The following is a 57,671-nucleotide window of genomic DNA, read 5'->3' as shown; positions in this document are numbered from 1 at the left end:
TCTTGATCGAAAGTGTAACCTATCGCTGGCTTGGCCACTCATCATCTGACCCTGGTAAATATCGTACGCGTGAAGAAGTGGAATTGTGGAAACAAAAAGACCCAATCGAAAATCTTCGCAACTATCTCGTTGAGAACAACATTGCAAGTGCCGAAGAATTGGAAGAAATCCAAGCGCAAGTCAAGGAAGCAGTAGAAGCTTCTGTTAAATTTGCAGAAGAAAGCCCATTCCCACCACTAGAATCAGCATTTGAAGATATTTACGCAGACTAAGGAGAAAGAGATAAAAATGGAAACAAAAACAATGTCCTTCCGTGACACCATTATCCTTGCTATGTCTGAGGAAATGCGTCGCGATGAAAATGTGTTCTTGATGGGAGAAGACGTCGGTGTCTTCGGAGGAGACTTCGGAACTTCTGTTGGAATGCTCGAAGAATTTGGTCCAGAACGTGTCCGTGACTGTCCGATTTCTGAAGCTGCCATCTCGGGAGCAGCAGCAGGAGCAGCCATGACAGGACTTCGTCCAATTGTCGATATGACCTTCATGGACTTCTCGGTTATTGCCATGGATAATATCGTCAACCAAGCTGCTAAAACACGTTATATGTTTGGTGGTAAAGGTCAGGTTCCAATGACTGTCCGATGTGCAGCTGGTAACGGAGTTGGTTCTGCCGCACAGCACTCGCAATCCCTAGAGTCTTGGTTCACTCACATTCCTGGACTTAAGGTTGTAGCACCAGGTACACCTGCTGACATGAAAGGATTACTTAAGTCTTCTATCCGTGATAATAACCCTGTTATCATTCTTGAGTATAAGTCAGAATTTAACCAAAAAGGGGAAGTGCCAGTTGATCCAGACTACACAATCCCACTTGGAGTTGGCGAAATTAAACGCGAAGGAACGGATGTAACAGTTGTTACTTACGGTAAAATGCTTCGCCGTGTGGTTCAAGCAGCTGAAGAATTGGCAGAAGAAGGAATTTCGGTTGAAATTGTGGATCCACGTACCCTTGTACCGCTTGATAAGGATATCATCATTAACTCAGTTAAGAAGACTGGAAAGGTCGTTCTGGTCAACGATGCCCACAAAACAAGTGGCTATATCGGCGAGATTTCAGCAATTATTTCAGAATCAGAAGCATTTGACTATCTAGATGCACCAATCCGCCGTTGCGCCGGAGAAGATGTGCCAATGCCTTACGCACAAAACCTAGAAAATGCAATGATTCCAACCGTTGAAAGCATCAAAGATGCCATCCGTAAGACTTATAACAAAGAATAGAATTGCATAAATTAAATTATGTAAATTTGCGACAGTTTTTTGACGAATCGATAATATTCGACAAAAAACTTAGTAAGTCTACTAGGTTGGTCGCCAGATAGCGGCAACCGTAGTAACTTGAGATACGTTCCGTGTCCAAGTTACTTGTAGAGTTGAACACGGGCTAAAAGCTCGGAAAAAAGATAAATCTCCTTGGCTTCATCGAAGCCAGCGTCGATTTCCTATTTTTCAGTCGCTTTTGACGCCCTTTATATCATAAATAGAATTGGAGAGGTCATGGCTGATGACAAGCTAAGAGCGACTCCTGCGGCTAGAAAGTTAGCGGATGATCTAGGGATCAATCTCTACGACGTTTCTGGCTCAGGTGCAAACGGTCGTGTCCACAAAGAAGACGTGGAAACTTATAAAGACACAAACGTGGTTCGCATTTCGCCACTTGCAAAACGAATTGCCCTCGAACATAATATTGCTTGGCAGGAAATCCAAGGAACGGGTCACCGTGGTAAAATCATGAAGAAGGACGTTTTGGCCTTACTTCCTGAAAATATCGAAAACGACACCATCAAGTCTCCTGCTCAAATCGAAAAAGTGGAAGAAGTTCCAGACAATATCACTCCTTATGGTGAGATTGAGCGTATTCCAATGACACCAATGCGTAAGGTTATCGCGCAACGTATGGTTGAATCTTACCTAACTGCGCCAACTTTCACACTCAACTACGATGTCGATATGTCAGAAATGTTGGCTCTTCGTAAGAAGGTTCTTGAGTCGATTATGGAAGCAACTGGTAAGAAAGTAACTGTTACAGACCTTCTTTCTCTCGCTGTTGTGAAGACCCTTATGAAACACCCATACATCAACGCTTCATTGACAGAAGACGGCAAGACCATTATCACTCATAACTATGTCAACCTTGCGATGGCGGTTGGGATGGATAACGGATTGATGACACCTGTTGTCTATAATGCTGAAAAAATGAGCTTGTCAGAGTTGGTTGTAGCCTTTAAGGATGTGATTGGTCGTACCTTGGATGGTAAATTGGCTCCAAGTGAGTTACAAAACTCAACCTTCACAATTAGTAACTTGGGAATGTTTGGCGTTCAGTCCTTTGGTCCTATTATTAACCAACCAAACTCAGCTATCCTCGGGGTTAGCTCAACAGTTGAAAAACCTGTAGTTGTCAATGGTGAGATTGTCATTCGCCCTATCATGAGCCTTGGATTAACCATTGACCACCGTGTTGTAGATGGTATGGCTGGTGCTAAGTTTATGAAAGACTTGAAAGCCTTAATTGAGAACCCAATCTCAATGTTGGTTTAAAAATACAGTATTTATTTTTAAAGATATAGATAAAGGAAGTAAGACATGGCCTTAGAAGTAATTATGCCAAAAGCCGGCGTGGATATGACAGAAGGACAAATCGTCCAATGGAATAAAAAAGTCGGAGAATTTGTAAAAGAAGGAGAAATCCTTTTGGAAATCATGACTGACAAAGTCAGCATGGAATTGGAAGCAGAAGAAGATGGCTACTTGATTGCTATCCTCAAAGGAGATGGTGAAACTGTCCCAGTAACGGAAGTCATTGGCTACCTTGGTGAAGAAGGGGAAAATATCCCAACGGCTGGAGCAGCACCAGAAGCTAGTCCAGCGCCTTCAGTTAGTGCCTCAAACGACGACGGCAAGAGCGACGATGCCTTTGATATCGTTGTGATTGGTGGGGGTCCTGCTGGATATGTAGCGGCTATTAAAGCAGCCCAACTTGGTGGTAAGGTTGCCCTTGTTGAGAAATCAGAACTCGGTGGAACCTGCTTGAACCGTGGATGTATCCCAACTAAGACCTACCTTCACAACGCTGAAATCATCGAAAACATCGGTCATGCAGCAAACCGTGGTATCGTCATCGAAAATCCAAACTTCACTGTTGATATGGATAAACTTTTAGAAACTAAATCTAAAGTTGTCAATACCTTGGTAGGTGGTGTTGCGGGTCTTCTTCGTAGCTACGGAGTTACTGTTCATAAGGGTGTTGGTACCATCACTAAAGACAAGAATGTCTTGGTAGATGGTTCTGAATTGCTTGAAACCAAGAAAATCATCCTTGCCGGTGGTTCAAAAGTTAGCAAGATTAACGTCCCTGGTATGGAATCTCCACTTGTCATGACCAGTGATGACATTCTTGAAATGAACGAAGTTCCAGAGAGCCTCGTAATCATCGGTGGTGGTGTTGTCGGTATTGAACTCGGTCAAGCCTTCATGACATTTGGTTCAAAAGTGACTGTTATTGAAATGATGGACCGTATCGTTCCAGCTATGGATGCGGAAGTTTCTAAGAATCTTCGCTTGATTTTGGAACGCAAAGGTATGACTATCTTAACAGGTACAAAATTGCAAGAAATCATCGAAGAAAATGGTCAACTTCGTATCAAGGTTGAAGGAAAAGACGATATCATCGCAAGCAAAGCTCTTCTTTCAATCGGTCGTGTGCCAGATCTTGAAGGAATTGGCGATGTTGAGTTTGAATTGGATCGTGGTCGCATCAAGGTTAACGAATATATGGAAACTTCTGTTCCAGGTATTTACGCACCAGGTGACATTAACGGTACTAAGATGTTGGCGCACGCGGCCTTCCGTATGGGTGAAGTTGCCGCTGAAAATGCCCTTAAAGGAAATCATGCTGTTGCCAAATTGAACTTGACTCCTGCAGCCATCTACACTCTTCCTGAAGTAGCAGCAGTAGGTCTAACTGAAGAACAAGCTCGTGGGAAATACGATGTTGCAATCGGTAAATTCAACTTTGCAGCCAACGGTCGTGCCATTGCATCTGATGCTGCTCAAGGTTTCGTAAAAGTTATCGCTGATAAGAAATATGGGGAAATCCTTGGTGTGCACATCATTGGTCCTGCAGCCGCAGAACTGATTAACGAGGCATCAAGCATTATCGAAATGGAAATCACTGTTGAGGAAATGCTGAAGACCATCCACGGACACCCAACCTACTCTGAAGTGATGTACGAAGCATTTGCAGATGTTTTAGGAATGGCTATCCATTCACCTAAGAAAAAATAAAACGAAGATAGACTAGACTGGAAAGATGTTTTCCAGTCTCTATCGTATAAAGGGATATCATGAAATACATTATCAATCATTCAAACGACACTGCTTTTAATATCGCCTTGGAAGAATATGCCTTTAAACACCTACTAGATGAGGATCAAATCTTCCTTCTTTGGATTAACAAACCTTCTATCATTGTTGGACGTCACCAGAATACTATCGAAGAAATCAATCGTGATTATGTTCGAGAAAATGGTATTGAGGTAGTCCGCCGTATCAGTGGTGGTGGAGCTGTTTATCACGATTTAAACAACCTCAACTATACTATCATTTCAAAAGAAGATGAAAACAAGGCCTTTGACTTCAAGAGCTTCTCAACTCCAGTTATCAACACCTTGGCTCAACTAGGCGTTAAAGCTGAGTTTACAGGCCGTAATGACCTTGAGATTGATGGCAAAAAATTCTGTGGCAATGCCCAAGCCTATATCAATGGGCGTATCATGCACCACGGTTGCTTGTTATTTGACGTTGATTTGTCAGTCCTTGCTAATGCCCTCAAGGTTTCAAAAGACAAATTTGAATCAAAAGGTGTGAAATCCGTTCGTGCCCGTGTAACCAATATTGTCAATGAATTACCTGAAAAAATCACAGTTGAAGAATTCCGTGATTTGCTATTGGAATACATGAAAAAAGAGTACCCAGAGATGACTGAATACGTTTTTTCTGAGCAAGAATTAGCGGAAATCAATCGCATCAAGGATACCAAATTTGGTACTTGGGACTGGAACTACGGTAAATCACCTGAATTTAACGTCCGTCGTGGAACAAAATTCACCAGTGGTAAGGTTGAAGTTTTTGCCAACGTCATTGAATCAAAAATCCAAGATATCAAGATTTACGGTGATTTCTTTGGTATCGAGGACGTTGCAGCTGTAGAAGATGTCCTTCGTGGCGTAAAATATGAACGCGAAGATGTTCTTAAGGCACTAGAAACTATTGACATCACACGCTACTTTGCTGGTATTAGCCGTGAAGAAATCGCTGAAGCGGTAGTGGGATAAAAAGAAAAAGAAGTTGGTTGTATGACCAGCTTCTTTTTTGAACTATTATTTACATAATTTATTTTATGTAATTCACAAACTATCTAAAGCATTCTTTTGTTCATCGTTGACGATATGGGTATAGAGGTCAGTGACTTGTGTACTGGCGTGTCCTAGCTGATGGCTGACCAAAACTTGCGATTTAGTAGCATCGTAGAGCCTAGTAGCCAGGGTATGGCGTAGTTTGTGGGGAGTTACACGAACTTTGAAATCCTCTGAGTACTTAGCAACCATTTTTTCAACACTAGAAGCGTCGATACGATTGGGAACACCTCGGTATAAGGTCAGAAAGAGCGCTGTATCTGTCTTTTCCGTCTTATAGCGTTGATTTCGAATGGCGAGATAATTCTCTAGGTAAGGCTTAGCAAAGGCTGCGACATTGACAGAATCACGTTTGCCACCTTTTCGAGTGACATCAATGACCATCATTTTGAGATTAAGGTCTCTTAGATCCAGATTAACAGCTTCAGATAGGCGGACACCAGACGCCAAGAGAAGGGCAATAATGGCCAAATCACGTTCTTTATTCTTATTAAATGACGAGAGAGCGCGATTTGAGAGTTGTTGTGGGTACTCTTGGTCGATATAAGTCAGAAAACCTTCTGTTTCATCACCTAGAAAGAGTTTTTGCTTGATGTTTTCAGCTCTGGAAGCAAGTGTTTCTTTCTTTTTCTTGGTTGAAACTTTCTTCATTACATTACGATAGAAATAAGGCTCCCCTTGGTCGTTTTCAACCTCCTCTGTTAGATACTTGTAAAGACTAGAAAGTGCCGACAAAGTCCGATTAATGGTCGTCTGAGAGACACCTTGTTTGGTTGTATTGGCATTCAGCAAAGGTCGTTCTCGTAGATATAGGATAAAAGCTTCCATATCTTTTTTAGACATATTTTCCAAGACAGATAAAGGAATGTCGGACATTTTATCAACATTTGAAATACCAGACTCCAAAACCCAGCTAAAAAATCGATCGTATTCCTTGAGGTATTCGTACAAGGTTGTAAAACTGTAGGGAACAGCAAGCTTTGATTGGTAGTATTCCAGAACATACCAAGGCATGATTTGTTTTAGTTTATCGATTCGTTCCAGTAAAATCTCACGTTTCATGCATTTTCTCCATAATTAAGTCTACCAGTAGTATAGCATAGACTTATATATTTTTCAAGAAAATTATAGTTTTTCGGAAAGATGTTATGGGAGTTTTCAAAGAATAGAAAAAAGACTTAGATCTATGAAATACAGAACTAAATCTTTTTTCTATTGTGAATCATTATCTAGTGCTTTTTCTAGTTTCCAAATACTAAACCAGAATGAAATAGTCAGCAGAATAAGGAAAATAAAAAAGAGATTATCAGTAACGATACTTCTGTTCATTCTACATAACTGAAGAGCTATATAAGGAGCTATGAGATACAAAATACATTGTATAATTGCTATTGTTTTCTTTTTCATGATTTTTAATCTTACTGTACAGATTTGATACAGTAAACTCCTTTCTAGCTTTATCATTCCTAACTTAATTATAGTCTTATTTTTTACAAAGTTCAATTACTTGTATGTTGAAATACCTTATCAGTAAGAAATAACCGATCTCATTGCAGAGAATCGGTTTTCAAATGTATTTAATTAAGAAATATTTTTGTTGCATAATATAAATTATGTAAACAAAACTTACAACAACAAATCTTTGACTTTTCCAATTTCACTTTTTGGAATCACCAGGTGAATCATATCACCCAGATACATTCTAGTTGAGCCGTTAACTGTTTGGCTTTTGCCATTATGGACTTGGGTGGTGATGAGTACGTTATGTGGCAAGTTGAGCTCATGAACCTGTTTTCCAGCGATTTTATCTGATACAGGAATTTCAATGAGGGTGACTTCTCCTTCATCTGTCGCTTCTTCTGGCAACATTTTTTCTAGCATGGCCTCATAGACTGGAGCACCCTTGAGTAGATCCATGACGATGTAAGCTACCAAGGTCACTAAGCCAAGTGGCATGAGGTTGCGAATGTCCCCTACCATCTCAGTTACGAGGATCATAGCGGTTAAGGGAGCCTTGGATATTGCCCCAAAGTAGCCACTCATTCCTAAAATGACAAATATAGGGAATTGTTGCTGACTGACAAGTCCAAGATTGACACAAATAACACCAACCAGGGCACCAAGTAAGGAACCGAGAGCCAGAATGGGAAGGAAAATTCCTCCTGGGAGACCACTTCCATAACTAATCATGCTCCAAACAAAGCGAATCAAAAAGTAAGCTAATAGAATTTGGAAACTAAAATTTTGCTCAGTCAAGGAAAGAACGACCTGATTTCCACCACCGAGAATTTGTGGCAAGAAAATCCCGACTGGTATGATAAGGATAAAGGCTAGGATTGGATAATAAGCTCTATCTAAATGGATTGTTTGGCCAACCCAATCATAAACTCGACCAACATTGAGTACAGCCTTCTCATAGAGAAAACCAGAAAGCCCGAGAAAAACTCCCATAAGGACGTATATCCAATACTGGTCTAGGGTCATGAGAGGGATGTTATCTGGCATATCCAGTACGGGGGTTAGGCCAAATATGAGCAGAGAAATAAAGTTTGCTACGAGACTAGCTGCTAAAGTTGAGACCCAAAAAAAGCGTGAAAAATGGTGGTAAACTTCTTCTATAACAAAGAGAAGACCTGCGATTGGTGCATTAAAGGCAGCTGCTAATCCTGCTGCAGCACCACTGGCAATCAAGGAACGTTCCTCTACTGGGCTAGATTTGAGCCACTTGGCAATGCCTTTACCACCAACTGCTCCAAGTTGAATACTTGGCCCTTCTCTACCTAGCATAAGGCCACTGGCAATAGCAAGAATCCCTAGAATATACTTTTTCCAGAGGACACTCCACCAGTTAAGAGTCATGAGTCCTTTTAATTCGGCTTCGACTTGAGGAATTCCTGAACCCTTGATATCTTTTTCCGATCGAGTCAATTTCGCACTGAGCCAGCTAACAATTAGATAAAATAGACCAATGATAAAAAGATTGCGGACTAGGTGCGCTTGACCTTGATAGAGTCCTTGTATCAGGTGGAAGCCCTTTTCGATTAAGAAACGAAAGGATCCGACGATGAGCCCGACGACAAGACCAACAATGACTCCTCGCCCAACTTGGGATAATATGGTGCTTGAGGCAAAGGCAAATTCTTTCTTGGAACTGAGTGTTTCTGACTGTTCCTCCATAATCATTTCCTCTTACTTATCTTTCTTAGTTGAAACCAGTGTTTTGACTGGTTCAAAACTGGTTCGATGAATTTGGGTGACACCTAGTTTTTCCAATCCTTCTAGATGTTTAGCTGTTCCATAGCCAGCATTAGCCGTGAAATCATAGCCAGGATATTGGTTGTCATAGTCCTTCATAATATTATCCCGTGTCACCTTGGCCACTATAGATGCAGCTGCAATAGAGAGAGAGTTTGCATCTCCTTTGATGATTGCTGTTTGAGAAATCGGCAACTCCAGTTTCATGGCATCTATCAAGAGGTGCTCAGGTTGTGGACTGAGCTGGGAGATTGCTTCCTTCATGGCCAGTTTGGTCGCCTCGTAGATATTGACTTGGTCAATGATGTGATTATCCTTGATACCAATACCTATTGCCAAGGCCTGGTCTTGAACGGTTTGATAAATTTCCAGATGTTTCTTTTTAGGGATCTTCTTGCTGTCGTTGAGCCCTCTAATCTTACAATTTTTTGGTAAAATAACGGCTGCAGCGACCACAGGTCCAGCCAGTGGACCACGGCCGACCTCGTCAACGCCTGCTATTAAGGTCACTCCTTGCTTATAAAGTTCTTTTTCATAGGAAAGCATGGATTCCAAACGAAGATCCTCATCCAGTTCAGCCTGAATGGCTTTTTTACGCTTGCTGATTTCCTTTTGAACTCCAGAACGAGTATCTTTTTCGAATTCTAGAAAAAGAGGATTGTCTAATTCTTTAACAGTGGCAAGAAGTTCTCTGATTTCTTTAATCGTCGTCATCAATGTCGTCCAATGTATCTAAGGTATAGTTACCGAGTTTTCCATCACGGACTTCCTTGACGAAGAGACTATAAAAACGGTCGTAATCATCTCGGAAACCGAGCGCACGTGTCATATCCATGATGATAACAGGTGCTTCTTCTTCTATCTTCATTTGTTTGAAGCGTTCAGCTAGCTTTTCTGGATAATGTTTTTTGAAATAATTGAGACCAAAAATAGTCACTTCATCCATTGGGAGTAGTTGATCTTTGATAGCTCCCGTCAAGGCTAGTTTAAGTGCGACAGCATCATCCTCAAACTTAGGCCAGAGAATCCCTGGTGTATCTAGGATTTCAAGGTCTTTATTGGTTTTTAGCCATTGTTGCCCCTTGGTAACACCTGGTTTATTGCCGACCACCGCAATCTTTTTACCAGCCAAACGGTTCATGAGAGTTGACTTACCGGCATTTGGAATTCCGATAATCATGGTCCGCAAGGTTTCAATTTTGATACCGCGTTCTTTCTGGCGTGCAATCTTATCAGCCATAAGCTTTTTAGCAGCATCAGTCACAACTTTTACAGTAACTTGCTCTTTGGAGTTGATTGCTAGAGTTTGAATCCCTTGTGATTCAAAGTACTGACGCCATTCTTTTGTCATTGCTGAATCAGCCAGGTCTGCCTTGTTTAAAATTAAGAGTTTGGGTTTATCACCAACAATTTTATTTAACATAGGATTTTGACTAGATAAAGGTAGACGCGCATCCACCAAAATTGTCACAAAATCAACAAATTTTAAATTCTCCTGAACTTGTCGCCGAGCCTTAGACATGTGGCCCGGAAACCATTGAATAGTAGCCATAAATTTCCCTTTCCGACTAAAAAAACGTAATAAAACGTTTTCTTTCTCACCATCTATTCTATCATAAATTAGGTGCTTTTGCACAGGCTTTGACCACAATAAATGACAAATAGTATTGGTCCGAAACATCTTTGATGCCAGTCACGATTTACTTGACTTTTTTTGCTAACAGGTATATACTTAGTGTATACTAATTCGTGGAGGTAGAGCAATGAATACAGTAAAGACTCGGAAGGTAGGAAATTCTCTCACTGTGACTATTCCGAAAAATTTGGGGATGACAGAAGGTCAAGAAATGGTTGTCTACAAAGGGATTGACGGAGTCATTGTCTTAGCTCCAAAAATGAAAGATCCTTTTGATGGGATTACTGATTTGAGAATGACAAATGATTTTGAAGGGGTAAGGTCACTTGATAGCGAAATCTGACTATATTCCTGAAAAGCAGGATATCATTTGGCTGGACTTTGATCCATCAGTCGGTCGAGAAATTCAGAAAAGGCGACCAGCCTTGGTTGTTTCTAGGAGAGAATATGCCTTGCAAACTGGTTTTGTGGCTGTCTGTCCCATCACTCATGGCCAACAACGTTTGGCAGAAAAAGGCTTGCTCGTTCCTGTCTCGTCGGATAAGGTAGATGGCGCTGTCAATCCATTTCAACTGTATACCTTTGATTTTCGGATGCGAAATGCTCAAAAAATAACAAGAATGGACACACAATGTTTTCAGAAAGTCGTCCAACTTTACCAGTACATCTTTGGAGATACTTAAATCCTACCATGCATAGACAAGGTAGGATTTTTTCTATATGAGTAACCTATTTAAGAACGGATGAAGACAATTGAGGAGAATCCCTCTAATCCAGCTTTCTTGTGCTGATGATAGATCCTCTGCTTGAAGGCATTCTTTTAGAAAATCGCGGACTTGTTCTGGAGCAATCTCAAACTCAAAGGCCTTCATCTTGTAGAAAAAGTCAATGAGATGCTCAGATAAGTAACCATCTGAAAAGGGTACTTCTCCACTTTTTCGATACTCTAGTAAGAGTCGAGAAAATCTGGCTTTTTCATCAGGCAAATCACGAAAATAGGAATTAAGAAGCCAAGTCTGTTTCTGCTTTCGTTCAATAGGATCTTGATTTGCAATACGCTGATCCTTTTCCAGCTCCTTTTGGTTTTGTTTAGCCTTGATAGCCCGTTCGTCTCTATTTTTACCAAAGAGGATTTTCTCCCATTTTCGTTCTTCTTGGGTCAAGGTTTCTGTAAAGCCAAAGTAATCTTGATAAGCGCGTTCTGCAGGTCCCATGGCAAGAATGAGGTTGTCAGCGTATTGCTTGGCGATTTTATCTCTTTTCTTACGTTCTTTCTCTGCTTGAATCCGTAAATGCTGCTCGTAGTCGATTTTCTCCTTGCCTAATTTGACAAGGTAGAGTTGGTCATCGGACTTACCAAGTAGAAAAGGTTTGATACACTTTTCCAGCACTTCTTCCATACGGGCCTTCTTCTTTGGCTCTGCCTTGGTCCAACTTCCTCCTTGAAAGACTTCTAGGAAGAGCCGATAATCTTTCTCAGGCGAGAATTGATTGCCACGATTGGCTTTGAAAACACCTTTCTCCCAAAACCATTTTAGAAGTCGTTCGTCAAAGTCGCTTTTATTAACCTTGATTTTTTCCTTTTTCTGAGCCTTTTTAGTTAGATTTTCAACTTTTCTGAGTAGTCTTTCTTCCTCCTCCAGTTGCTGGTCTAAAGTCACTCGATGAAAATGACGAACACAGTCACTGCCGATTGGAAAGAGGCGTTGGCCTGTGACACCATTAAAGAGTTCGTAGGCGTATTTTATGGCGTTCCCGCAAACACAATTACTACGACCAATGCCATTAAAAATCAAGGAAACTTCATTCCATTCCTTGGTAGCTTGATCCCAAGTATCGGCTTTTGAAGCCTGTAAAACCGCATCGTGCAGGGATTTTCTAACCGGAAGTGTCATGAGGTCTCCTTTCTAGGTTATACTTTTACAACTTGAACCTCGTCTTTACCGAGTAAAATCAAGTATTTTTCTATGTTTTCAATCAAATAGGCTCGTGATAAAGCTTCTCCGTATAAGGCTAACTGCCCACGATAGCGTTCAATAAGCTGATTTGCTTCATCATAACGGTCAGTCTTATAGTCAAAAAGAACGATACGATCCTCGAAAAGCAGATACCCGTCCAAGATTCCACGGACAACAAAGTCTTCTTGACTCTTTTGGTCTCGTTTGAGCATAGAAAAAGGTTGCTCTCGATAGAGATGGTTTGTATTGGCAAGAATCTCCTGACCGAGTTCTGTGTTAAAGAATGCAAGGATTTTCGCAAGATTGATCTTGTCTCTGACAGCTGGACTCGTTTGAACTTGTTTGAGAGTTTCTGTCAGACTAGCAAGTGTTGGTTGCTGACCGAGGTCAATTCTCTGCATGAGTTCGTGGGTTGCACTACCAATCTCCGCACCAGTTACTTTTTCTTTAGTTGAAAAATCTGGTAAATCGAAGCTGATTTGTTTCTCTGGTGATTTGGTTTGGTTAGCAATTTGTACACCTTCCATATCCATAACAGGTTCGTAGAATTTCTTAATTTGACTTGGGGTTTGAACACTAGGAAGTTCAATAGCCGCACGGTGAAGAGTATTATAGACTTCCACCTCTTTTAGCATTTCAAGGGCTTCCTTGATGGTCTCTGACTGACGGTTGCTTGCTTGGGAACTATCTTGTAAAGGACCCTTGTTTTCCAATTGACCAATAGCTTCTCTGGTCAGCTGGTCTTCACCGACAAAGCGATAGCTAAAGTTGAGATGATCTTTGGCAAACACTTTAGTGATAGCCCAAATCCAATCTTGGAAATTCTTGGCTTGCAGTCTGGTATTTTTATCTAGTTTTCCGTTTTCAGCAGCTGGATATTCCTTGGCTTCCAGCTTTTCACGAGAGCCCTTACCGACAAGATAGAGCTTTTTCTCAGCCCGTGTCATGGCAACATACAGCAAACGCATCTGCTCTGAATAGCTGGCCAGTTGCAGTTCTTCTTCATTCTGCGTATAAGTCAGGCTAGGAATGGAGAGTTTGATGGTTTTAGGATAGTGAGCTTCTACTGCTCCTGTTTCCACCTTGGCAATGTATTTGACACCAAGCCCATTTTTACGACTGAGAATAACATCAGACATTGAGTCTTGCTTATTGAAATCTTGATCCATGTTGAGGATAAAGACATAAGGAAACTCCAGACCTTTACTCTTGTGAATGGTCATGAGTTCCACTGCGTCTTTAGGCGGTGCTACTGCTACGCTTGCAAGATCATGCTGTGCTTCCAAAACCTGATCAATCATACGAATAAAACGAGACAAGCCTTTGAAATTACTCTTTTCAAACTGGTCTGCTCGCAGAGCTAGGGCATAGAGATTGGCTTGTCTGGCAGGACCGTTAGGCAAGGCTCCAACATAATCATAGTAAAAACGATCGTTGTATATCTTCCAAATCAAGTCATAAAGAGAGTGAGTTTTGGCATATAAGCGCCAAGAATCCAAGATATCCATGAATTGTTTTAGTTTTTCCGCTAAAGCTGAGTGAATTAACTCTTTCTGCTCAGTTGTTTGTTTTTGAGCGTTAAGCAGTTTCTCAAAAAGATTCTCTTGTACCTTATCTTTTACTTTCTGAAGGGACAAGCGTGCCAACTCGTCCTCATCAAAGCTAAACATTGGAGACTTCATAAGGGCAACCAAGGCATAGTCTTGCAGGGGATTGTGGATGACACGAAGAGTGTCTAACATGACTTGCACTTCTAGGGATTGGAGGTAATTATTTTGTTCTCCGTCTGTTTTGACAGGAATTCCGTACTCAGACAGAACGAGGAGTATCTGGTCATTACGACTGCGACTGGAAGTCAAAAGGGCAATTTCCTTAAAGGCTACACCATTCTCTTGATGAAGCTTCAGGATTTCCTTGATGACTAAGCGTATTTCCCCTGTTAGTTTTGTTTTTAATTGGCTCTCTTCCTCCTCTTGTCCACTGTCGTCCTTATCGTAGAGGAGAAATTCTGCCTTGTTGTCTGGATTGGGAGTTAGTTTGCTATTGGCAAAAACAAGCTGGTGCATGCTGTCATAGTTGATTTCCCCAACCTCTTGATCCATAAGGCGTGCAAAAACATCATTGGTTGCAGACAGCACTTCTGAACTACTACGGAAATTTTCCTTGAGGAGAATCAATTTACCCTCTTTAGGATTTTGCGCATAGCGTTGGAATTTTTCATTGAAAATCTGCGGGTCTGCCTGACGGAACCGGTAGATAGACTGCTTGATATCTCCAACCATAAAGCGATTGTGACCATTCGACAGCAACTCCAGCATCCGTTCTTGAATGTGGTTGGTATCCTGATACTCATCGACCATGACTTCATGGAATCGCTCCTGATATGCATCACGAACTTGTGGGAAATTCTCTAAAATTTCAATGGTGTAATGGCTGATATCAGCAAACTCAAAGGCATTTTCCTGGCGTTTACGTTCACGATAAGCCTCCACAAAATCACTCATAAATGTTTGGAAAGTTTTAGATAACTCCCAGGTGTCTCCATGATAACGTTCTTGATAGTCGAGAATTGTTATCTGGTCTGCTAGTTGTCCAAGTTTAGCAAACTGGGCCTTTCTTTCTTCGTTGTAGGCATCAGCCAGTGGTTTCAAATCGGCTTTACGACTAGAATTAGCTAGAGCTCTACCATTTTTTTCTTTCGAGATGGCGACAACACGCGTAAGCACTGCTTGATAAGCCTGGCTATCGGACTCTTGATTTAAGGAACCAATTTCATCCAGAACCAACAGCACATTTTCTAAATAGGTAGCTTTTGGAAACTCCTTAGCATCGTTATCCAGATGATAACGGAGGAAACTTTCCAAATCCCATAGCGCCTGTTTGATTTGCTCAGTTAATTTGTCTTTTTCAATTACAAAGTCAGCTTCTTCAAACCCTTTGAGGAAAGAGTTACTCAACCATTTTTTGGGGCTACTGGTGGATTGGAGGAAATCATAAATTTTGTAGACTTGTTGACGAAGACCACGTTCATCCTTGCCTCGACCAGCAAAATTCTTGACCAATCGACTAAAGCTCTCTTTATTTTCACCTTGGTAATGATCTTCAAAAACCTGATGAAAAACCTCATTTTTTAAGATTAACTGTTCACTTTCATTTTGTAGAATACGGAAGTTCGGTGCGATATCAATCAGATAGCCATGTTTGCCAAGGAATTTTTGCGTGAAGGAGTCCATGGTTCCGATGGCAGCGTTTGGCAGTTCTGCCAATTGACGTCCCAAGTGTTGTTTGAGATCGACATCATCGGTTTCTTGGATTTGTTGGCTGATTTTTTTCTCCAAACGTTCCTTGAGTTCAGCAGCAGCCTTGACGGTAAAGGTCGAGATAAAGAGTTGGCTGATTTCCACACCACGTGCTAACTGATCCAGAATACGCTCTGCCATGACAAAGGTTTTCCCTGAACCAGCAGACGCTGAGACTAGGATATTTTGCCCAGCAGTATAAATAGCTTGGATTTGCTCGGCAGTTCTTTTCTGTTCCTTGCTTGAACTCGCTTCTGTTTCTTGTAATTTTTGAATTTCTTCCTCAGTTAAAAAGGAAATGGGCTTCATCGGTTCAACTCCTCTCTCATTTTCTCAAACCAAGCTTGCTTAAGTTTTTCTCCTACCAGACGCTTGCCATCAGATAAGTCTAATTTCTCAAGGAAACGGGCTTGTCCCAAGTGGTAATTGGCTTCAAATCCAGTAATGGCTTGGTGTTGCTGAACGTATGGGGCAATACTTCTGCCATTCTCTGTGTATGGATTAATGGCAAAATGGCCTTCTAAAATCTTTTCAGCAGCCTTCTTGTAAAGATGGGCATTGTAGTCCAATAAGAGCTGGAACTCCTCGTCTGTCAGCTGATTGGCCTTGTTTTTGTTGTAAAATTCGCCCAAGTGACTGCTTTCTTTCTCTAAAAAGAGTCCCTGGTATTTCATAGACTTGCTGGCTTCTGCTACTGCTCCTGCCAGACTTTTAACAGCTAATAAAGATTGGACAGGCTCAGCCATTTCCAAGTACATGGCACCGAAAAAGTTCTGCTCCCCCTCTCTTTTTAGGGCAGCAAGATAGGTTGGCAGCTGGGAATTAAGGCCATTAAAGAAATTCGGAAACTGGAACTGAGTTAAACTAGACTTGTAGTCTACCACTCCTAACGCTCCATCAGCTTTCAGGCGGTCAATACGGTCAACCTTGCCTCGCACATGGACACTGCGACCATTATCCAATTGAATAAAGGCTTGATCCTTGCCACCAAATGTTGCCTCCTCTTGGATGGTTTCGATAGCTGGATTATGACGAAGGATGTGGCCCGTAGTTCGCGCAACATCAAGCAGAATTTCCTTTGTAAACTGAGCTTCCAGACTTTCCTGATAAATAGCCTCAAATTCACGTTCTTGGCTGGTTTCTTGAATAGCTTGTTCCAGACGTTGGTCAAAGGAATCTTCATCAGGCAGTTTCAAGGCACGTTCAAAAATACGATGCAAGAAATTCCCGTGACTTCGAGCATCAGGACGTAGGCGCACCTCTTCCTGCAAACCTAAGACATAACGGAGGAAATAACTGTATTCATTGCGGTAAAACTCCGTCAAACCAGACGTAGACAAGTAAAACTCTTTGTCAGCTGGATAGAGAGCCTGCAAGGTCTCTTTAGCTAATGGCTTGCTGCTTGGACTAGTTGGGATAGCTGGATTTGTAAGACCTTTTTGGTCAAGTTTTTTCCCCATGACACGAGCCAAAACCTTGACAAAGGTCAAATCTTGCTCAGTATTACTTGTCTCGCCCTGCTGATGATAGGCAACTAGACTAGACAATAGACTGTGATAAGACCCCATATCATCCTTAGACAGACTTTTTTGATGAATCTTCTTCTCCATCCGGCTAAAGCTAAAACTCACCAGTTCCTGAAGATAGGCCGATTCCTTGCTCTCATTTTCATTAAGAAGACTTGGTGCTGACAACACCAACTGCTTACGAGCGGCGTTGACTAAAGAAAGCATGGTATAGCGATTTTTCTTGAGATTTTCGCTACTTGCAATCAGTAATTGTGCTCCCTCCTCAGTTGCTTGGTTTAGACTTTGTCTTTCTTCGTCTGTCAAAAGACTGGTGTTTTGCGCGATTTTTGGCAAATGATCCTGAGTGAGCCCGATGGCATAGACAAAGTCAGCTGTCAGAGGGGCAATCAGATCGTAACTCTGCACCAGAACAGTGTCCACTGTCGCTGGAATGGTGCGATACTGGGACAAACTCATCCCAGAATGGAGCAAGGATAGGAAATCATCTAGACTAACTTGTGAACCAGCAAAAACGGTCGCAAATTGTTCTAAAACATGGCAGAAGGCCTTCCAAACTTCAGCTTGTCTTTCCTGTTCTAGAGTTTCCATAGTAGCTGTCAATTTTTGCATCTGCTTGCTTAAATCAGCATTTTTTAGAAAAGTATTCCACTTTTTCAAGAGATTTTCAGTCTTTTGCTTCTGACTGGCAAATAAGGTTTCAAGTGGTACCAAAACTCGCAGACGAAGAGAATTTAAACGCTCTAAATCAAACTTTCCAAGGTGGGATTTGGTGAAGGTTTGCTGAAAGGCGGGCAAGCCATTGATGCCAAGATAGCGGAGATATTGCTCAAAAGCATCAATATCCGCTTGGCTAAGGTCAGTATACAGACCAGTTCGGAGGAGATTAATCAAATCCTCCTGACGGAAACGATAACGTTTTAAACGCAAAATAGATTCGACATACTGAGTCAAAGGGTGGTGAGCCATGGATTCGCTTCTACCAAGATAGAAAGGAATCTGGTACTGGTCAAAAATGGTTTTCAGTGATAGCTGGTAAGATGCCACATCCCCCAGCAAAATACGGAAATTCTTGTAACTCAGTTCTGGATGGTCATGTAATTTCTGACGAATGCTACGGGCTACTAATTCCAGCTCTTCTTTTTGCGTCAAGCAGGACCAGATTTGCAGATTTTCACGGTCCTTCTCATCGATATCCAAGGTGAGTTCTGAGAAATCATAAGAAGACTCTAGCAAACGAGAGGCCTTGTCAAAACTATCCATTTTCTCATGAGTCTGAGAACGATCCTGAGCAGGTGTTTGGTATTTTGCACCCAAATGATGGAGGAATTCCACACTGGCTTGATAGAGATTCCCTTCAGTGAACGGACTGGTATAGGCTTTTTTGCTTGCATAAGCCCCAATAACAATCTCGACACCTTTTCGATGGAGCAGATCCACCACATGCTCTTCCTCAGCAGAAAAACGGGTAAATCCGTCAATGATTAAGGCAATCTGACTAAAATCACTACTTACCTTGCCATTTTCAATAGCCTCAATCAAATGGGACAACTGACTTCCCTGAGCCAACTGACCTTGATTGAGATAGGCTGTTACTTTCTCAAAAATCAAGAGTAAGTCTGCTCGCTTATTCTCATCTGTTAAACTTTCCAAGTCCAAAAAGCTCATCTGAGCAGTCGTCATCTCATGATAAAGTTCAATCAACTGCTGGATAAATTGAGGATCCTGCTTAATAGCACCATAAACTCGCAAGTCCTTGGGATCGAGTTCCACAAGACATTTATAAAAAGCCATCCCAAGCCCGATGTCATCTAGACTGGTCTTGACAGGCAAATCATTTAAAACCAGGTAACGAGCCATCTGAGCAAAACGCGTAACGGTAATCGCAAAAGAAGCCTGCTGGGACAAGCATTCCAGCACGGCGCGTTCCTTTTCAAATGAAAGAGAGTTGGGGGCGATGTAGAAAACCCGCTTGCCTGCAGCAACTAGCTCTTCTGCCTCTCTCGTTAGAATTTCAGTCAAAGAAGTCCGAATATCAGTATAAAGTAATTCCATCTCAGCCTCGTTTGGTTTATCAAAGTTTCTTACTCTATTATAGCAAAGTTCGCTTCACAGTCCAAATCCAAAATTCTAGTTGACAATCATTTAACTAGGAAATCAATCCTCCATCATCCACTTTCATATGCTGAAAGATATAGAGGAAAAAGTCTTTGGAAACTTCAAAATGCCCATAGCGGAGGCGAGAAGTATAGTCTTTCCATTCAGGATGTTGTCTGGCTATTTCTATGGAACAATCTTTGACTGGTTGATAATACTCGACATTTCGTCTAAAGGGAAAGAATCCTTCAAACTGCTCTACTTGATAGGCCTTGTCGTCTATAATTTTACCTACGGCCACAAAAGCCTGTAACTTATCTTGACCATTCATATCGTATTTCGGACTATAGTATAAAAGGTAGTCTCCTTTTTTCATACGGTTTAAGGGGCCGCCCTTTCCATGACAGACCTGACAAAAATTCCCTTCAACTCCTCTTAAAACATGGTTCTTTGAAACAACTCCGACCCAATATCTAGGCATTTTTATCCTCCAACTCTACTAAAAAGCGATTAAAAACTTCTCTATCGTTAGATAGTTTTTCAAAAAATTCTTCATCAACACCTTCTACTAAAGGCAAAGCTTGATTGACCTTCTCCGCGCCAGAATTCGTCACTGAGACCAGTTTTGCCCGACTATCCTTTGGATGTTGATCTCGTCCAATGTAGTCTTTCTTCTCCAGTAGCCTAACAATCTGGGAAACCGTCATGACATCCATTCCAGTGAACCGAGCAATATCAACTTGCGTTACATATTCCTCTCTATTAGACAGAAACAAGAGAGAGGTTAAAACGATAAATTGGGGCAAAGTGAGGCCAACTGATTTCAAAACTCTTTTTAAGTTGCTTTCCCACTTGTTGTAGACTTTGATGAAAAGAAGACCTGTAGACTCTGTTTCATCATTTTTGTAAATTGAATTAAAGTAATGCTTTGACATTATTTCTCCTAAAATATTAAGTATACATATTATATAAGAATTTATTTTGTTTTTCAAGAAAAGGAAAGTCAAATGTTACTATTCTGTCAGACATTTCATAGTCTATATGCTATAATAAAAGCAAAACACCTAGAAAAGGAAGTCTTATGATTAAACTACTAGCCTTGGATATGGACGGAACCCTCCTCAATGAAGCCAAGGAAATCCCTCAAGCCCACATCACTGCCATTCACCAAGCCATTGAAAAAGGTGTCAAACTGGTTCTCTGTACAGGTCGCCCGCTTTTCGGTGTCCTTCCCTACTATAAAAAATTGGGACTGGATCTCCAGAACGAGTATGTCATTGTCAATAATGGTTGTTCAACCCATCAGACCAGTGACTGGAGTCTAGTGGACTGGCAAGAACTCAGTCCAGCTGACATTGAATACCTCTATGACCTAGCAGAAAAAAGCGACGTCCAGTTGACTCTTTTTGATGAGGAGCATTATTTTGTCCTCGGTGGCAAGCCTAATCAAATTGTTCAAAATGATGCCAAGCTCGTCTTTTCAGACTTAACTGAAATTTCCCTTGAGGAAGCGATTAGTGGCAAGTATCGTATGTTCCAAGGTATGTTTTTGGGCACCAAAGGGCAAACAGACGATTTTGAGCAGCGTTTTGCGACAGAACTCTGTCAACGATTTAGCGGAGTTCGCTCGCAACCTGTTATTTATGAAGCCATGCCACTTGGGACGACAAAGGCTACTGCTCTTTCTCGACTAGCTGCGATTTTGAAGATCGAGCCCTCAGAAATCATGGCCATAGGCGATGCTAATAACGATATCGAAATGCTTCAGTTTGCAGGACTGGGCATTGCAATGGGAAATGCCAGTGACCATGTCAAATCCCTTGCTAATGACGTTACAGCAAGCAATGAAGAAGAAGGCGTTGCTCGCGCCATTGAGAAGTATATTTTATAATTGAGAAGCCCAGTTCATATCAACTGGGTTTTGTTTCTTTTAAGAATTACAAAACTTTAGAAACTCTTTAGAATTACTTGATGTTTCTTTGATTTCTATACCTTATACTAAAGTTAGAAAAATAAATCAAAAGGAGAAAATCATGAAAACAGTACTCGAAATTCATGGACTGACCAAACAATTTGGTAACCAAGCTATTCTTCAAGATCTTAGTCTAACCATAAAAGAGGGAGATATTTATGGTCTAATCGGAAAAAATGGAGCAGGTAAAACTACTCTTATTAAAATCATTACACAATTATTGTTTGCGGACAAAGGTACAGTTTCCCTCTTTTCTAGCAAAGAACAAAATGAGTGGACCAAGGCATTATCTCAAGTGGGTTCTGTTATCGAATCACCTGTAGCCCATAATCACTTAACAGCTTATCAAAACCTTAAATATTATTGTATGATTCGTCATATTCCAAATGCTGATAAGGTGATTCATGAGACTTTGGACTATGTTGGCTTGTCAGATACAGGAAAAAAAGTCTTTCGTGATTTTTCACTAGGAATGAAACAAAGACTTGGCATTGCCATTGCCCTCCTATCCAAACCAGACTTCCTGATTCTTGATGAACCTATCAACGGACTTGACCCAATTGGAATCAAAGAATTTCGTCTGATGATCCAGCGGCTCAATCAAGAAAAAGGAATAACCATTCTCATCTCTAGCCATATCTTGTCTGAACTCTATCTCCTAGCTAATCGCTTTGGAATTTTGGATCAAGGAAAGATTATCCGTGAAATCAGCAAAGCTGAATTTGAAACGCTAAGTGAGGATTATATTGTGCTCAGAACAAGCGATAAAGAAAGAGCATGTCAAGTATTGAAAGAACAAATCCAACTCCAGTTCAAGGTTGTTAATCCAGAAAATGAAATCCATATCTTTGGGAATGAACAAGATGTCAAACAGATTCTTAAGAAATTAACTTTGGCAGATGTTGCTATTGACGAGATTTACTATGCCCGTCAAAACCTAGAAGAATACTTCACACAATTGGTAGAATAGGAGAAAAATCATGATACATACCATTCAAGCAGATTTTTACCGTCTCTTTCGCTCCAAAGGATTCTGGATTACAGAATTCATTCTCTTTGCTCTCATGTTAATGGGTGCTACTATCGGAGCTACAGGACATCTGATGTCAGTAAATACCACACCTGAAACAGAATTTCCGACCAAAGGTTGGGACGGCATCCAAGCTCTTATCAACGCGTCTAGCAATGGTTCAAACCTCGTTTTTCTCTGCATCGTCCTGACATGCCTCGTTCTTGGAGTTGATTTAATCGGCAAACTCTATAAAAATAGTTTGACAGTTGGCGTTTCTCGTACAGAGTTTTTCCTTGCTAAATTCTTTGTTCTAGCAAGTATCGCTCTCTTACAACTCATCACCAGTCTTGTGATTGCCTTTATTCCCGCGACTCTACTAAACGGACTTGGTACAATGCCTGATGGTTTTGTTACTAATCTCCTCTTGACGATTTCCCTTCAATTTCTCTGCCTTCTCGCTTGGCTTTCAATTGTTTCCTTTATTCTCTACCTAACTCATTCTTATCTTGCCGTATTTATTGGTTATCTGATTAGCTCTATCATACTTTCTATGCCAATGCTTGTTTTCCCAGACATTGAAATTCTACGATATTTAATTCTAGATTTTGCCTATGCTATGACTACTAATAGTCAAGCTATTCTCTATACCATCACGATTTGCGTAACGGTCATACTTTTCTTCTCTATCAGTGGACTGACTGTTTTCAAGAAGAAAAGCTTATAAAAAGGACCTCCTCTAAACTTATAGAGGAGGTTTCTTCTGTTAAAAATAAATAAAGACTGAAAACCATTCTCCATCAGTGGCTAGCTTCATATCCGCTCCAAGAAGATGAACTAATTCCTCAGTAATATAAAGACCTAAACCAGAGGATTCTTCTGTATCCGACATATTTTCAGAATAAAAACGATTGCTGAGATTGTCTATATTCTTGATAGATTTTTTGACAAGATTATCAATTTCCAAAACAAGCCTATTTTCTTCCTTTTTCAAAGAAAGTCGAGCTTTCTCCTTACCGTGCTTGAGAACATTTCCAAGAAGGTTTTGTATAATTCGATCAAGCAAGTCCTCATCAGTCGTCGTTTTCAATCCTGGTTCAACATTAAAATCAAGAACAATATGTGAAGATTGAAAAACGTCGTAATAAGCTAAAGTCTTTTTCGTTATAAAAGTTGATAAATCAAGTTCTTCCAGTTTCGGTTTGACTGCTCCTTCCATCAAATGACGGTATTCGAGGAGAGCCTCCAAACGTTTGGAAACCAAATCCTGATGATGGGCTATTTTATTTAAGGTTTCTGAACTATTATCGGGATGTTTTATTAGTTGCTGAGTATAGCCTGAAGCGATTGTCAAAGGTGTCCGAATATCATGAGCGATGTTACTGATTGCCATATCTAAGGTGTGTTTTTCACGCTTCATGATTAGCTGATTTTGCTCCACTTCTTGAAATAGATTCTCAATTTGGTTATGTAGACGCAAAATGGTCTTTGAAAAGAAATTTATCCCGATCCTCTTCATGCTACCAGAGCGAATCTTTTCTTCGATTTGTCTGCTTAAATCTCTAATTGCTATATGATAGCGAATCAAAGAAATCGCCAAAATAATGTTAGTAAGGAGTAATATTGATATCAAAATGTAATTCATTATTTGTCTCCTTTTAATCGTACACCAACTCCCCAAATGGTTTCGATGTAATCGTCATTTGGATCCAGTTGATACAGTTTTTTACGGAGATTGCTTAGATGAGTGTTGAGCGTATTGTCTCCAGGCAGGTAACTTTCTTCCCAAATCAATTCATAGAGTTCTTCTTTGGTGAAGATCTTTTTAGGATGCTGGAGCAACATTTGGAGAATCTGGCACTCTTTCTTTGCAAGGCGAATGGTTTCAGTTGCGTTACTTATTTCAAAACTATCCGCATCGAACTGGATATTTTTAAAGTTTTGTACGAGGTTATCAATTTCTCTTCGATCTCCTGACTGATGTTCACCACTTTGGCGTAATTGCACGGTGACTCTGGCAAAGACTTCGTCCAAATCAAAAGGTTTTACTACATAATCATTGGCACCATCTAAGAGATATTGGCTGATGAGCTTTTTATCACCCAAAGCAGTAAGCATGATGACCGGAGTCTGACTAGTTTGTCGAATAGCTTGCAAGACTTGGTCGCCATTTTTCCCAGGGAGCATGATATCTAGCAAAACGAGATCAATGCCACCTTTATCAAATTGCATGATACCTTCTGTCCCAGAAAATGCTTGAATCACTTCGTGTTCCTCTGCAAGAAGGGTTCTTAAAATTTCCTGGATTTCATTATTATCTTCAATTACAAGTATGTTCGCCATAAACCTCGTCCTTTCTAAAACTATTATAACATGTTTTGTTGGGAATTCCAGATACAGAAAAGCTCCTCTAACATTTTAAGTTAGATGGAGCTAATGGGAATTGAATCTACTTAAGCAAATAAGCAATCAAGGTTATAATCCATAGATGAGCTGGGTAGAAAATATAAAAGAAGTATTTACTCCAACTAGTTTCTTTTCCTCGCTGTCCATTATACAAGGCCATAAAAGGAAAGACGGTGACAAAGAGCCAGTCAGAATTGAAAAGCATCATTTCCAGTGTTTGGTGCCAAGTGTCGTAAATTTGGATGGAAGTCACTAACAAGAAGGCCCACAGAAAGGCATATAGGAGATTTCGCAATCCCTTGCGATTTCGACAAGAGTAACTAATCAAGAGAAATGGTAGCATGGTGATACCACCCTCGGTAAAAAGACAACCGAAAATCAAGAGACCAGCAACGCCAATCCGACGCCACAACTTCTCTTTTTTATCCAGCTCTTTTCGAGGAAAACCAATCCAAAGCATGGTGACACCGATGGCTAGAGTCAGGAAAATATTATTAGTGACCATTACTCCTTTGGATGCAAATAGGGCATTGAGTAGGCTATTTCCAGCAAACATGATCAGCGCCCAAGACCAGAGACGGATGAGGTAGTTTTTCAAGTTTCGAGTATGGATGAATCCTTCCATAGCCATATAGGCAAACCAAACTCCCACACAACGGGTCAAGGCGTGAAAGATACCTTCCCACAAAGGAGAAACGATTCCGGTAATATGCGGGATATGGTCTAGAACCATTACTGCCGCCATCAGATACTTCAACTGCGTCGCATTCCATTTTTTCATAATAAACCTCTTTCTTTTTGATCTACATAGAGTATAGCATACATTTCTACGTATAATCGTACACCTATCTTACATTTAAAAAGCCTATCTTACATTTTTGTAAGACAGGCGTGAATATCAAAAGTTTATTATGAAAGATACCTTCTAGTCGGTAATCCGTTGGTACATTTCTGGTCTTCTATCTCGAAATAGTCCCCAGTTTAGGCGCTCGCTTGCTCCCTTATCCAGGTCATAAGTTGCTAACAGAACAGCTTCTCCTTGTCTTTCAGCTCGCTCTAGAATAGCTCCTGTTTCATCCGTCATAAAGGAGGAACCGTAGAAGTCAAGACTAGAACTCTGTCCGCCATTTTCCTCACTAGGAGTGACTTCTTCCAAGCCATAGCGATTGGCTGCAATAACTGGGACAATATTTGCTGCTGCGTGCCCTTGCATGGTACGTTGCCAGTGACCACAACTATCCGTATCTAAGATAGGCTCTGAACCGATAGCGGTTGGGTAAAAGAGCAATTCTGCCCCATTCAACGCAAGACAACGGGCTGTTTCAGGGAACCATTGATCCCAACAGATGCCAATCCCAATCTTAGCATAGCGAGTATCCCAGACCTTGAAACCAGTGTTACCAGGCGTGAAATAAAACTTTTCTTGATAATAATGGTCATCTGGTATGTGGGTCTTCCGATAAACACCCAGCACTTCTCCATCAGCATCAATGACGGCGATTGAGTTATACAAGACATTGCCATCTTTTTCGTAGAAACTAATCGGTAGAACAACCTGTAGTTCCTTAGCAATCACTTTAAAATGCTGAATGGCTGTATTTTCTGTCACCGACTGGGCATACTGATAATAGTCATACTGGCGTTCCTGACAGAAATAGGGACGTTCAAATAATTCAGGCAAGAGAATGATTTGCGCGCCTTTGTCTGCAGCTTGACGTACTAAACGCTCCGCTGTTTGGATATTTGTTGCCACATCCTTGGCACATTGCATCTGGATCGCTGCAACTCTAACATTTCTCATCTTTTTCTCCTATTCTGGGATTTGTTGGGTGATACAGTGAATATTGCCACCACCTAAGAGAATATCTCTGGCTGGTATTCCTACGACTTTACGGTCTGGAAAACACTTGCTGAGGATATCTAGGGCAACTTGGTCGTTTTTATCTTGAAATTGAGGAACAAGGACAGCCTTGTTGGCAATATAGAAATTGACATAGGAAGCTGCAAGACGTTCACCTGCATAACGCTCTTCTTCCCCTTCTTCATAAGTATAGCCTGGCAAATCTTCTTCGGTTACAACTTGATGAAGCGCTGGGATTGGCAATTTATGAATGGTGAAGTGACGACCTTTTGCATCTGTTTCTTTTTCTAAAAGCTCTAAATCAGCTACTGACATGGCATATTGGGGATCATTTTGATCATCTGTCCAAGCCAAGACAAGCTCTGCAGGACCAACGAAGGCTGCAACATTGTCAACGTGTTCATTGGTTTCATCCTGATAAATACCATAAGGAAGCCAGATAACTTTTTCAGCACCAAGGCTCTCCAATAAGGTGTTTTCGATTTCCTCTTTAGACAGGTGGGGATTGCGTCCAGGACTTAGAAGACAACTTTCAGTCACAAGAATGGTTCCCTGACCATCGCTGTGTATGGCGCCGCCTTCCAGTACAAAAGGTTTGGCATCGTAAACAGGCATTTCCAAGGCCTCAGCAAAACGACTGGCTACTTGGTCATCCTCTTCATAATCTTGATAAAGACCATCGACAGCACCACCCCAGGCATTAAAAGACCAATCTACTGCCAACTTTTCTTTTTTATCATTGATGAGAATGGTCGGCCCCGTATCACGCGCCCAGGAATCATTAGTAGGGATATCTAGATAAACAACCTTGTCTCCTAGATAGGATTGGGCTTCAGATAGATAGTCTTGCTCCACCAAAAGGTAGACTGTTTCCCCCTGAGCAATAGTTTTGATGATTTGGCTAAAGGCCTTCTTAGCAGCCTTTCCTTGGAAGGGCCATGAACCTGGTCGAGTTGGCCAGATCATGAGGGTACCATGATGGGGTTCATACTCTGCTGGCATACGATAGCCTAATTTTTTTGGACTGTTCATCATGATAATCTCCCTTTAAAGTCTTGATAGCCAAAGGCTTTGACTAAGCTGCAGTCACCCTGCTCATCCATAAGATAGAGACTTGGCAATCCAATACCGTTAAAGGTATTATTTTTGACAAAGGAGTAGATTGCCATGTCTTCGAAATAAAGTCTATCACCGATTTGGATTGGATTTTCAAAGCTATAATCTCCAATCACATCGCCCGTCAGACAGGTATTGGAAGAAAGCCTATAAGTATGTGCTTTTTCCTGAGCTTCAAATCCATTTCTCAAAGGTGGTCGATAGGGCATCTCAAGTACGTCAGGCATATGGCAGGTCGCAGAGGCATCTAAAACCAAGATATCCATACCATTTTCTACAATATCCAATACTTCAGTTGCTAGATAACCCGCATTAAGTGCAATAGCTTCTCCCGGCTCGATATAGACTTCAAGATTGTAAGTTTCTCGGATACGCTTAATTTCAGAAATTAGCAAATCTACATCGTAGTCTTCTCTTGTGATGTGGTGGCCACCACCCATATTGAGCCATTTGACCTCATGTAAATAAGGTCCAAACTGTTCTTCTACAGCTTTCAAAGTTGTCTCTAAATCATCCGCCCCCTGCTCGCAAAGGGTGTGAAAATGAAGACCATCTACTAAGTCCAGCAAATCACTTGGTATCTTGTCTAGAGTAACTCCAAAACGAGATCCAGGTGCACAAGGGTCATAGAGCGCGTGGTCTCCTTGAGTTGAACACTGTGGGTTGAGGCGCAAACCGACACTAATACCAGCCTCTCGACAACGAGGACCATGTTTACGCAACTGTCTCTCCGAGTTGAAGACGATATGGTCCGTTATCTCCAGCAATTCCTCCAAGTCTGCATCCTTGAAAGCAGGTGCAAAGACATGGACTTCCCCAGAGAACTCTTCTCGTGCTAGTTTGGCCTCATAGAGACCACTTGCAGTTGTACCAGATAGGTACTCGCTAATCATGGGGTAGGTTTTGTAGAGGGAATAAGCCTTCTGAGCAAGTAAAACCTTGCAGCCCGCTTCTTCCTGAACTTGTTGTAAACTACGGCAATTGGCTTCTAACTTGGCCAAGTCAATGACGTAAGCTGGCGTTGGTACTTGTTCTAACTTCATTAGTCCACCATTTGCGGATTTTCAACCACAACCCAAGGCAAACCATACTCATTCAAAGCTTCCATGAATGGATCTGGATCCAATTCTTCAAGGTTATAAACTCCAGGTTGTTTCCAAGTACCATTCATCACTAATTTGGTCCCAATCATGGCTGGAACACCTGTTGTGTAAGAAATTGCTTGCGAACCAACTTCTGCGTAACATTCCTGATGGTCGCAAACATTGTAGATATAGATAGTCTTCTCAACACCGTCTTTGACACCTGTAAAGATACAGCCGATATTGGTTTTTCCAACTGTACGTGGTCCAAGGCTGGCTGGATCAGGTAGCAAGGCTTTTAAGAATTGAATCGGAACGATGTCTTGGCCATTAAAGTTAATAGCATCTGTACGAAGGAGCCCTACGTTTTCCAAGCATTTCATGTGTGTTAGATAAGATTGGCCAAAAGTCATAAAGAAGCGAATCCGTTTGATTCCTGGAATGTTTTTCGCCAATGATTCAATTTCTTCATGGTGAAGGAGATACATGTCTTTTTGTCCAACTTGAGGGAAATCATACTCACGCTTGATAGACATAGCTTCAACTTCGACCCATTTTCCATCTTCCCAGTAAGAACCCGGCGCAGAAACCTCGCGGAGATTGATTTCTGGGTTAAAGTTTGTCGCAAATGGATAACCGTGGTCACCGCCATTACAGTCTAAAATGTCGATATAGTGGATTTCATCAAAGTAATGTTTGAGGGCGTATGCTGAAAAGACACTAGTTACACCTGGGTCAAAACCAGATCCAAGAAGAGCTGTTAAGCCTGCTTCTTTGAATTTCTCCTGATAAGCCCACTGCCATGAATAATCAAAGTAGGCTGTAAAACCAAGTTCCTTGCAGCGTTTTTCGTAGATGGCACGCCACTCAGGATCTTCTGTATCCTCTGCCTCGTAGTTAGCTGTGTCGATATAGTGAACTCCAGTTGCTAAACAAGCATCCATAATGGTCAAGTCTTGGTATGGTAAAGCTACGTTCAAAACGGCTTCTGGTTTGTAGCTTTCAATCAAAGCAATCACTTCTTCAACCTTGTCAGCGTCAAGGGCAGCTGTCTCAATCTTTGTACTTGTTTTGCCTTCTAATTTAGCCTTCAAGTCATCGCATTTTGACTTGGTACGGCTAGCAATCATAATTTCTGTAAATGTTTCGCTATCTTGGCAAATCTTTGAAATAGCAACTTGGGCAACGCCCCCACATCCAATAACTAATAAACGACTCATTTTTTCCCTTCCTCTTCTTCTAAAATGTCTTCTACATACTTGGGCAACATAAATGCTCCCACGTGTAAGTTTGCAGTGTAGTATTCTGTGAAAAGCTGGCGTTTTTTCCAGCCTTCCTTGTCAAAATCCTTGACAGGGTGGTATTTTTTCGATGCAAATCCAAACAACCAATAGCCCGCTGGACTGGTTGGGATATGGGCCTGATAAACCCGACTGATTGGAAATGCTTGATTGACCTTGCGGTGCATGCTTCGGCATGCTGACTCATCCTCGTCAAAGAAGGGACTCCCATGCTGATAGATCATGATACCGTCCTCTTTCAAAGCTCTGTAGCTGTTCCCGTAAAATTCCTTGGTAAAGAGCCCTTCCGTATGTCCAAATGGATCTGTCGCATCGTTGATGATAATATCGTAGTCATCTTCACAGTTTCGTAAAAAGCGTAGTCCATTTTGGTAGTAAATGGTAACACGGGGATCATCTAGCCCTGCAGCAAAATCTGGGAAATACTCACGACAGACTTCAACCAGCATTTCATCCGGTTCCACAATATCGATTTGTTCCAATTCTGGATACAGTGTCAAAACTTGGGCAACACCACCGTCGCCACCTCCAATAACCAAGACTTTCTTGGGATTTGGGTGGACAGCCATGGGAACGTGGACGGTCATTTCGTTGTAGACAAAATCATCCGCATCTGAGAACAAGACATGCCCATTTAAAATCAGTATTTTCCCAAAAGCTGGCGTATCCAAGACCTCGATATCCTGCCATTCACTTTTACCAGCGTAGAGTTGCTTGGCTGTTCTCAAGGACAATTTCACATCTGGAGTATGAACTTCAGAAAACCATAAATCCATCTAGTTCTCCTTTCTCTTAATGACGTTGATGTGATTGACTTCTGGATCTTCCGTCCCTTGGAGGGAACAACCACGTTCCTTGGCAAATTGGATATAATCCACAATCTCTCGTGTAATACGTTCACCAGGAGCCAAGATAGGAATTCCTGGAGGATAGCACATGACAAATTCTCCACAGACCTGTCCAACAGATTCGTCTAAGGTCAAACTTTTTCTCTCTGAATAGAAGGCTTCTTGTGGAGACAGCACTAACTCGGGCTGAATATATTCTCCAGCAATCAAATCTTTTCCATCTCTTGAGTAGAGTCTCTTGATATCAGCCAAAGCACCGACTAAACGCTCGATGTCTTGGATGCGGTCACCAATGGAAATGTAGGCCAATATATTGCCAATATCCCCGAATTCAATCTGAATATCGTATTCATCTCGCAAGAGATCATAAACCTCTATCCCTGTTAGCCCAATACCCTGAGTATAAACGGACAGCTTGGTCACATCAAAATCACAAACAGACACACCGTCTATCAACTCTTTTGAGTAGGCATAGTAACCACCGATAGCATTGATTTCACGACGAGCGTACTCAGAGAGCTCAATGACTTTCTCAAAAGACTCTTTTCCACGAAGGGCTAAGTTGCGACGAGAAATATCCAAACTAGCCATAAGTAGGTAAGAGGCAGATGTAGACTGGGTCAGGTTGATGATCTGACGAACGTACTCAGGATTCATCTGTGCCCCGATAAGAAGGATGGAGCTCTGAGTCAAACTCCCACCAGACTTATGCATAGAGACCGCCGCCATATCAGCTCCTGCATCCATAGCAGAAATTGGAAGTTTATCTGTAAAATGCAGATGAGCTCCATGGGCTTCATCCACTAAAACAAGCATGCCAGCATCATGAGCCATATCTGTCAATCCCTTAAGATCTGAACAAATCCCATAGTAAGTAGGATTGTTGATTAGGATAGCTTTAGCATCTGGATGTTCCTTAATGGCCTGCGCAACACGGTCATTTTCAAGACCTAAAGCAATGCCGATTTTAGGATCTACACTCATCTCGATATAGATGGGAATGGCACCACATAGAACCAGCGCATTGATAGCAGATTTATGGACATTTCGTGGCAGAATAATCTTATCTCCCGCCTTGCAGGTGGAAAGAATCATGGTTTGAACTGATGAGGTTGTCCCGCCAATCATGAGAAAGGCATGGGCTGCACCAAAAGCATCCGCAGCTAACTCCTCCGCATCTCGAATAATCGAAATGGGATGACCAAGATTATCCAAGGGTTTCATCGAATTGACATCAATGCCAACACATTTTTCTCCTAATAGTTCGACAAGTTCTGGATTTCCTCGTCCACGCTTGTGACCTGGAACATCAAAGGGAACAATCCGTTTCTTGCGTAGCTTGACCAAGGCCTCATAAATTGGGGCTTGGTTTTGATCTAACTTCTTCAAGACATACTCCTTTACCATATTTTTAGTGCCTCAAGAAGATAAAGGCGACTAAAGGTTGACTTATGAAAAAAGAGCAGGTTTTCACCTGCTCTGCAATCTTCTGACGTGTGTATTTTGGTTTCTGTTGAGTATGTCTGTTCCTGATGTTTCCTAACTCTCTAGTAGCAAATATTACGTACTTTATTGATCGTTTCACAAGATGACGTGTGCTTTCACCACACTAAAATTTATGAATTAGGACAAGCGTCCTAACATCAACTTATAAAAGTAGGCTTTTAACCCTATCAATAATGTGGCCTTTCAACCACGCTTCGGCATTCAACCCTGCCTGTCCGTAGGCATTTTTTACTCGGGTTTATATTTGCTAGAAAACATCATCTCATTTTCTAAGCCTTATAACTATACCATGTTTATAAGAGCTTGTAAAGGATTTTGTGAAACTTTTTTAAACAATTTCTTTTTTTGTTCGTGAAATATTACTCAACAATAAAAAGAAACCGTTTAAAATTGAAATCAAAAAACAAAAACAGGAACTAAATTGATTAGTTCCTTTGTTGAATCATAAGTATAGTCAGTTATTCAAAATCTTATCTACTTATCTCGTGCTACTTGAACAGCTAGTTCAAAATCAGTCATCATATAATTTTCATCTAGGCGGATGAGACCATAGTACTCATTCCAAAATAGCGAATCACTGTTGCTGGACCACTTTAATCCATACCATAGTTGAGTGACATCATTTGTATTTGATGGTGGAATTGACCATAGATGCTTCTTGAAAATTTCTTGAACAAGCGGAACATCTAGTCTAGTAGTCAAGTCAAGTTCATTTAATTTGAAAGTAATAGAATGTTTTTTCGCTGCCTCAATACTGTCCTTGTTAAATCGAACCTGAATAACCTTAGAATCTTCTATAGCCACATCATGGTCCTCAGCACCGTAAAAGGAAATACTGCCCAGTACTATGCCATCTTTTGCTAGGAGATAGGGAGCATAAGGAACAGCATTGCTATCAAGCCTGAAGCCTTTTTCGATGGTAACTGTTTTATCTCCAGGATACTTTTGGAAACTGCCATCTGTCAGGAGCTCTTCGTAGTCGCTACCACCATCGCCCTGTCTTACATAGATGTCAAAACCAGCATCCATCAGCTCACTGGCTTTAGTTTCTGCTAAAATGATTTTACTTTCATTAATTTGCAAAATTGGTGCTTGAGGTGGCAAACCAATCGTGAGATTAAACATGACTCCTACCAGAAAGACCATCAAAGTTATAAGGAGGGCAAGTAAAGACTTTCCAGTCCTTTTTCTTGCATTGAAAAGAGCCATTAGAGCAGGTAGGAGGATCATTTTGGCTAAAATAGAATTCCCCACACCACCTCTATTTAAGGTCTGAAAAGCAAAGACTCCTGCAATAGCAATCAGGGACAGGTAGACCAAAATCTCACCTAGACCCAGCTTTTCAGTTCGAGTCTGTTGGTTTACAGGCGTTTCGTACAATGACTGCCCATTCTCTTTCCTCTTTTTTAGAAAGAGATAAAAGCCCAGACCAAGTAGCAGATTAAAGATTGCAAAAACTATTAAAGTACCTATTATCGCCGTTCTAGCCATGGCTCTCTACTCCTTTATGTTCTCTCACAAATCTTATCTTTCTCTTTAGTACCCAATTCCCAATCAATAAAACCAGCAAGAAGAAGGGGCCGCCTTCTATCAGCACAATGGGTAAAGCCACTAGAGCAATCATCAAAAAACTAGCTTTCTTCTGACGCCAACTACCGCCCCATTCTCCGTTTATCAGTGCCCCTAAATAGTCGATGTAGTCAGTAAACCAAGCCAATAAGGGATTTTGAATATCATTAGCCCTAAGGTAAATGAACAAAGCAGAATTTAGCAAAACATAAAGAATTCCAAGGACTAGAATAATCTTTTGACTAGTTCGAGTAGCCTCTAGAACGATTTTTTCTCTCTTCTCTGGTTTTATTTCCTTGAGACTTGGATTCTTACAAGAGAGTTTTTCAAATCTAAAGGCCAGAAATCGGTAGAGATAATACTTTTTTATATCATGCTTCATAAAACCTCCAATCTAGGAAGGATAATTATTTATAAATCATGGTTTAAATATCTAATTTCAAGGAATTGCCTTCCAAATAGACAGCTTTTGACTCAGTGATTTTGATTTTTTGACCTTCTGAAAAGCCAATGGTTTCACCATCCTTTAAGGTGACATCACTGCCTAAAACATACTGAAGAATAGACAGGAGGAAATAATATAAGTCATCGCTATTCATAGGAGACTCGATAAATTCAATCTCAGTTTTTCCAAACTCTTTCAAACCATAAGTGTAAATGCTGGTCTTATCTTTCTGATTGATAATCCCCATATAGATCCAGAGTTGAAGGGGAAGCATTTCTTCTTTCAAAAGGTCTGCCAGGTCTAGATAAAGATCTTTAGGCAAAAGCAATGTAGCAGAACCTTGATAAATACCAATAGCTGATTGACTAGTTTTTAGGATAGAGGCATTGACTTTAGTTAATAGGGAATAAGTTTCTACTGGCGAAAGATTGTCAGACAAAATAGAAACAATGGCGTGTTGTGTGTGCTCCTGTGTATCCTTCTCAACATCCTGCCAGAGGTAAGAATAGGCATACAATTCTTCAAATTCTTGACTTGGGATAGGCAAATCCATTAAAGCCAGCGCAACGAGAGCACCATCAATCACAAATGTTGCACTAGAATCATCCCCAGAAACTTCAGAAATTTCAAGCGCCCAGTGAGATTTCAATTCCTGAACGACCTGGTCTAAAGAATAGGCCTGCTTGCCTTTGAAGAGAGGCATGGACAAGTTCAGTTGTTTTTTCTTCTCTGACTTTTCTTTCTTACTTGTAAATAAATTTTTTAAAAAATTCACAGGACTTCTCCTTTTTCTCATATCAGTTGGAAAGCAAAGCTCTCTTACTCAAAGTAAGTCGCCATACCAAGTTTCCTCATCCTCAAAACCGTAAAATTTCTCATCAAGTAGCCAATTTCCATCCACCAATCTAAGTACAAACTGATGCTTCATTTCTAAAGCTTCTTGATAATGGGTGATGACTCTTGCTTCTTCAGCCTTTGTCATGATGAAATCTACAGAAAAATCATTCCTTTTAACATAGTTATACTCACTTGGGGAGCTATAAGAAATTCGAACTCCTCCTTCCAAGTAATTTTGAGTCACTCGTCCAGTTAGAAGTTGCATTTGCCTCTGAAAATAGTCATCCATAAGTTCATTCCACTTGGGATGAATTTGATTTGCTGGGATGCCAAGGCCTTCTTTTTCCTTATCCAGTGCTCTGTTACGCTCAAAAATCTCCTCTTCTAACAAGGTTAAACTTTTGAGTAAATCAAGCAAGGGTGGGATGATTATTTCCGCCATAGCTCGATAGTTTTCAGGGGTATTTTTATAGTTCACTCTCATGATTCCTCTCTTAACACTCCTGGATTAATTGCTTTACTTCTATGTCTGAAAGTTGTCCATCCATGTAGAGTTTCCTAAGTAAATCTTTATCTACGGTAATTTCATAATAGTCTGTCATAAACTCATGAAATCTCTCAAAACTATCAAAAAGGTAAGAAAGCAACCATTCTCCGCCATCCTGATCTTGGTAAGTCTGTTGATGCGCTTGACCGTCATACCAGATAAAGAAGGTTGTTTCATCTTTTTGATCTTCAGAATAAAGTGAGACATACTTCTCATCCAGTCCTTTATAAAAACCATCAATGACGTCTTGATTCCACTCGTCAGCAGCAAACTGGCTTAAACTACTTTCATGATCAAAGCCTTTCATGAGGATCATTTTATCAGTCAAAATCACATCTAAAGAATCACCTGAGCCATTGTCAATAAAATATCGGACTCCATAGTCTTCCTCAGTCTTAATCACGAGTCTAAGCCAATCCTCACTCGGATCTGTTAGATACTCATCGATAACCAGCAAGGCATCTAAGCGAGTTTTTATCTTGTCCCAATCAATCTTTCTCATCTCTAAAAACCTTCCATCTTATTCTTGCAATTTATCAAGATCACAAGCCCTATAACGAGCTGTTAGATAGCCTGAAAAGCTAATCTGAGGGATGTTCCACTCATTAGGCAAATAAATGGAACAATCTACCTGATCTCCAAGAGGAGAACTTGCTGAGAAGACGTATCTTCCCAAATCCTCATTATTAGGATTTCTTTCAACTTGACCCAATCTGCTAGTATTGAACCAGTCTTTAAACAGTAACCAGATTTGCTCGGCATCTTCGTTTAATAGGGAGACTTTCAAGTTGTAGCTGATTCCGACTCTACATCTTTTTTTGAATCCTGACTCATCAGCCTTACAAACTTTTATCGATCCCTTATCATACTGCCAGTTATCACTATCTAATAGGGAAAATTGAACAGATAGATTGTCTTTAAATCCCTGCATAGTATCAAATAAATCTTTGGAGGCAGCTTCGAATAATTCTAGTTCTTCCATAGTCTTCTCTTTAATTTTCATAGCGAATCACATTCCGATTTAATCTGCATCAACCCAGATCTGGTATTTTTGACAATGTAGACATCTAAACAAATAGCCACAGATAGGCCCGTCTTTAACCAAGTAATCTTCTACCTCTTGATATTCTTCACGCGCTTCATAGTCTGCCAAGACTTGCTCAGCGATTCCCATATCCTTTAATTCACGAGTTCCAACTGTACCCAAGTAAGCACAATAATCTTGGCAACAAGAAAGCCAATATTCTCCCTGCCAACTAGAGTAGTCTGGGGTCTGACAAAAAAGCAGCTGATTCTTTTCTGGATCCAATTCACCCTGCCACTCGGCATCTTGGATAAATTCTGCATCGAATTTTTTAGCTGCTTGACCATTTGCAATGCAAGTTGGGCAGAGATGTTCTACCTCTTCAATACTGTAGGGTCTAAGAGCATAATAAACATTGCTTTCTTTCCCACAAGATGGACAAACCTTAGCTTCTCCTTCAACAAATGAACCTGTAGCTAAAGGGTCTGGATGATAGATAAAATGTGGCAAAGACTGTAATAGCTTCTGTCTTTGCTTCTTCTCTTCTTCTCTTCTTTTCTTAGAGGACGAGAAAGAGCAAATCTGTCTCCATGACTCTGACTCATTTCTTGTAATCGGCTCAGTTTCTTTAACTGTTTTCGGTCTGGTTTATCTAAGATTTCGGTCAATAAGCTATAGGCACTAGTGTAGAGACCCAATTGGTCATAGAGGTCAGCTAAGACTTTCTTAGCTTCTAAATCATCAGACTTAGCTAATTCATCAGCCAAATCATAAAGGGCTGCAACACTTGAAGGATTTCCATCTTTAGCATGGTATTCCCTTGTCTGGGTGATATATTCTTGTAAATATGGATTCATCTGGCCGCCTTCCTAATGGATGACATAAAATCTTAACAAATAGTAACTAGGACATTTCCATTGAGCTCCAGAATCTTTTTGTAAAAGTCTTTCATTTTGACAAAGCAGGTTGAAATATCATCCTTTATTTCTTCCTCTTCCTCAAGATAATCCCAAATATTAGGATACAAATCGGCCTTCTTACAAGCTTCCATACTAAAGTCTTCCAAGGCTCTGTGCATGTCAAAACTTTCTAGAGCTTCTATGATTTCGGCTATCTTATTTTTTTCAGTATAGGCTATGTACTCAGACACTTCTTCTAAAGGAGTCACTCCTAAAACCGCTTCTCTCAAGGGATTGTCATCCAAAAATTCTGAACTACTAAATCCTGTCATGACAAAGAGAAGAGCATCCCACATTTTGTCAATATCTAGTAAGATATCATGACTATCAGCGGAATCCTCTGCAAAATCTAACAGGTCATCTTCTTGATTGGAAAGACCTTTTATTTGTTCTAATTCATTGTCTGATAAATATTGATAATTGGCAATTATTCCCATGATTTTTCTCCTTTGAATCTTGTAGGATAATACTGATGTTTTTAGCTCTATTTCTATAGAAAATGCTATAATGGAGCTAAGAAATTGTTTTATTGAATGTTAAATAGGGGGGATAGTAATGTTCACTACTGTTGTTTTGATTTTTTATGCTCTTTTCTTTCTATCCTTATCCTTTACCATTTATCTCTATATCAGACTTGTAATCGCAGTAAATAAAGGCAAGGAAATTCCCAAATGGATTTATAAACTTGGGCATGCAATTCAAGGAAGAATTCACGTTGACTATGAAGAAATCACTGATGCTAATGCCCTTAAAGAGATTCATTGGTTCTTGCTGATCTATTTAATCGTAAATCTACTCGTATTGGCTGGTTTCTACTATCATGGTAATAGCTTTCCTCAAGCCATTTATGAATGTTTGAAAAAACAATTCTTCATTGTGCTTGTTAGTATGGTTTTAAAAAGTATCGGCAAATTGGTTGTACTAGCTCTAAGAAAAAACACTCATAACAGTCATGCCTATGCATCAACCAATGCTTTTATTGGGACAGTTTTTTTAACAAGCTATGTGTTTATGTTCTGCATCATGATGAGTGGTCTTCCAGCTCAACCAGTTCCAGTAACCATTCAAGATACCACTGTCATCATCGGGGAGACCAAAGCTTCCGAACTTTTGGACCAAGGCTTTATCTTTGGAGATAAAGGCGCAGAGATCTCCATCACCAATCCTAAAAACGACCACTTCTACTATGGTCAACTTCTCGAAGTCAAGCGGGATAATCAGTCCTTTGGCTTTATGAGCCTCACTCCCACAGGTAAAGATACTGATCAGATCAAAAACTGCGTCATCACCTATTACAGAACACCTAAGGATAGCAAGCAACTAGATAAAATTTCCATCAATCATGTCAAGCTAGCCAATCTCAAGCTTCAAGATTTTCAAACACGAAAATTAATCGATATCTTTGAAGTCAATCCTGCTGATTACAATGTCGCTGAGACGGACTCAAACTACATCCTAACCATTCAAACGGCAGATTACGACCTCTGGAAAAGATACAGGATTGAAGCCAAGTTCAATTCAGATGGTTCCATAGATCGTTATGGTGTTAGAGCTCAACACAGTATGTGGGAATAAGATAGTATCATTTCAATACGAGCAAGTATAAGATTAAGTAAATGATTAAAAACTACTTAATCTTATGCTTGTTCATTTTTTCTTGGAAAATACCTGTCAGAATTTGGCGCAATTCTTCTCTTTCCTTCTCAGGAATCTCACCACTTCTCTTAGCAACTGCGTAGAGCTCTGGATGTTCGATAGAAATACGCTTTATTGTCCGAGTTGTTGCGTGTTTTCGCACGAAAAAGGGAATGCGTTTGATCCATTCCTGAGGTACTAGGGCAAGGATTTTCGCAGCGGTTTCCTTATCGCTAATCTCAGATGTTGTCAATCCTTACTTAATCATCTCTTGTTCTTTCTCAGTAAAATCTTTTAATTCCATATATCTACTCCTTATCTTCAACAACTTGTTTTTGTATGAGAGCTATTCTAACTATTCATGAAAATGGTTTATCTAGATACTCACGTGTATGTTTCCCTCTGTTAAAAAATTCTTATTCTTTCGGTTGAGAATATACTTCGATATGCTGACCTAGTACCTTGATTTCTACAGGTAGATTATCGGATTTGTCACCATCAACATCCGTTTCCAATTCACTATCTGAAGAGAGTTTTATATGTCGAGCTTTCAGATACTCGATATTGTCATTTACGACAACATCCCCTTTTAATAAATCAGGGATAACTGACAATTTAGTAAGAATTGACGCATCTTTTAGAATCAAAATATTAGCATAACCATCCTTGTCTTCATCAAAGATTTTTTTGTCAGCGAAATAATTTGTGAGGAGAACTAAAACATGACTGGCTGGGCCAATGTAATTACCATTATCAGTCTCAACTTTAATGTTAAATGCTTGATCTGTAACCACAGACTTCATGGTATTAATCGCATAGGCGAGCATACCAAACTTTGTTTTATCTTCTATCCCAACGTTGTGGATAGCTTCTGGCAAAGAGCCAATACTAAAGATATAACCAAAATAATTTCCATTTGATTTTCCAATATCAATCTTGTTTGTAGAACTGAAATCAAGCTCGTCAATAGCACTATCAATATCCTGAGAGATTTCTAATAGTTTCGTAATGAGATTTCCAGTTCCTCCTGGGATAATCGCCAGTTTAGGAATATAGTCTTTTTCAGCGATACCAGAAATTACTTCATTGACAGTCCCATCTCCACCAAAAACAAGAACAGCATCATAATGCTCTCGAGCAGCTTCTTCAGCAAAGTTTGTTGCGTCTTGCGCTTTTTCGGTAATTTTAGTTTCCACGTGCTCAAAATAATCTTTGGCTTTATTCTCCAGTTTGGCCTTATAATCCAGAGCTTTTTCACCTCCAGATGTTGGATTAATAATCACCATAATTTTATTCATTTATTGTTCTCCTGTCATTAGATTTTCTTACTTTAACTAACCATCTCAAGTTTGGTCCATATAAATTTTGATCGCTTGGTATTCCTGCTCTTTAGCATAGGCAAACACCTCTGAAGCTCTAATGTAATCAAAGATATTTTCCTCTAAATCTTCATCCCAGATCGATTCATGAAATATTTCATTCTCTTGACATGCTTCATAGAAAATATCGAGGTGAACCTGATAAAACTCTTCATCTTCATTTGAGGCTTGTCTTACTAAGGATAGTTGAAACATTGGCTTATCAGATATAGCTGTAAATGTCCCCGTTTCAAATAAAATCATCTCATCCTCAATGGGCTCACGACACAAGTCTTCAAAGATTGCTACCATTTCCTCTAAGGGCATCTTATCGGTGATTCTTTCTCTTAAAAATTCAAGTGATTGCTTCATATTTTTTCTCTTTCTAGATGGTTTTCGTTCTTAGAATAATCCTATTAAAAAATTGAATCCCTACACCTTTTATTATACTACATAAACAGAAAAAAGACCTAACCAACGGGCCCTTACCTTTATCTCAGTCTAGATCTTTTTGATAATCGGAAAAACCTCTGTAAGGACGTCTATCCCAAAATTAATTCCCTGTACTTGGTAGTGATAGATTGGGTCTAAGCAAAGTTTAAAACTCACAGATACAACTTTCATCTCACATTCTTTAGAAATTCTCACGATTAACTTCTTCAAAATAGTCATCCAGATGATGGTAGATTTGCATATCTTCTTCTGAACCATCTTTCAAAACTGCAAATACCTTCACTTTATCATCATTGACAAATACGAAATTATGTTCACCAAAATAAGCCTGATAACCCTTGTCAACTAAGGTCCAAAGTTCATCTTTTGTTAAACCAAAAATATCTTTTTTTACAAGATAGGTTTTCCCGATTTCCATTTTCATGATAGATATTTCTCCTTAAGAAGCTAGATAGTGCTAGATGTTTTCTCTTTACTGCTCAATCCGTCTACTAAAGCAGTAGCATACACTCACAAAGAACTTTGGTTGACTATTGAATATCTTACATCGCTTCTTTCACATATCCTTCGACATCTTCAATCTCTACAAACAACGGGTCTAAGTGACATAGGAAGTGCCAATCTTCGGTGTCGCGTTTTCTGTAGACAATCGCTTCACCGTCTTCACTTCCGAAAAAGCTTCTGTCGACTTCGTACCCTTTGCTTTCTAAGAAAGCTTTTGCCTTGCGGAAGTTTGCTTCTCTGACTTCGACGTAAGCTTTCACTTCATCGTTGTTAACGACATACGCGTCTACTTTTGTAGCTCCTTCGATCACTTTATCGTTTTTAAAGGATAGATTCGAAACCTCTTTCCAAATAATGTCCACATTTTCCTCAGAATTAAACGAAAACCTAGATAAAGGGACAATATTCCCGTTAAAGACAATCTCCATATAATCCGGTAGATTTTTTGAATTAAAATATTCCACTTCAAAACCATCTTCGTTTTCTAATGTATACCCAGGGATTCGAGTTACAAATTCCCGTCCTTCTTCTAAAGTCTCAAATAAGACTAAATCCTTTGAATAATTGTTTTGGTACAATTCTAATAGATACATCATTAATCCTTCCAATATTTGGATAGATGATAGTTTTTTAGCAAACTAATATATTTAACACGTGAGGATAGAGGTTCAAGCATTCTTTTTTACTAAATAGGATTGATTGCTAAAAATTTCACCGGCTTACCTCCTCTTATCTCATCCTCAATTATAACACGTTTCCACTCACATATCAGATATTTATTATTGGACCAAATAACCTTTTGAAATAGAAAACAAGCTCACCAATTCATCAAGTCTATATTTTTTATGAGATTCTTCTTGATGTTAGATAAAGGGCTTCGACTTGCAAATCTATGGTATTTGATTCTGCTAACTTGTATAGCAGTAATAACATGCATTTTACTAATGAATAAACAAAAATCTGAGTAAATAGCTGAATAAAGCAAAATGGATTAATTACACCATTAATTTAAAAGAAAAAAGTGACGAGTTTATTTGTTATCTCGTCGCTTTGCTGTTTTTCAGTGGTCAAGCTCATGACTTGGTTAAGTTTGTTTCTGCCTTTTCTTCTCAAAAGGTGATAACTCTTTACCCTAGTATTTGCTCAACTTCCTTAATCTTATTTTTCAGAGTTTAATACTGACTAATTAGTATCCGTTATGATATCGAAACTTCTTTCTCCCATCGTCTGAGCACATCTTTTAAAGGCTCATCTAGATAGGTATTGACTTTGTCTTTAATCCAATCAGGTATACCATAAGCAGCTTCTGCAATACTTCCTGTGATGGCAGCAAGAGTATCACTATCCCCACCAATAGAGATAGCATTTCTGATAGCATCCTCAAAGTCTGTACTTTCAAGAAAGGCAATGATAGCTTGAGGTACCGTATTCTGGCAAGTTTCATTGAAACGATAGTTAGGGCGGATTTCATCTAGTGTTTGAGAAAGATTATATCCATACTCTTGTTCTATATGCTCCTTGATAAGTCTCTTACACTCTGTAGGATTATCGTTGATCGGTTTTCCATAGTCACCACTGTAACCTCCAAAGTAATAACGACACATAAATATAGTATCAGACGTCGCCATAGCTCCTTTGACACCCTCTGGATGGTTATGAGTCACCTCTGCAGAAAGTCGTGCAACTGCTCTTCTGGACGGCCAGACTCCCGTTCGTGCACAGAAACTACAATCCATGGTCCAGGCACATGGAGAAACACGCATTGCTGAGCCATTTCCAAAGCTATTATAAGGTTCTCGATCGTCGCCATCAACCCAATTCCCAAATCTTGCACCGTAACCTGCATCGGGATACATCCTACCATATTTTTTCATGGCGTCAATAAAGTCATCCTTCTGACCGCCATTCATAATGGCTTCTGCAACAGCACAGGTCATAACCGTATCATCAGTGAAAAAACAATTCTCACGAAATAATGGAAAGTCTTTCGTTTTGATATTGTTCCATTCATAAACTGAACCTACAATATCTCCAACTATTGCTCCTAGCATGGTATTCCTCCTTACAAACTATTAGTTTAGACTGACATTTCTACTTGTCATACTCATCTATTTTATCAGCATATTCAGTCAAAAGTTTTTTTGAATAAATTTTTTCATTACTTGAATTTCTAACTTCTTTCCAAAGAATAGAAGCTACTTTTAGTTTATTAGAGTAGTTGGCACTATTTTCGTCTGCACAGAAATCCTTTAGAAATTGATTCCATTGACAAACCGAATGATCATACTTGGCATAATCTGAATTTCCATAATAAACTTTTAACATATCTTGGATGGTAAAACTTAAATCATGTTCTCTTTTTACTTTTCTCCAAGCAGTGGCCATATCAGCAGTAAATTTAAAGGGGGAAACACCTGTTAAAGTTGAGAAATATTCTCTAAAGTGTGCGTTAAAGGAGAACCCGCATTCAAGCAAGGGCGTATCTAAGGTAACGACTTCTACTCGTTTCTTTTTCCTTTTTACTGATGATTTTTTAATCAAATTGCCCTTAAAGTACTGCTCAATAATATGATTGAGTTCTTGTTTTGTACCTCTATTTTCAAGTCCTAATGACTTGCATATCTGTGAGAGTTCATCACGATACCAATAGTATTTATTAAATTCATCAAAGGATGTGATTTTATCAAACCCAGGTCTACTCTCTATCAATATAACACCTCCTTAAAAACAGTTTAGGTTTTCATTTCTAAATAATGGTATTTTAGTTTCTTTAGTTTGAGGATTAACTATGTTTCACTAACAAACTCACACACTCAGCGGTTAGGACTTACTGTATCATCCGTGAAAAAACAATCCTCACAAAATAAAGGAAAATCCTTCGTCTTGATATTGTTCCATTCGTAAATAGAACCTACAATGACTCCAACAATTGCTCCTAGCATCCGTTTCCTCCTTATGGCATATCAGATTCGTTACACATTTCTAATGAGTCACTCTTTAAAAATGGCACCACCAAATCAATCCACTCATAAGGCAGGTAAGCTGATAAATAACCGTGGTTATAGCCCTTTGCTTCATACAAAATTGTATTTGAATGTAGCTGATGAAATAATTTCGCTGATTCTTTCACACAGTTCAATTCTTTTTCACCATAGATATACAGAACCTGAGCCTTGCTAGCAGAAATCATATCTTTCAACTTGTAACATCCCATATAGTTTTTGTAAATGGTCACCAATGTTTTGATAGGCGTCCTCGGCAAATCCTCCAAATAATAAGCTTTTATTTCCTCTGGATAAGCCAGTTTAGGATAGAGTTTGTTCATCATGCTTAACTGAAGTTTGCAAGAGAATTTATTGAACATCAGTTTACCAAATAGAGACACTAGAAAGATGCTGATTTTAGCTAACCTTGGTTGAGGAATACAGAGGCTTCCATCTATGATGGCCTTCTCAGCAATTTCACTGTCTAAAGACAAAAGCTCTATGGCAATTTGACCACCAAGTGAAACACCACCGATTGCAAATAATTTCCCACCACAGTTTGCTTTGATATAGTCTAGAATCTCCAAAGCAGAATCTTCAGTAGAAACATAATCAAGTTGATATTCCTCGCCGTGGCCATTCAAAGTGGGTAGAATAATACGGTATTCTTCTGACAAGATTCGTGCTTGACGAAGATAATTCCACCAAGAACTGCCACCACCATGTATCAGTAAAATAGGAGGCAAATTCTTATCACCAAATTCATGGAATTTCATGTTTAAACTCCTTACTGTAGGACTTTCACTAGCTACACCCTTGTTTAATCAGCTCGTACAAGCAGTGATGTCTCATCAAATAGAAAAGTCTCTAACATTGATTATCTAGAATGACCACACATTACTTTCAATAATGGATATCCTGATCTAAATTTTAAAATGTTGTTTCCTTACTAATTCTATTACTCGCCAATATAGTATAAATCAAATAACCAATAAAAATGATAATAAAAATAAGATTAATTTTTAACACAAAATAGAGATTTAACAAATTTGCGAATGCATGAAATAATACACAGTATCCCACAGATTTCGTTTGACGGTAAAGAAGCCCTAAAACAAAACTTAAAAATAATGTATATATAAAAAATAAAATAAAAGGAAATCCTTGATGACTTTCTCCAACTATAAACCATAAAGGCAGATGCCATATTCCCCAAATTGATCCTACAATCAAATTAGATTGCCAATAAGTATATTTTTTATCAAGTAATGGTTGTAATATTCCTCTCCATCCTAATTCTTCATGTCCACCACCAAAAAAAATTAGTTGTATAAAGAATAATGGCATCAGATAAATTGATACTCCGTTTAATTCTAAGGAAGATACAGAAAATAGTATCAAAATTGCTAACATATGATAAATGAAATAAATACTACTACTTTTTCTTTTAGTAAATACAAAATGTTTAAATTTTATATTATTCCTTTTCAAATAAAAGCCACTTGCAATAGCTGGTCCAAGTGCACCAACTATATGTAATATTCTTCCTATAAATGTCTCTAATCCCAAAATATAAGATTGTGTAAATATGGCAAGAAGCCCCCAAGATATATAAGTAATTCCAAATGTAAAACAAAGATAATTTTTTAAATTTCTTTTATCAATTTCTGTCATTATATCTTCCTTATTTTGATTATTCTATGTAAAATATTTTTTCTGCTTCTTAGATGGTCTCGATTATAACTACCTATATTCTATCATAAAAACACAAAAAAGCCTTACAATCAAGGCTTTTCAGTATCGCTTTCTCTAAAAGTTTTCTAAGCTTTCACCAGCAATCCTACACACTCGACATGTGGCACTAGTCAACATCTATATTATAGAACGAAAGTGATAGAGTTGTTGTTTAAAATTAAACTTTAGCATGAAAATATTTTATAGTTACCATTTTTTAACTTTATAGTTTAGAATTATCATTTTATAAATTTACTTACTAACTTATAGACTTTTTGAATCTCTTTACTATTAATATCCCAACCATCAAGTTCTTCTTTGATCAACTCTGGAAATTTTTTGCTAATATCCCTCAAAGCATTACCAACTGATTTTCTAACATATTCACTAGAATCTTCTTTTAATGTTGCGATTCGTTTAATAGCTTCATCTGGATTATCCTTGAAATATGGTCTACTCGTCCATATTCTTAATCCCTCTGTTACTGCTCTCCTTGTATTAGGATTGGTATTTTTTAACCATTCATCAATCACTGGAAGTGCTTTTTCATATCCTATTTTTTTGCAAAATTCATCAAATGCTTTCGCCAATACTTCCTGAACTCTCCAATTATCATCTTTTGAAACTTTATCTCGCATAAATGCTAAAATATCATCTTGTTCTGATAAGTATCCAAAAAGAAATACACTGTACATTCTAACTTGATATACATTGGATTTAAAGGCTAGAAATGCTAATTCTTTGATATACGCAATATCGTTTGATTGATAGTCAGAAAGAGCTCTTTTTTCTTCTTCTTTAAATCCATTTTCTATTAAAGAGAATTCTTTTTCTAAATTTAAAATATATTCTTTCATGTAACTTCGGTTCCTCATAGAATTTTAAGTATTATTCTATACAAGTTTTTAACGCTTTTACCAGTAATTCTAAACACTTGACGTAACTTAATAAAATTAGAAATAAGAAAAACTTCGTATTTTGATTTATTAGATACTTACACACATAAAAAATGTTATGTATTAAACCAAACTGACAAATCCTCATCAGATACAAAATATTTCCAAGCAACTGTAAATCCATAGAGTTCCTTATATTTTTCAATCCATTCCGCATAATATGGAACTCCAACAGGTGTTTCAGAGACTTCCTGTTCTAGATAAGAATATGGATGAGCCACAATACCTAGATCAATATTATCGACTTGCCAATTATAACCCTCTTTATGCTCACCTCCTAAATTATCTATTAATCTAGAACTTCTTAAATCAATATCTGAGCAGATTGTCAACGATTTAAACTTTTCAAAATCAGAATTGAAGGGTTTTATGTAATAGGAAGCCTCCACATAGTATTCATCATCATTATTTGGATAATGTGCACCAATGGAAATTTTTATGGGGGAACCATTAAGTTCTAACCAAAAATTTCCGATTGGTGTTTTTAGGATATCATAAGCTTGCTTAGAATTCATCACTTCTTTAGCTTCTGATAAATCGCAGATTACTCCTTCACTTATTAAACTGTTGTTGGTTTCTATTATCTTTTCGTTTATAGTAGATAATTTTCGTTCTACTTTTTTTATTTTTTCAAGAGGGAACGGCGGTTTGTTGGCTTGTTTTTTGAAAACTTCAGTAACTTGTGCTTCTTTTAGATTAGAGTTGTTTCCAACAGGAACTTCTATCCAATCAAATTTCTCTATTGACTCATCAGAACAATAATAAACATATTCTTTGTCATTCGAAAAGAATCGAACATTACAAAAATTCAATTCTTTACATGGTTTCCATAACAACTCTGGTTCTAAAGGTCTTTTTTTAAAATAATGTGTTTCGTCCCTATCCCAAAAATCTTTATACATCCATATATTACAATAGGGGCAAAAATACTCATCATAATCGTCCAAATAACATTGATTTGCATGACAATTTAAACATACTAAGTCATCATCTATAAAACCATCTAATTTTACACCATTTATGCATAAAATATATTCATCTTCTACCTCTAAAACATCTGTTTCGATTGAATGATCAACAAAACTTAGCCATTCTTCAAGCGTAAATCCATATATGCTGTATAGCGTTACCTCAGACCATCTTTCTCTTAGTGACTTACCATCATATATTTTAGCATTAAAAAGTTCATCAGCCGTTCGAAATCTAGCACCATTAGGTAAGTCACATAAACCAGCCCAATATGGCAAGGGGTCATTTTCTGAATAACCAATAAAGCGAAACTCTGTTATAGGATCACTTTCAAACGAGAAGCAAGTTTCGTCTATATTCTTTCCAGCCTTAAATTCCTGAAGTAGATAATCTATATGTAAACTTTGAATGTCATTCCCAATTGAAGTTTTAGAGCTATAAGGAATACCCAATTTAAAATCAGTTACCTTAAATGAAAAATAGCCATCTAACAGATGAAAATGAAGGTAATTGTCTTCAAAGTATAGAGCATGAAGCCACCATTTAGATAATCCACCCATATCTTTCATGAGGAAATCACTAACACATTCACACTTTAAATCCCAAACTAGTGAAGAAGAGTTTGTAAAATCACTTGAGGCTTTATCCTCTTCAATTGTTAGATATAATAATTTCTTTTCACTATAGAAACTGAAAGAGCTAATGATACAGTCAGTGAAATTATTTACCTTTTTTAGATAATCCGAAAGCTCATTTACTTCGGTTAAATAATGTATTCTTTTAGTCCACATTATCTTCTCCTCTATTAAACTAGTGATAGGAGGATACATTTATTCCCATTTACTTCTTATCTTTAGAAACAAAAGCATCCCCACAGTGTTTTTAGAAATAGAATTCATCTCCAATAAGTTATTAAACCTAGTAAAAAATATGAGCAGTTACTCTAATACTTCCCCTCTAAACGAGAAAAGGTCTTACCTTCAAGGCATTTCTTATCCCTCTGTTACAAGGTTTTTACGCTTTTACCAGCAAAGCTACACACTCAGCGGTTCGGACTTACCGTATCATTTCGTCGATTCCCCTCCTCATTCTACGAGTCCTATCCCATGGGCGGAGCATCTACTTCTACTTCGCTGATACCTCAGCTCGTACAAGCAGTGATACCGCCTCAACATGTGGTGCTAGCAAGCATCTATATTATAGAACGAAAGTGATAGAGTTAATGTTTAAACTTAAACTTTAGAATGAAAATATTTTTTCTTTTCTTACCCTACAGTATCCGTACAAATTTTATAGGCTTCATCTCATAAAAACTTGTACCTTGCTAAATTCAACAAACTGAAGCTTGTTTGTCTCATTTAGCTTTCTTGGGTTTCTTTTCTGGCAGTTCCGCATACATACCTTTCAGTAGTTCAGTAATCAAATCCATATCCTCAAATCTGTCGAATGCATACATCAATGTCTTTGAACCCTCATACGGATAACGCAATTCTGAGTCTGCAAGAAGTTTGTCCGATGTCGGCGTTCTCTTTAAAAATAGTTCATTATCGCAAATGTCACCTATCAGCTTACCGTTAAAATATATAAGGTAGCCACCCATCATGGATCTTATGACAATATCACCTACTGCAGAAAAAATCTCACGAACAAATTCATTAAATTCATTCACTATGATTACCTCCTTCATAATAAACCTTGTAAATTTTGCGAATCTTCGTTAATGCGATTTTTCTATTGTCTCTGCAGCATCAATGACTTTCCTATTAAGTCTACTGATGCAACCTTATAACCCGCTGCAAGGATTGTATTTGGCATCGTGTGTGTCGGTGACGGTGCCCAGTAAGCTGAATAATTATATGCTGACTTGCAGAGAGTACATCCAATAATGCACTCAATATCTGCGAAGGATAATGTAAGTTCAGTCTTTCCACATTCTTCGAGGTACTGTTTCAGTTTTGAAAATTTATCCTTTTCTACTGGCTCTTCGTCCATTTCACCGACCTGAACAAGTGCATTACTGAGTTCATCACATTTATCGACCATCCAGGAGAAATATTCCTCCTGCTTTGATGGGTTGAACACATCAGCCTCACGCTTGTAAATGATGCGTTTTGCCTCGCTGCCTTCCCGGCTGGAATACCAGTCTAGCTTGTCACCGAAGATTTCTTCTATCTCACTCTTCTTACTTTCCAATCTTTCAAATGCATTCTTGGTATAGGCATAGATCAGTAAAGTGAGGTACTTACTTCGTGTCACTGTATACGAAAGATGATAATCTGCTCCATTCACAGGAACATCATACCAGTTCTGTGCTAACGGTTTTCTAAGTGCAATATCGTTATCTCGACCATCTGCCTTGCAGTAATCCACAAAGTTTGCCCAAAATTGAAGCTGAAGTTCACCCAGATCACCCACAGGTTTTGTCACCTGTTTTTCCTTTTTAGATGACTCAGCAGGTTTTTCCTTTTCTTCAGGCAGCGAGGCTGGAATTGCTCTTCCATCGTTTACCCATGTAACATATATAAGTTTATCCATCTGCTGTGAGGTAAAACTGAACTTCCATCGATTTTCCATAAACTCCAGAAGTTTTTTACTTCTTTTATAGATATTACCTGCTGTCCAGTCAATCTCCTGTGCCACTTCAATTTCGGAATGCGATCCATTCTGATATCCTCTTCGTCCTCCATTCTTGGATGTCTTCTTATCTTCAAAGCTGTCATTCTGCAATGCAGAATTGATACTCTGTGAAAGAGGAAGAAGATTTCCAAGAGCACCGGACAGAAAATCAATCTCTTCACTACTAAACTGGCGGAACTGATTACGCCAGTAGTATTTTGATGGAGTCTGTGGAAGGATATGTTCAATAGAAACCTTATCCTTTTCCGTCTTTGTAAACATCTCCCAGCTTACCTTATCCAGGTTATTCTTCTTGGCAAGTTGATACTCATACTCATATAAGAAGTATTTGATGGAATTCCAATAATAGAAACCGCCCTTATTGTCAAAGTGCTTTTCAATCTTTGTTATAAAGTTCGGAAGTGCATACTCGATATTAGCTTCCGTAGTATCATTGATATCATTAATCAAATCATCAATGTCCATTTCCTTAAGGTAAATGCTTCTTGCAGCACGATAATACTCACTGCTTCTGAATGTGGCATTAAAGTAACCAAGACGGAAACAGATAAAGATGAATCTCTCAACCGCTGTAAACAGTTCGATTCTTTTCTCCGGCGGCAAGTCCCTTCGACCAATCACTGTCATTATTAAAGGCCTAAAGTGTCCGATTCCTATACGATTCAAACGGTCAACCCATACCTTTTCATCATCAGTAAGGTTATCGCTCTGCATTGGGAAGAAGGTATCATACCAATACTTCACCATGTCCTTAAGGCTGTATACATAGTTCAAAATCTCTGATGGTTCTAATTTAAAAACCTCAACGGTATCTGCTTCGCCAGGTTCGTCCTCAATATCAACATCAGGGTCATACTCACTATCCCCAACAACTGCCGGAAATTCGCCTGATACAACAACGGTCTTCTTTTCAAAAATATTCTTTACTGAGAACTTATTTAATAAGAAGTGGATGTAATCATCACCTTTTCTTCTAGAATAGGCAAAGTAAGCTATCCAATGTGCTCTTAAAAACTCATCATCAGAAAGAGGAGTCTTTTCATTTCTTCCAAGCTGATAATAAACTTCCTTCCACGTATCGTTGATCTGTTTACGAAGATTATCCTTGTCCATCTTATCGAACTTGTCATCAGCATAAAGTGTTGTCAGATATATCAAACGATTCTTCAGCAGTTCCAAATTCGTAAGTTTCTTACCACGATTGTTCATGGTTTCAAAAGCAACAAACACGTCATAATCATCATCGATTTCATGGATGTTGAACATCAATCTCTGAGTTAATTTCAGATACAGTTCATTGATGCCATCCATTCCTTCGTTCTCGTAAAGAGCAACCAGGTTTTCTCTAAAGAAGTTCTTTGCAAATTTAAGATTTCTTGTATAGTACGTTTCATTTACAGTCCCAGAATATGGTTCATTGAAAATTCTATACTGCAGATAATCGGAACTTGGATTATCCACCTCATAGCCGAACAGGTATGTAGTAATCTGTTTATTCGGTGGTCTGTGCTGACAGATATACTTGGAAATGACATCCTCTAATGTTTCGTATCCAAGTACAATGTCTCGGTCAGATAAACCTTCATTTTCCTTTAAGGTTCTGGAGTACTTTACGATTTCATTTAGAAGAATGACAAAGCTGGTAAGTCTCTGCTGTCCATCAACAATGTGGCAAGGTTTATATCCTTTCGACACCATCCACAGGTCACTACCCCATGATGTTGTCTCGGACGATTTCAGATTTTTTAGAGACAGTAAGCCCGTGTAATGATATCTACCGTCCTGCAAATTAATTAGATCATCCCAGAAATCCGCAAGTTGTGACTGCTGCCATGCGTACCCTCTCTGATAATCTGGTATTCTGAATAATCTGTTTTGAAATAACAGAGATAGTGGTTGAAGTTCATTAGCCATTATTCCTGCCTCCTAACATTCACTTTCGTTACTTGTTTTTATCTGTTCACCATCAGGCAGAATAAAAGATTGCTCAAATGTAACTTCCAACACATCCCCTATCTGTTTCATTTCCTCAAGTGAAACCGTATCCCTTTTAAGTTTCTTTCCAAAGTACTGAGGAGTCTGTCCAATCCTTCTGGCAAGTTCAGATATACTTATATTCTTTTTATTACATAACTCTTTAATCATATCGGATGTTTTCACGTGCTGACCTACATCCACTTAACTAATAAAGCATTTATAATTGTTTCTCAATCCAATTATCAATTCTGTTTTTTATATTGTTATAGTAAACTTCTGTCCATGATTTTGAATAAAAAGCACTATAATTGTCTATGTATGTACCATCATTTTTTTCCAAATCGAAGACTCTATATTTTCCATTTTCTTTTCTTACAAAGGAATTTTCTAATCCGTACCATTCAACTATTTTATTAAAATCGTACGCAAAGTGTTCCAGCCATTTTGCAGTTCCAGCTTTAGTATAAATATTTTCTAATCTACAATCAGTTTTACCTTCACATTTTCTTTTCAAATCAAATAACATATGGTCTATCCGGTCATAAAACTTATAGTATCTTGACGTGTTTAATCCTCCCATTTCACAAGGAAAGAAAAAAATCGGTTTACTACGATAATTCTTAAATGTTTCTACAAAATTAGAATTAAAACCTTCATGTTCCTTTATTCGTTTTACAGATAACAAAGCATCACAAGTACATTTCACACCATCGATAGTTTTATACTTGTGAGATTCCAAAGGGTATCCATCAGGGTCTTTATAAAATTCATAAAATACTTCCCAAGCTTTTTCGCTATCTTCGTATTTATTCAAAATACAGTTCATTAAATCAATATCAAATTCAAAAACATCTCTATATGTTAGATTTTCATTTACAAATCCCATTATCATTCCCCACAATATATTTATATATTCATTTCACCTTCATATAGCTTAGTATAAACCATTTGGTTTATAAATTCAATATTTCTACATTTTTCGCTTGTAAATTTTTTATGAATAAGAAAAACACCCTGCATTGCTGCAAGGTGTCCGTATCGTAGTTCTTGTTCAATTATCTCTTTAATTCAAGTGTCATGCCGGATTTGAATTCAAAGATAAGATTATTTTAGTTATATTTGCTTTTTGGATTAATAAAATTGGTTTATCGCATCTCTTTTCTTTAATAATGCAAATATATCATAAAGAAGAAACAATATCAACATTATTTAGTAATTTTTCCGGTTTTTAAAAATAATTCCCGCGTACACATGTCTGATAACTAAAAAATTCTTTTATCAAACACTAATAAAAAACAGTGACTTACTAGGTATAGTTACACACAGATCTACTTCTGTTCCTTTTAGAAACTTATATTTTCATTTTCAGGCATAGTAAAGACATCGTTTTTTTCAAAATAAGGTTTTACCATTTCTTTCCATATAGCTTTATGAAAATTGATTGAGTTTAAAGGAGATAGGCCATAATTTTCCAATGCATAACCATCATTTACTTCAACAACAAATGTTCTTCCATCACGAGTAACACCTATTTCTAGCCCATAAGCTATAGGCGCATCTTTCCAACATGATATCACTTCATCAACTACACTAGGATCAAATTGTGCATGATATTCACCTGTATAGGGTCGAACATCTAATACTTGACCATCTAACACAAAACAACGCCATTCTGCTATGGATGTTACAACCTAACTAATATTATATCTATAACAGATAATCTTTCCCTTATTACTCTTTGTTCAAAGATTCCAGTATTTCTCCATAACCTTCGTAGAAACGGTCTCTTGTAACTACTTCACCAGGATATTTTTTTCAAGAAGTAAGAATATATCATTTGGATTAATCCCTTCATCTAATAAATCTTGATACAGTAAGCTACATAATCTCATTTCACCCTTACTTGAAAATTTTAAAAATGTTCCAAATATTGGAATCATTGACAATAGATTGTATAGACTTTTTTTCATTGTTTACCATTTATCTAAGTTTATTAATTTAATCAAATATAACTACCCTATCATTACTGAAGTTATTAAAGGTAAGATTTACTTTATCATAAACTTCCTGAGTTTCCTTATAAATCTTATCAGAAACATATGAAGCTCTCAATTCGGATTTCTCAATAAGCACCCACTTTAACTGAGAGTATGAATATTTTGCAAAAGCAATCCATTGTGCGTAATTTATTGTCATTGGATTTTTTGTAAAGTAGATTTTCCCTGCATTAGCAGATGCGGCTATAGAATGTCCAATAAATAGCATCGTATGTAATTTGGGATGTTTCTCTCTATCCAACGAAAAAGGAATAGAATTTTTTATTGAATGTCCTTCGTTGATTTTCTTAAGGGCGTATCCAATTCTAATTATAACTTCAATAATCATTGTGGAAATAGCCATACTACTAAAATGAATGAAATCATAGCCTTCGTAATACATTCCTTGTACTATTTCTGCTATTGTTTGATCCTCGTCACCAATTTTTCCAAACTGAAGCAAATTAAATAATCCCATCAATGGTGCAGGTAATCCCATTGATGTCGTAATATCAGATTTAAAATGAATTATCTGCTTCGCTATTGCTGCAAAAATATCACTTTCTTTTCTATCTGTGTAGTTCTCCATAAATTGAGAAACTATTTTCCCAGTTTTATCAATAGTAGTCATCTTACCATTTAGAATATCACATACACCAATCACTAAACCAAGAAGTGGATCATGTCCAAGAGATAACAATCTATGATAGTAAGCAGATAGTCCATTAATATTTACTTTGGTATGACGATTATCTTGAGCGTCAAAAGGGACTTTACTGACCTTTGAATTTGCCAACTTTTCCATTTCTTCTTCAGGGAATCGTTGATTGAACCAATCTCTTACATAATTAGATAAAGGGCCACCTTTTAAACCATTTGGAGTTTTCTCAGGTATTCCAATTAAAAGAATATCAACAATCGCTGCTAATATCCCAGCTCCTGCACAAATCGATATATCAATTTTATCAAGTTTATGAATGTTGTTAAAATCATCCTGCAATGATTGAATAACTGTCTGATTAAGTTCCAATTCTTCATTTGTGAAGAGTGCATCTAGTTCATTCATTGAACCAACTTCGCACTCCGCTTTTACTACTAAGTCTTCCCATTTAGGTACAACGATAGTTTGTTTTTTAGTTTCGGTATCTATTATTGGTAGATCAGTCAGAGTATAGCCTAGCTCTCTCAATAATTTTTCACTTTCCTCTATACGTTCTTCTGCAATAGACATATCGGGTCTGTTTATTAAATCTAACTCTTTGGTTTGATAAGTTAAAATATTATTGAATTTTTGTTCTTCATCAGAATAAGTGAATTTACTCATTATTAGTCACCTAAATCATTTTTCAGATCCTTTATTGCTTGAGTTAGGAGGATATTTAAACTCTGTAGATAATCTAGCCGTTCCTTATCAGCATCTGCCTCGGTTTTCAGAGCTTGTATAATAGCTTCGTGTTTTTGCAATGCTTCTTTATATAACCGTTCTTTTTCCTGTTTAAGTTGTTTATTTTTTAGATTAGAAGCTAATAATATACCACCTCCGGCTAATACAACAACTGGAGCAGCCATTACAAACACTCCAGCTACCATACCACCTCCAACGACACCGCCAATAGCTGCAAGACCCGAAGTAATACCAGCCGCTGATAACCCTACAGTACCTAAACCATAAAGAGCTGCAAATGAACCTATCCCACCAATACCTGCCCCCAATGCACCAGCTAACACTTCTGGAATTGGACTCTCTCTTATTGTACGTGTTTTATCATTAAGAGCTGCCGCTGCTTCATTAATTATGTTTACAACTTGTTGTAGTGATTCTACATTTTGAAATACTGCTTCTTTACTCATAAAAAATCCTCAATCTTTTATTATTTTAATTATACCATGTATAAATTGAAAAACTGCAACATAAAAGTTAGACAGAAAAAATCTAACTTTTGGGGTGTTTTATTATGAAATTGAGTTATGAGTATATAGTTCAAATCTATGAACTTAGAAAGCTAGGTCAAAGATTCAAGCAGCTTTCAAAAAGATTTGATTTAGATGTTTCTGGGTTAAGATACATGATGAAATTAATTGACCGTTATGGGATAAAAATCGTCAAGAAAGGTAAGAATTGTTATTATTCTCCAGAACTAAAAAAAGAAATGATTGATAAGGTCTTACTTGAAGGAGGAAAAAGAAAAACGGAAATTGTTCAAGGATTTGTAACAGAGTTTTCTTTAAATATTCTTCTAAAGATTATTAAGCTTGCCCGTTCAACCTATTATTACCACTTAAAACAGCTATATAAACCAGATAAGAATCAAGATATTAAAATTGAAATTCAGTCAATTTATCGTGAGCATAAAGGAAATTATGGTTATCGTCGGATTCACTTAGAACTAAGAAATCGTGGTTATTCGGTCAATCATAAAAAAGTCCAACGTCTGATGAAAGTCCTTGGTTTAGTGGCTCGAATTCGTCGGAAACGGAAGTATTCTTCCTACCAAGGAGAGATTGGCAAGAAGGCAGAGAATCTTATTCAACGCCAATTTGAAGCAGCCAAACCGATGGAAAAGTGCTACACAGATGTGACAGAATTTGCCATTCCAGCAAGTGCTCGCAAGCTTTACTTATCACCAGTTTTAGATGGCTTTAACAGCGAAATTATTGCTTTTAATCTTTCTTGTTCGCCTAATTTAGAACAAGTACA

55 protein-coding genes and 2 pseudogenes (1 of these 57 running past the window's edge) are annotated in these 57,671 nt (G+C 38.6%); 12 read left to right on the top strand and 45 right to left on the bottom strand.

Features of this window, described 5'->3' with window-relative positions:
* From HMPREF1518_RS07380 to HMPREF1518_RS07360, 5 genes are all read left to right on the top strand, one after another.
* Positions 1-272, top strand: the end of a protein-coding gene (locus tag HMPREF1518_RS07380) for a thiamine pyrophosphate-dependent dehydrogenase E1 component subunit alpha (protein ID WP_033585264.1). Its footprint begins 697 nt before the window's first position; 272 of the gene's 969 nt are visible here — the last part of the coding sequence; its start codon lies off the left edge, out of view; the stop codon is at positions 270-272.
* Positions 273-288: 16 nt separating this feature from the next.
* Complete coding sequence (locus HMPREF1518_RS07375; RefSeq protein ID WP_000448714.1) at positions 289-1,281, top strand: alpha-ketoacid dehydrogenase subunit beta; 993 nt, start codon at positions 289-291, stop codon at positions 1,279-1,281.
* Positions 1,282-1,557: 276 nt separating this feature from the next.
* Positions 1,558-2,601, top strand: a complete 1,044-nt coding sequence (locus tag HMPREF1518_RS07370; RefSeq protein ID WP_007521962.1) for a dihydrolipoamide acetyltransferase — start codon at positions 1,558-1,560, stop codon at positions 2,599-2,601.
* 45 nt (positions 2,602-2,646) lie between these two features.
* Positions 2,647-4,347: a dihydrolipoyl dehydrogenase gene (gene lpdA, locus HMPREF1518_RS07365; RefSeq protein ID WP_033585262.1), complete on the top strand. Its 1,701-nt coding sequence runs from the start codon at positions 2,647-2,649 to the stop codon at positions 4,345-4,347.
* Positions 4,348-4,406: 59 nt separating this feature from the next.
* On the top strand, positions 4,407-5,396 hold the full coding sequence (locus HMPREF1518_RS07360) for a lipoate--protein ligase (protein ID WP_000874002.1): 990 nt from the start codon (positions 4,407-4,409) through the stop codon (positions 5,394-5,396).
* 72 nt (positions 5,397-5,468) lie between these two features.
* Here the strand turns inward: HMPREF1518_RS07360 and xerS are convergent, their stop codons facing one another.
* The 4 genes from xerS to ylqF form a co-directional block, all read right to left on the bottom strand.
* Positions 5,469-6,539, bottom strand: a complete 1,071-nt coding sequence (gene xerS / locus HMPREF1518_RS07355) for a tyrosine recombinase XerS (RefSeq protein WP_033585260.1) — start codon at positions 6,537-6,539, stop codon at positions 5,469-5,471.
* 564 nt (positions 6,540-7,103) lie between these two features.
* A complete protein-coding gene (locus tag HMPREF1518_RS07345) occupies positions 7,104-8,654 on the bottom strand; it encodes a ClC family H(+)/Cl(-) exchange transporter (protein WP_033585258.1) in 1,551 nt (516 codons plus the stop codon).
* Positions 8,655-8,666: 12 nt separating this feature from the next.
* On the bottom strand, positions 8,667-9,446 hold the full coding sequence (locus HMPREF1518_RS07340) for a ribonuclease HII (protein ID WP_033585256.1): 780 nt from the start codon (positions 9,444-9,446) through the stop codon (positions 8,667-8,669).
* Positions 9,433-10,284, bottom strand: coding sequence for a ribosome biogenesis GTPase YlqF (gene ylqF / locus HMPREF1518_RS07335; RefSeq protein ID WP_033585254.1), 852 nt, complete (start codon positions 10,282-10,284; stop codon positions 9,433-9,435). The genes HMPREF1518_RS07340 and ylqF overlap by 14 nt, the downstream gene beginning before the upstream one ends.
* A gap of 211 nt (positions 10,285-10,495) precedes the next feature.
* On the opposite strand from ylqF, the gene mazE reads away from it, so the two are divergent.
* Positions 10,496-10,711, top strand: coding sequence for a type II toxin-antitoxin system PemI/MazE family antitoxin (gene mazE, locus HMPREF1518_RS07330; RefSeq protein ID WP_033585252.1), 216 nt, complete (start codon positions 10,496-10,498; stop codon positions 10,709-10,711).
* Positions 10,695-11,051, top strand: a complete 357-nt coding sequence (locus HMPREF1518_RS07325) for a type II toxin-antitoxin system PemK/MazF family toxin (RefSeq protein ID WP_000560798.1) — start codon at positions 10,695-10,697, stop codon at positions 11,049-11,051. Before mazE ends, HMPREF1518_RS07325 begins: the two co-directional genes overlap by 17 nt.
* Before the next feature lie 33 nt (positions 11,052-11,084).
* Here HMPREF1518_RS07325 and HMPREF1518_RS07320 read toward each other — a convergent pair whose 3' ends face one another.
* The 5 genes from HMPREF1518_RS07320 to HMPREF1518_RS07300 all read right to left on the bottom strand — a co-directional run bounded on the left by HMPREF1518_RS07320 (position 11,085) and on the right by HMPREF1518_RS07300 (position 20,183).
* Positions 11,085-12,263, bottom strand: a complete 1,179-nt coding sequence (locus tag HMPREF1518_RS07320; protein WP_033585250.1) for a hypothetical protein — start codon at positions 12,261-12,263, stop codon at positions 11,085-11,087.
* 17 nt (positions 12,264-12,280) lie between these two features.
* Positions 12,281-15,934 carry a helicase-exonuclease AddAB subunit AddA gene (addA, locus tag HMPREF1518_RS07315; protein ID WP_033585248.1) on the bottom strand — a complete coding sequence of 1,218 codons (3,654 nt, stop codon included), beginning with the start codon at positions 15,932-15,934 and terminating at the stop codon, positions 12,281-12,283.
* Positions 15,931-19,206, bottom strand: a complete 3,276-nt coding sequence (gene rexB, locus HMPREF1518_RS07310; protein ID WP_033585247.1) for an ATP-dependent nuclease subunit B — start codon at positions 19,204-19,206, stop codon at positions 15,931-15,933. The genes addA and rexB overlap by 4 nt, the downstream gene beginning before the upstream one ends.
* A 94-nt stretch (positions 19,207-19,300) precedes the next feature.
* Positions 19,301-19,729, bottom strand: coding sequence for an EVE domain-containing protein (locus tag HMPREF1518_RS07305; RefSeq protein ID WP_001138493.1), 429 nt, complete (start codon positions 19,727-19,729; stop codon positions 19,301-19,303).
* Complete coding sequence (locus tag HMPREF1518_RS07300; RefSeq protein WP_033585246.1) at positions 19,722-20,183, bottom strand: MarR family winged helix-turn-helix transcriptional regulator; 462 nt, start codon at positions 20,181-20,183, stop codon at positions 19,722-19,724. Before HMPREF1518_RS07300 ends, HMPREF1518_RS07305 begins: the two co-directional genes overlap by 8 nt.
* A gap of 146 nt (positions 20,184-20,329) precedes the next feature.
* Between HMPREF1518_RS07300 and HMPREF1518_RS07295 the strand changes: the two genes are divergently transcribed.
* The 3 genes from HMPREF1518_RS07295 (at position 20,330) to HMPREF1518_RS07285 (ending at position 22,956) form a co-directional block, all read left to right on the top strand.
* Positions 20,330-21,139 (top strand): Cof-type HAD-IIB family hydrolase, encoded by an 810-nt coding sequence (locus HMPREF1518_RS07295; protein WP_033585244.1) that lies wholly within the window; start codon positions 20,330-20,332, stop codon positions 21,137-21,139.
* Between the two features lie 142 nt (positions 21,140-21,281).
* Entirely contained in the window at positions 21,282-22,190 is a 909-nt protein-coding gene (locus HMPREF1518_RS07290; RefSeq protein WP_033585242.1) for an ATP-binding cassette domain-containing protein, read from the top strand.
* Between the two features lie 10 nt (positions 22,191-22,200).
* Complete coding sequence (locus HMPREF1518_RS07285) at positions 22,201-22,956, top strand: ABC transporter permease (protein WP_033585240.1); 756 nt, start codon at positions 22,201-22,203, stop codon at positions 22,954-22,956.
* 39 nt (positions 22,957-22,995) lie between these two features.
* Here HMPREF1518_RS07285 and HMPREF1518_RS07280 read toward each other — a convergent pair whose 3' ends face one another.
* The 17 genes and pseudogenes from HMPREF1518_RS07280 to HMPREF1518_RS07200 form a co-directional block, all read right to left on the bottom strand.
* Positions 22,996-23,874, bottom strand: a complete 879-nt coding sequence (locus HMPREF1518_RS07280) for a sensor histidine kinase (protein WP_033585238.1) — start codon at positions 23,872-23,874, stop codon at positions 22,996-22,998.
* Positions 23,874-24,572 carry a response regulator transcription factor gene (locus HMPREF1518_RS07275; RefSeq protein ID WP_033585237.1) on the bottom strand — a complete coding sequence of 233 codons (699 nt, stop codon included), beginning with the start codon at positions 24,570-24,572 and terminating at the stop codon, positions 23,874-23,876. The genes HMPREF1518_RS07280 and HMPREF1518_RS07275 overlap by 1 nt, the downstream gene beginning before the upstream one ends.
* Before the next feature lie 106 nt (positions 24,573-24,678).
* Complete coding sequence (locus HMPREF1518_RS07270) at positions 24,679-25,416, bottom strand: TraX family protein (protein WP_033585235.1); 738 nt, start codon at positions 25,414-25,416, stop codon at positions 24,679-24,681.
* A 144-nt stretch (positions 25,417-25,560) separates the two neighbouring features.
* Positions 25,561-26,436 carry an N-carbamoylputrescine amidase gene (gene aguB / locus HMPREF1518_RS07265; protein WP_033585234.1) on the bottom strand — a complete coding sequence of 292 codons (876 nt, stop codon included), beginning with the start codon at positions 26,434-26,436 and terminating at the stop codon, positions 25,561-25,563.
* 9 nt (positions 26,437-26,445) lie between these two features.
* A complete protein-coding gene (gene aguA, locus HMPREF1518_RS07260; RefSeq protein ID WP_033585233.1) occupies positions 26,446-27,531 on the bottom strand; it encodes an agmatine deiminase in 1,086 nt (361 codons plus the stop codon).
* On the bottom strand, positions 27,528-28,655 hold the full coding sequence (nspC, locus tag HMPREF1518_RS07255) for a carboxynorspermidine decarboxylase (RefSeq protein ID WP_033585231.1): 1,128 nt from the start codon (positions 28,653-28,655) through the stop codon (positions 27,528-27,530). Before nspC ends, aguA begins: the two co-directional genes overlap by 4 nt.
* Entirely contained in the window at positions 28,655-29,914 is a 1,260-nt protein-coding gene (locus HMPREF1518_RS07250; RefSeq protein ID WP_033585229.1) for a saccharopine dehydrogenase family protein, read from the bottom strand. Before HMPREF1518_RS07250 ends, nspC begins: the two co-directional genes overlap by 1 nt.
* Positions 29,911-30,771 carry a polyamine aminopropyltransferase gene (gene speE / locus HMPREF1518_RS07245; RefSeq protein WP_000366713.1) on the bottom strand — a complete coding sequence of 287 codons (861 nt, stop codon included), beginning with the start codon at positions 30,769-30,771 and terminating at the stop codon, positions 29,911-29,913. Before speE ends, HMPREF1518_RS07250 begins: the two co-directional genes overlap by 4 nt.
* Positions 30,772-32,232, bottom strand: coding sequence for an aminotransferase class I/II-fold pyridoxal phosphate-dependent enzyme (locus tag HMPREF1518_RS07240; RefSeq protein ID WP_033585227.1), 1,461 nt, complete (start codon positions 32,230-32,232; stop codon positions 30,772-30,774).
* A gap of 591 nt (positions 32,233-32,823) precedes the next feature.
* Positions 32,824-33,840 (bottom strand): hypothetical protein, encoded by a 1,017-nt coding sequence (locus HMPREF1518_RS07235; protein ID WP_033585225.1) that lies wholly within the window; start codon positions 33,838-33,840, stop codon positions 32,824-32,826.
* Positions 33,833-34,300, bottom strand: coding sequence for a hypothetical protein (locus tag HMPREF1518_RS07230; RefSeq protein ID WP_033585223.1), 468 nt, complete (start codon positions 34,298-34,300; stop codon positions 33,833-33,835). Before HMPREF1518_RS07230 ends, HMPREF1518_RS07235 begins: the two co-directional genes overlap by 8 nt.
* A 43-nt stretch (positions 34,301-34,343) precedes the next feature.
* Positions 34,344-35,138, bottom strand: a complete 795-nt coding sequence (locus HMPREF1518_RS07225) for a DUF4261 domain-containing protein (protein ID WP_081730840.1) — start codon at positions 35,136-35,138, stop codon at positions 34,344-34,346.
* Positions 35,139-35,186: 48 nt separating this feature from the next.
* Positions 35,187-35,684, bottom strand: a complete 498-nt coding sequence (locus tag HMPREF1518_RS07220; protein WP_033585221.1) for a hypothetical protein — start codon at positions 35,682-35,684, stop codon at positions 35,187-35,189.
* A gap of 10 nt (positions 35,685-35,694) precedes the next feature.
* The gene (locus HMPREF1518_RS07215; protein ID WP_033585219.1) at positions 35,695-36,249 is read right to left on the bottom strand and encodes a hypothetical protein; all 555 of its coding nucleotides are present in this window, start codon (positions 36,247-36,249) and stop codon (positions 35,695-35,697) included.
* 18 nt (positions 36,250-36,267) lie between these two features.
* A complete protein-coding gene (locus HMPREF1518_RS07210) occupies positions 36,268-36,750 on the bottom strand; it encodes a hypothetical protein (protein WP_002877272.1) in 483 nt (160 codons plus the stop codon).
* Positions 36,751-36,768: 18 nt separating this feature from the next.
* Positions 36,769-37,628, bottom strand: a pseudogene (locus HMPREF1518_RS07205) (CbrC family protein).
* Between the two features lie 32 nt (positions 37,629-37,660).
* Positions 37,661-38,167 (bottom strand): YfbM family protein, encoded by a 507-nt coding sequence (locus tag HMPREF1518_RS07200; RefSeq protein WP_033585216.1) that lies wholly within the window; start codon positions 38,165-38,167, stop codon positions 37,661-37,663.
* 118 nt (positions 38,168-38,285) lie between these two features.
* On the opposite strand from HMPREF1518_RS07200, the gene HMPREF1518_RS07195 reads away from it, so the two are divergent.
* Positions 38,286-39,305, top strand: coding sequence for a hypothetical protein (locus HMPREF1518_RS07195; protein WP_033585214.1), 1,020 nt, complete (start codon positions 38,286-38,288; stop codon positions 39,303-39,305).
* 52 nt (positions 39,306-39,357) lie between these two features.
* On the opposite strand, the gene HMPREF1518_RS07190 is transcribed toward HMPREF1518_RS07195, so the two are convergent.
* The 19 genes and pseudogenes from HMPREF1518_RS07190 to HMPREF1518_RS07105 form a co-directional block, all read right to left on the bottom strand.
* A complete protein-coding gene (locus tag HMPREF1518_RS07190; RefSeq protein WP_231458943.1) occupies positions 39,358-39,618 on the bottom strand; it encodes a hypothetical protein in 261 nt (86 codons plus the stop codon).
* A gap of 163 nt (positions 39,619-39,781) precedes the next feature.
* On the bottom strand, positions 39,782-40,663 hold the full coding sequence (locus tag HMPREF1518_RS07185) for a diacylglycerol/lipid kinase family protein (RefSeq protein ID WP_033585212.1): 882 nt from the start codon (positions 40,661-40,663) through the stop codon (positions 39,782-39,784).
* A gap of 45 nt (positions 40,664-40,708) precedes the next feature.
* Positions 40,709-41,095, bottom strand: a complete 387-nt coding sequence (locus tag HMPREF1518_RS07180) for a hypothetical protein (protein WP_033585209.1) — start codon at positions 41,093-41,095, stop codon at positions 40,709-40,711.
* A 262-nt stretch (positions 41,096-41,357) separates the two neighbouring features.
* Positions 41,358-41,600: a hypothetical protein gene (locus tag HMPREF1518_RS07175; RefSeq protein ID WP_000781504.1), complete on the bottom strand. Its 243-nt coding sequence runs from the start codon at positions 41,598-41,600 to the stop codon at positions 41,358-41,360.
* A 118-nt stretch (positions 41,601-41,718) separates the two neighbouring features.
* A complete protein-coding gene (locus HMPREF1518_RS07170; protein WP_025169554.1) occupies positions 41,719-42,273 on the bottom strand; it encodes a hypothetical protein in 555 nt (184 codons plus the stop codon).
* A gap of 603 nt (positions 42,274-42,876) precedes the next feature.
* Positions 42,877-43,731 carry an ADP-ribosylglycohydrolase family protein gene (locus HMPREF1518_RS07165; RefSeq protein WP_033585205.1) on the bottom strand — a complete coding sequence of 285 codons (855 nt, stop codon included), beginning with the start codon at positions 43,729-43,731 and terminating at the stop codon, positions 42,877-42,879.
* Between the two features lie 40 nt (positions 43,732-43,771).
* Positions 43,772-44,389 (bottom strand): SAP domain-containing protein, encoded by a 618-nt coding sequence (locus HMPREF1518_RS07160; RefSeq protein ID WP_033585203.1) that lies wholly within the window; start codon positions 44,387-44,389, stop codon positions 43,772-43,774.
* A 104-nt stretch (positions 44,390-44,493) separates the two neighbouring features.
* Positions 44,494-44,622, bottom strand: a complete 129-nt coding sequence (locus tag HMPREF1518_RS10705; RefSeq protein ID WP_081730839.1) for an ADP-ribosylglycohydrolase — start codon at positions 44,620-44,622, stop codon at positions 44,494-44,496.
* Between the two features lie 11 nt (positions 44,623-44,633).
* Complete coding sequence (locus tag HMPREF1518_RS07155) at positions 44,634-45,440, bottom strand: alpha/beta fold hydrolase (RefSeq protein ID WP_033585201.1); 807 nt, start codon at positions 45,438-45,440, stop codon at positions 44,634-44,636.
* 154 nt (positions 45,441-45,594) lie between these two features.
* Entirely contained in the window at positions 45,595-46,338 is a 744-nt protein-coding gene (locus HMPREF1518_RS07150) for a CPBP family intramembrane glutamic endopeptidase (protein WP_033585199.1), read from the bottom strand.
* 299 nt (positions 46,339-46,637) lie between these two features.
* Positions 46,638-47,255, bottom strand: coding sequence for a DNA alkylation repair protein (locus tag HMPREF1518_RS07145; protein WP_033585197.1), 618 nt, complete (start codon positions 47,253-47,255; stop codon positions 46,638-46,640).
* A gap of 155 nt (positions 47,256-47,410) precedes the next feature.
* Entirely contained in the window at positions 47,411-49,114 is a 1,704-nt protein-coding gene (locus HMPREF1518_RS07140) for a hypothetical protein (RefSeq protein WP_033585195.1), read from the bottom strand.
* 563 nt (positions 49,115-49,677) lie between these two features.
* Positions 49,678-49,992: a TfoX/Sxy family protein gene (locus tag HMPREF1518_RS07135; RefSeq protein WP_033585194.1), complete on the bottom strand. Its 315-nt coding sequence runs from the start codon at positions 49,990-49,992 to the stop codon at positions 49,678-49,680.
* Between the two features lie 62 nt (positions 49,993-50,054).
* A complete protein-coding gene (locus HMPREF1518_RS07130) occupies positions 50,055-52,874 on the bottom strand; it encodes a DUF4268 domain-containing protein (RefSeq protein ID WP_081730838.1) in 2,820 nt (939 codons plus the stop codon).
* A 12-nt stretch (positions 52,875-52,886) separates the two neighbouring features.
* Entirely contained in the window at positions 52,887-53,120 is a 234-nt protein-coding gene (locus tag HMPREF1518_RS07125) for a helix-turn-helix domain-containing protein (protein ID WP_033585399.1), read from the bottom strand.
* A 34-nt stretch (positions 53,121-53,154) separates the two neighbouring features.
* Positions 53,155-53,823, bottom strand: coding sequence for a hypothetical protein (locus tag HMPREF1518_RS07120; protein ID WP_156025218.1), 669 nt, complete (start codon positions 53,821-53,823; stop codon positions 53,155-53,157).
* 457 nt (positions 53,824-54,280) lie between these two features.
* A pseudogene (locus HMPREF1518_RS07115) lies at positions 54,281-54,628 on the bottom strand (ATP-grasp domain-containing protein); the annotation flags it as partial.
* A 307-nt stretch (positions 54,629-54,935) separates the two neighbouring features.
* On the bottom strand, positions 54,936-56,297 hold the full coding sequence (locus tag HMPREF1518_RS07110; RefSeq protein WP_033585192.1) for a hypothetical protein: 1,362 nt from the start codon (positions 56,295-56,297) through the stop codon (positions 54,936-54,938).
* Between the two features lie 2 nt (positions 56,298-56,299).
* Positions 56,300-56,824 (bottom strand): hypothetical protein, encoded by a 525-nt coding sequence (locus HMPREF1518_RS07105; protein ID WP_000031285.1) that lies wholly within the window; start codon positions 56,822-56,824, stop codon positions 56,300-56,302.
* Between the two features lie 104 nt (positions 56,825-56,928).
* On the opposite strand from HMPREF1518_RS07105, the gene HMPREF1518_RS07100 reads away from it, so the two are divergent.
* The coding region (locus tag HMPREF1518_RS07100; protein ID WP_156025217.1) for an IS3 family transposase at positions 56,929-57,671 on the top strand (743 nt) is incomplete at its 3' end.

Origin of the sequence: Streptococcus sp. SR1 (assembly GCF_000526075.1) — a bacterium.
GTDB lineage: Bacteria > Bacillota > Bacilli > Lactobacillales > Streptococcaceae > Streptococcus > Streptococcus halitosis.
Note: the sequence above shows the minus strand (reverse complement) of the source record. Positions and strands in the feature narration are given on the sequence as shown.

Coding starts and splice junctions, on each gene's coding strand:
- HMPREF1518_RS07375 (WP_000448714.1), top strand. CDS start 289: ATGGAAACAAAAACAATGTCCTTCCGTGACACCATTATCCTTGCTATG.
- HMPREF1518_RS07370 (WP_007521962.1), top strand. CDS start 1,558: ATGGCTGATGACAAGCTAAGAGCGACTCCTGCGGCTAGAAAGTTAGCG.
- lpdA (WP_033585262.1), top strand. CDS start 2,647: ATGGCCTTAGAAGTAATTATGCCAAAAGCCGGCGTGGATATGACAGAA.
- HMPREF1518_RS07360 (WP_000874002.1), top strand. CDS start 4,407: ATGAAATACATTATCAATCATTCAAACGACACTGCTTTTAATATCGCC.
- xerS (WP_033585260.1), bottom strand. CDS start 6,539: ATGAAACGTGAGATTTTACTGGAACGAATCGATAAACTAAAACAAATC.
- HMPREF1518_RS07345 (WP_033585258.1), bottom strand. CDS start 8,654: ATGGAGGAACAGTCAGAAACACTCAGTTCCAAGAAAGAATTTGCCTTT.
- HMPREF1518_RS07340 (WP_033585256.1), bottom strand. CDS start 9,446: ATGACGACGATTAAAGAAATCAGAGAACTTCTTGCCACTGTTAAAGAA.
- ylqF (WP_033585254.1), bottom strand. CDS start 10,284: ATGGCTACTATTCAATGGTTTCCGGGCCACATGTCTAAGGCTCGGCGA.
- mazE (WP_033585252.1), top strand. CDS start 10,496: ATGAATACAGTAAAGACTCGGAAGGTAGGAAATTCTCTCACTGTGACT.
- HMPREF1518_RS07320 (WP_033585250.1), bottom strand. CDS start 12,263: ATGACACTTCCGGTTAGAAAATCCCTGCACGATGCGGTTTTACAGGCT.
- addA (WP_033585248.1), bottom strand. CDS start 15,934: ATGAAGCCCATTTCCTTTTTAACTGAGGAAGAAATTCAAAAATTACAA.
- rexB (WP_033585247.1), bottom strand. CDS start 19,206: ATGGAATTACTTTATACTGATATTCGGACTTCTTTGACTGAAATTCTA.
- HMPREF1518_RS07305 (WP_001138493.1), bottom strand. CDS start 19,729: ATGCCTAGATATTGGGTCGGAGTTGTTTCAAAGAACCATGTTTTAAGA.
- HMPREF1518_RS07300 (WP_033585246.1), bottom strand. CDS start 20,183: ATGTCAAAGCATTACTTTAATTCAATTTACAAAAATGATGAAACAGAG.
- HMPREF1518_RS07295 (WP_033585244.1), top strand. CDS start 20,330: ATGATTAAACTACTAGCCTTGGATATGGACGGAACCCTCCTCAATGAA.
- HMPREF1518_RS07290 (WP_033585242.1), top strand. CDS start 21,282: ATGAAAACAGTACTCGAAATTCATGGACTGACCAAACAATTTGGTAAC.
- HMPREF1518_RS07285 (WP_033585240.1), top strand. CDS start 22,201: ATGATACATACCATTCAAGCAGATTTTTACCGTCTCTTTCGCTCCAAA.
- HMPREF1518_RS07280 (WP_033585238.1), bottom strand. CDS start 23,874: ATGAATTACATTTTGATATCAATATTACTCCTTACTAACATTATTTTG.
- HMPREF1518_RS07275 (WP_033585237.1), bottom strand. CDS start 24,572: ATGGCGAACATACTTGTAATTGAAGATAATAATGAAATCCAGGAAATT.
- HMPREF1518_RS07270 (WP_033585235.1), bottom strand. CDS start 25,416: ATGAAAAAATGGAATGCGACGCAGTTGAAGTATCTGATGGCGGCAGTA.
- aguB (WP_033585234.1), bottom strand. CDS start 26,436: ATGAGAAATGTTAGAGTTGCAGCGATCCAGATGCAATGTGCCAAGGAT.
- aguA (WP_033585233.1), bottom strand. CDS start 27,531: ATGATGAACAGTCCAAAAAAATTAGGCTATCGTATGCCAGCAGAGTAT.
- nspC (WP_033585231.1), bottom strand. CDS start 28,655: ATGAAGTTAGAACAAGTACCAACGCCAGCTTACGTCATTGACTTGGCC.
- HMPREF1518_RS07250 (WP_033585229.1), bottom strand. CDS start 29,914: ATGAGTCGTTTATTAGTTATTGGATGTGGGGGCGTTGCCCAAGTTGCT.
- speE (WP_000366713.1), bottom strand. CDS start 30,771: ATGGATTTATGGTTTTCTGAAGTTCATACTCCAGATGTGAAATTGTCC.
- HMPREF1518_RS07235 (WP_033585225.1), bottom strand. CDS start 33,840: ATGGCTAGAACGGCGATAATAGGTACTTTAATAGTTTTTGCAATCTTT.
- HMPREF1518_RS07230 (WP_033585223.1), bottom strand. CDS start 34,300: ATGAAGCATGATATAAAAAAGTATTATCTCTACCGATTTCTGGCCTTT.
- HMPREF1518_RS07220 (WP_033585221.1), bottom strand. CDS start 35,684: ATGAGAGTGAACTATAAAAATACCCCTGAAAACTATCGAGCTATGGCG.
- HMPREF1518_RS07215 (WP_033585219.1), bottom strand. CDS start 36,249: ATGAGAAAGATTGATTGGGACAAGATAAAAACTCGCTTAGATGCCTTG.
- HMPREF1518_RS07210 (WP_002877272.1), bottom strand. CDS start 36,750: ATGAAAATTAAAGAGAAGACTATGGAAGAACTAGAATTATTCGAAGCT.
- HMPREF1518_RS07200 (WP_033585216.1), bottom strand. CDS start 38,167: ATGGGAATAATTGCCAATTATCAATATTTATCAGACAATGAATTAGAA.
- HMPREF1518_RS07195 (WP_033585214.1), top strand. CDS start 38,286: ATGTTCACTACTGTTGTTTTGATTTTTTATGCTCTTTTCTTTCTATCC.
- HMPREF1518_RS07185 (WP_033585212.1), bottom strand. CDS start 40,663: ATGAATAAAATTATGGTGATTATTAATCCAACATCTGGAGGTGAAAAA.
- HMPREF1518_RS07180 (WP_033585209.1), bottom strand. CDS start 41,095: ATGAAGCAATCACTTGAATTTTTAAGAGAAAGAATCACCGATAAGATG.
- HMPREF1518_RS07175 (WP_000781504.1), bottom strand. CDS start 41,600: ATGAAAATGGAAATCGGGAAAACCTATCTTGTAAAAAAAGATATTTTT.
- HMPREF1518_RS07170 (WP_025169554.1), bottom strand. CDS start 42,273: ATGTATCTATTAGAATTGTACCAAAACAATTATTCAAAGGATTTAGTC.
- HMPREF1518_RS07165 (WP_033585205.1), bottom strand. CDS start 43,731: ATGCTAGGAGCAATAGTTGGAGATATTGTAGGTTCAGTTTATGAATGG.
- HMPREF1518_RS10705 (WP_081730839.1), bottom strand. CDS start 44,622: ATGCTAGGAGCAATTGTTGGAGTCATTGTAGGTTCTATTTACGAATGG.
- HMPREF1518_RS07155 (WP_033585201.1), bottom strand. CDS start 45,440: ATGAAATTCCATGAATTTGGTGATAAGAATTTGCCTCCTATTTTACTG.
- HMPREF1518_RS07150 (WP_033585199.1), bottom strand. CDS start 46,338: ATGACAGAAATTGATAAAAGAAATTTAAAAAATTATCTTTGTTTTACA.
- HMPREF1518_RS07145 (WP_033585197.1), bottom strand. CDS start 47,255: ATGAAAGAATATATTTTAAATTTAGAAAAAGAATTCTCTTTAATAGAA.
- HMPREF1518_RS07140 (WP_033585195.1), bottom strand. CDS start 49,114: ATGTGGACTAAAAGAATACATTATTTAACCGAAGTAAATGAGCTTTCG.
- HMPREF1518_RS07130 (WP_081730838.1), bottom strand. CDS start 52,874: ATGGCTAATGAACTTCAACCACTATCTCTGTTATTTCAAAACAGATTA.
- HMPREF1518_RS07120 (WP_156025218.1), bottom strand. CDS start 53,823: ATGGGATTTGTAAATGAAAATCTAACATATAGAGATGTTTTTGAATTT.
- HMPREF1518_RS07110 (WP_033585192.1), bottom strand. CDS start 56,297: ATGAGTAAATTCACTTATTCTGATGAAGAACAAAAATTCAATAATATT.
- HMPREF1518_RS07105 (WP_000031285.1), bottom strand. CDS start 56,824: ATGAGTAAAGAAGCAGTATTTCAAAATGTAGAATCACTACAACAAGTT.